This is a genomic window from Sinomicrobium pectinilyticum, from assembly GCF_003725735.1.
GTDB lineage: Bacteria > Bacteroidota > Bacteroidia > Flavobacteriales > Flavobacteriaceae > Sinomicrobium > Sinomicrobium pectinilyticum.
In genome coordinates this window covers 1-57,671 of record NZ_RJTM01000116.1, presented here as the reverse complement: position 1 = coordinate 57,671, position 57,671 = coordinate 1, and the positions used below count along the sequence as shown (strand labels likewise).

Here is a 57,671-nt window from a genome sequence, read left to right as displayed (position 1 = left end):
CAGTAAGCCCAGCGGCTGTGATCGTTGTTCAATATACCGCGCTGGTCCAGTGCAAAGATCAGCTCCTGATTATCATGGTTATCATCGTTAAACAGGTCAAAGTATTCCGGAGACAGGGTGAAATTACCGGAATTGATAATGTTATCTGTGTATTCGATAACCTTGTCCATATCTTCCGTAGAAAAACTCGGGGTGCCATACGGGTCGCGATAAACTGCCGCATTCAGGTGCAATTTGGCCAGAAAGCCCCAAACTGCTGCCTGGGTCATTCTACCCGGTCCCTCGTCTTTATTTATTACATCTGCCACTGACAAGAATTCACTTTCAATATAATCTATGGCCTCTTGTCCCCGAAGTATCTCAGACATATCTTCCGAAGATTCTTTCTTAAATGCCAGTCCCCAGCTGTCCAGCATAAGCATATTTAAATAGGCCCGCAACGCTTTCATTTCATAGAGGGCCGCCTGTGCTTCAGTGTTTGTCTCCGCTAACGGGGTCAATACTTCAATGGCAATTACAGTTCTGGAAATATTGGTGGTCATATAGTTCCAGGCGTCACCGACCAGGCCGTTGCTGGGGGTAATATTATGTGTATGCAGTTCCAGAAATCTTCCGCCATCATACCACTGATCTCCGCCACGTGCCGGCAAAATTGCTTCATCCGAGGGGATGAGCTGTAAACCGAAGTACCGGGTGTGCCGGAAGGTTTGCGGAAGTAGTCCGTAAGCAGGGGCAATGGCACCGCTGACAGCTTCGGATTGTCCGCTGCCCGTCAGGGACTCATCTAAAACCTGCTCTTCCAGATCAGTACAGTTAGAGTTCAGTAAAGAACTTATGGCTAGTAATGCTATGATAAATTTATTTTTCATTTTCATTCTTTTTAGAAGTGATTAAAAGGATACATTTAAGCCAAACAGGAATGTTCTTGCCTTCGGATAGGTATATCTGTCGATTCCGAAAGTCTGGATTCCTCCCGATGAATCACCTGTATTCACTTCAGGATCGAATCCGCTGTAATCGGTCAGCACAAACAGGTTTTGCCCCGTAATACTGAGGCGTATGTTCTTTATATAATCTGTCATCCCCAAAAGCTTGGGGTCCAGGTTATAACCCAAAGTAGCATTGTTGAGGCGCAGATAGTCCCCGTTTTCCAGGTATCGTGTAGATACTTCATTGGTATTGTTTACCACTTCTTCCTCGTATTCAATGGCTTTATCTGTAGTGTTAAAGGACAAAGCAAGGTTTCCCTTGGTAAAATTAGACATGGCGGTGTGGTTATAGATCTGGTTTCCTGCCGCACCGTTGAAATTGAGGTTAAGGTCAAATTTCCTGTAGAAGAAATTCAGGTAGAATGCATAGGTGACATCAGGTAAAGCCTTACCTACAACAACACGGTCGTTATCCAGTATTTCCCCGTCTCCGTTTACATCCCGGAACTGGCTGAACCCTTCGGCATTAATGCCCATAAAATCTTTCATATAAAAAGTACCTATAGGCTCCCCGTTCAGGTAACCGTTGATCGTAGCGCCTGTTTGCCCGGCTCCCTGGGCTGCCCCTGTGGTCAGTACCTGGTATGGGGAATTGACCACTTTGTTTTTGGTAAAGGCAGCATTACCGCCAATATTGTAGGAAAAATCACCCTCGCTTCCGTTACTCCGGTAATCCAGAGAAATCTCCACCCCGTTATTTTTGATTTCCATATCCGGGATATTGGTCCAGAACGTAGTGGTAGGTTGTATTGGGTCGGACGGGACCACTTCAAGCAATACGTTCTCGGATACTTTGTTGAAGTAATCCACTGTACCCGTCAATTGGTTATTGAACAGGCCGAAATCCAGACCTATATTGGCCTGTGTAGAAACTTCCCATTGAATATCCGGATTGGCAAGACGGGTATAAACAGTACCATAAGGATAGTCACTCAGGCCATTTATGTTGTCGCTGAGCGGGTAAGTGTCATTATCGGCCCTGCTGTCCGTGTAGCTGGATTGCGTGATCTTGGAAGGGATCTCCTGGTTTCCCGTACGTCCCCAGCTAGCCCTGAGTTTGAGGTTACTGAAAGGGGAATTGCTCATGAAATTTTCCTGGCTGATGTTCCATCCGGCGGCAACAGAAGGAAAATAACCGTACTTGTTGTTTTCCCCGAATTTGGAAGACCCGTCTGCACGCATGGTCACTGTGAGTAAATACCTGTTTGCAAAGCCGTAATTTATCCGTCCGAAAAAGGATTGCAGTTCGTTTTTAATGGCATCAGATGCTTGAGATATCAGATTACCCGCAGCTTCTATCTGGTATCTCGGATCAATACCGTTGTCCGGAAAATTTTCGTATTCCCACCTCCTGAATTTATAGAGGGTTTCCTGGTACGTATGGCCTACCAAAAATGTCATATCGTGCTGGCCTATGTTCTGCTTATAGGTCAGGTAATTTTCCACCAGGGTATTGGTGTTGGTGGTATAAGCAAGGTCCAGGGAACCAATTTCATCTTCCCGTGCCGTGTATGGTTTATTTTGCTGTTCCCTGTCCGTATTGGAATAGTCCACGCCGAGGTTTAGCTTATAAGTCAATCCTTTGACAATCTCTACGGAAGGAGAGATATTGGCCAGGATACGGTTGTTATTGGCAAAATCCCCGTATAACTGTTCCCGTACGAGGGAATTGAAGTGATCGCCGTTTATTACAGGGGTTGGTTCACCATTTGTATAGGCCGGGTACGTAGGGTTAGATCGCAGCATGTCCGATATGATGGTGGTGGTTAGCGGTCTTTTGTTTTCGGTCCTGGTCCCGGACAGGTTTAGTTCCACTTTAAAACGATCGTCCAGCGCTTTTTGCGACAGGTTCAGACGTCCCGAATAAGTTCTCAGGTCACTGTTTCTCAAAATACCTTCCTGGTCATTAACCCCGGCAGATCCGTAGTAAGAGAATTTTTCGGTACCGCCACCCATGGAGAAATTGATGTTTTTGGATATGGCTGTCCTTGTAAATTCGTCCTGCCAGTCCGTGTCCGCACCTCCGTCTCTGAGGTTACCACCTACCCGGGCAACCTGCTCCCGGAATTCGCCGGCATTGAAAACATCTATCTTATTGGCCAGTGTGGACAGGGCAGTAGATACCGTAAGGTTCATCTCGGTGCGTCCCTGTTTTCCTTTTTTGGTAGTAATCACAATAACCCCGTTGGCCGCCCTGGCACCATAGATGGCAGCAGCAGAAGCGTCTTTCAGTACGTCTATTTTTTCAATGTCGTGAGGGTTAATAAAGTTCAAAGGATTGGTAGGTACCCCGGTAGAAGTATTATCCAATGCAAAACCGTCTACCACATAAAGCGGTGTGGTCCCGGAACGCAGACTACCTATACCTCGGATAATAACATCCTGCGAAGCCCCCGGTTCGCCACTGACCGTAGAGACATTGACGCCCGCAACCTTACCTTGTAAGAGCTGCCCGGGATTGGTTACGATACCTTTATTAAAATCTTCCTGCTTTACAGATCCGATAGAGCCGGTAACATCCGTTTTTTTCTGTGTACCATATCCTACAACTATGACATCATCCAATTGAGCGGCGTCCGGAGTTAACTGGATGTTGATCTCAGAACGTCCGTTAACCGGAACTTCCCGGGACTTGTATCCCAAGTACGATATTTCCAGTACGGCATCGTCCTCAACGTCTATAGAAAAATTTCCGTCGAAATCCGTGGTCGCCCCGTTTGTAGTACCTTTTACAATGATGGTCGCCCCTGCAAGGGGAACCCCGTTTTCATCAGTAATAATACCGGTTATGGTTTGGAATGCTATATCCAAAACCCTCTCCGTAACCTTTTTCTGGTTTACATCAATAGAGATGGTGTGGTTGATTCTTCTGAAAGCAAGGCTGGCATCTTTTGCAATCCACTCTAAAATAGAACGCAGAGATTTATCTTTGTATGAAATATCATAAGTTTTGCTCAACCTCTCTATTTTCCGGTCATACACAAACTTAAAATCCGTTTGTGCCTCAATGTCTTTAAGGACCTCTACCACGGTAGCGTCCTTGATGGACAAGTCTACTTTATAGCTTTCCAGTTTTTGTCCTGCCGCATCGGCGGCAAGTACCGGGTTTAGCAATGCCCCGGCAATCAGAAAGCAAAATGTATGGAATGTCAATTGAATAAATTGTTTAAAAGTTAGCAATTTCATAATTTCACATAATGTTTAATGGTTATTAGTATCTGTAATTATTGAACCGTATGCAGTCTGTGATCGCTCGCCAAAGTGTTGCAGACTGTTTTTTTTCATAGAAAATCTATATCATAAGCCTTGTTTTTTGTGTTAGATTGGTCATTAATCGGTGCATCTTCCCTTAATGAGGACTTTATTATCATCGAGGTACTCGTATTGCAGGCCTTTTTTGGCATATTTTATACTTTCCAGTACTACCGATAGTATTTCATTGTTGTAGATAGCGGTGAGATGGCAGTTTTTGAGTTCCTCTTCGGCAAAGACAAACGTCACTCCATACCAGGCTCCGAGCACCTTGCTTACCTGGAACAGTGAGGTATCTTCGAAATGGATAATGCCGTCTTTCCATTGTATAAAGTTCCTGATATCTGTTTTCCTCCGGGAGATCCGGTTGGATTTTTTGTCAAACACGCCCTGTTCTTCCGGCCCCAGGAATACGGCATTGCTGTCTGAGGCTACTTTCACTTTTCCGGTAGCTACGGTAACCGTAATTTCTTCGTTCTCCGGAAAGGTGTTGATGTTAAAGGAAGTTCCGAGAACCGTGGTGCGGATTTCATCGGATTTTATGATAAAAGGTTTCTTTGGGTTTCTGGCTACATTAAAGAAGGCTTCACCGGTAAGTTCCACTTCACGGGTGTTGCCGGTAAACCTTTCCGGAAATTTTATGGTACTGCCCGAGTTGAGGCGTACTTCGGTGCCATCTGTAAGGGTAAGGCTGAGTTTTTGTCCCCAGTCCGTACTTTTTTCCAGGATAGTTATAGGGAGTGTCTTCGCCGGGGTGTTCCATTTCAGGTATATGGAAAGTCCGAGACCGAGTAGAATAATCACCGAAGCTGCTATTTTTCCAGGGGCTGTCCAGTGCAAAGTGTTACTACGGGATATGGAATCATTGATGGAGTTTCCCAACCTTCGGCCGATCCGTTTTTTGTGTTGTGGGTTGTTAAAAACCTCCTTTTCCCTTTTATACAAAAGGTGGCCATCGAATTCCTCCAGGAGCAGTTCTTCCTTATGGCTTATGGTACCATCCTGGTATTTTTTCATTAATGTTTTTATCTCGTTTTCGGTCATTGTGCTTGCATTATACCTAAGAGTACCAAAAACACACAGGCACTCACACGGCCGGATGCAGTGTTAACGATAGCTTAATCTGCAGATGTTTTTCGTTAACTTTATGGTAAAAGAGCATTCCGGGATCGTAGTGCGAGGGCCTGGCATTTTCTGTAGTGTAATATGCCGGAGAAAAGGGGAGAGGGGGCTAAAAAAAGAATACTTTCACTATGGAAAGTTCCCTTCGGAGCTTGCCCAGGGCCAGGGACAACTGGTTTTCTACCGATCGCTGTGATATCTGTAGTTTTTCGGCTATTTCCATATTGCTGTACTGGTGAATGCGGCTCATGGTAAAAATCTCCTGGCACCGCTGCGGGAGTTCCGAAATAATGGCCTGTATCTGTTTGGAGAGTTCGGTAAGGTCTTCTTCCAGTTCCGTCTCGGCAGGTGTGGTAATGGTACTGGCCGTTTCGATCTGTATGGCTGTAAATTTCGAATCTCTCAGCACATTATAGCAGCGATACCGGATAGCTCTGTACAGGTAGGGTTTTATATTCCGTATCTGTACGTCTTCCCTGCGTTGCCAGTAATCGATCCAGACCTCCTGTACCAGGTCTTCGGCAACGGCATTGTCCGGAACAATAGAAGCGGCATACACATACATGGGTTCCCATAACAGTGCAAACAGATTGTTAAATGCGGTCCTGTCCGAGTTTCGGACCTGCGCGGCATACTTCTCAATATTACCTTTTTCGCTGTAATCCTCTTTCATTGAACTGATTTAAACCCTGTTCCGATTTTTTAATGTTGAATTTCCAGGAGATTTGATATGATAAAGCAGTAAGTGGTTCTCTGTTCGATTTGAATTTATGATGTCTGATCTTTGGGGTTGATCATTTATCACATTATTCGGGCATGAGTTAATCCATAATACCTTTTTTCTGTTCGTCGGGATAAGGGTGGTGTCCAAAAAAATCGGGCCCACAATAGTGTCCATTTTTCCTTAAACGACATACAAAAACTGAACAGTTTTATGGCATGCAAAGTACATAAAAATTGAATATAGGAATATTATGATATTGTAAATTCATAACAACGCCATATCAATAAGGAATTCGCAATGCAGAGATATTTAACATAAAATTAAGTTGTATGTGCGAATCGTAATACTGCATTAACCTTGCCGTTCCGGCAATCCGGTATTTTTGGTATAAAACTGGAAAACTAAAAACCGAATTTTACATTATGAGAAAATTTCACTTAATCCTTATGCTTTTATTTGTTCCCCTGGCCATTATGTTTACCGCCTGTGATGACGGGGAAGACGGTCTGGATGGCGTAGACGGTAAAGATGGTATAGACGGGGAAGATGGTAAAGATGGCGAAGACCTCACCGAACAGCCTACCATGTTCGAAAATAAGTCAGGGACCAAACCATTGGTGGCCATGTCTGGTCAGTTCAACTTTGTAGAGGCATATTCCCTCATCAGTACCCCCGATGTTATCGGGGAAGATTTTCAACTGGCAGGTTCTGCTGACGGAGCAGGATTTTTAAAAGACGGGGACGGTTATCTCTATGTGGTGAACTGTGAGGACAGCTATGCTGTTTCACGGATATTTCTCGATGAACATTTAAATCCGGTGTCCGGGGATTACCTGTTGAACTCCGGGGTGGCCGATTATGCCCGCCAATGTTCCGGTACTATGTGGGAAGCTGCCATTCATGGTGGCTCCAAAGATTTGTTCCTTTCCGCCTCCGAAAGCATACACTATCATGTAAAAGGCATTGACCCGTGGGTAGAATCTCCCACACCTACAGCCGATTTCGGGCTGGACGCATTGGGACAATTTGCCTGGGAAAATGCTGTACCGCTTCCTAAAAATGCCTATCCCGGGAAAACAGTTATCATAGGAGGTGATGACGATTCCAGGGATTCCGAAGGACAAGTGATATTGTACTATTCCGAAAACGGTGATGATGACCTGGAAAACGGGAAGATATATGTACTCAAGACCAAACAGGTTTCGGATGGAGAAAATGGAGTTACCGATGCAGAGGACGGAAATACCTATAATGAAGCCAGTTTTGACAGAGGAATTACATATGATGTAGAATTTGTGGAAATTGAAAACGGGGCTTCATTGCCTTACGACGAAATGGATAAAGCTTGCATGGCCGCAAATGCTACCCAGTTTATGCGTGTAGAAGATGTGGATTACCAGAAAGGTTCCGATACCAATGCTCGTAATGTATATTTCAACGTTACCGGGAGAGGCCCGGGAAGTGGTACATATAACGATTGGGGTACCATTTATAAATTGGTTTTAGACGAAAATACGCCCCTTACCGGGAAACTTACCCAGATCATCAGCGGTAATACCGACAGCAATAATATGGACGGCAACCTGGCCGAACTGCAAAGCCCGGATAATATATGTGTTACCGAAAATTTCATTTATTTTCAGGAAGACCCCAACTCTTTTTCCAGAGGGCATTCCGCATATATTTATCAGTCCGACCTCAACGGGTCCAATATTTCCAAAGTGCTCGAACTGGTGGTTCGGCAAGACCTTTCGCCTAACAACAGTACCGGGCTGAGCGGGGAATTCGGCTCGTTGATCGATGTTTCCGACAAAGTGGGTGTAGACGGAACTTTCCTGCTTGCCGTACAACCGCATTACTGGAAAAATGACAACTTTATGAACCTGGACGGTCATACCAATACGGCGCGTGAAGATAACCAGGCATCACAGATTGTTTTACTCAAAGGATTACCAAGATAAGCCCCTTTTCTTAATCATAATCATTATATCATAAAGGCCGCCATTATCATAATGGAGGCCTTTCCCGTATTTTTACAAAATAAGAACAGATGCGCAGAACCATTTTCTACCTATGTATCCTTACAGGATTAAGCTTTTCCTGCAAACATGAAAAAGCAGAACAGCTACCAGATTGGGACAAAACACAACAATACTACACAGAAGCCATGAATGCCGCCATCCGCTATACCGATTCGCTCCGCGATGAAGGGGTGAATGGCAAAAACACCAAAACATTCTTTAAAAAGCTGAGGATAGCCTTTAAAAAAGCCGAGCCCTATGCCGCTTACCTGAACCCGGAAGTCGGGCACAGGGTAAACGGTCCCGCCCTGCCTGTTTTTTTGGATGACAACCAGAGAGTACTCCCGCCCGTAGGACTGCAGAAAATAGAAGAAAGTATCTATGAAGGCGGAGTATCTGACAAGGAATTTTTGTACGAAACCGATATCACCCGGGGAATGCTGGTCGTGTTGCAAAAAGAAATGGAAAAAAGGGAGCTGAATGCCCAACGTTTTTTTATAGCGACCCATCAGCAGTTGTTACGTATAATCAGTTTCTCCACTGCAGGGTTTGACACCCCCGTGAGTTACCTGAGCATCGGGGAAATAAAAACCTCTCTCAACTCCCTGAAAGAAACATATACAAGGAGCATACGTAAAATCATCACAGAAAAAAATGATAGCTTGGACAAACGGTTCATACAACTGCTCGAACAGGCAGAAACTTTTGTAACCGGAAACCCGGATTTCGAAACCTTTGACCGTTTTGTATTTATCCGGGATTATATGAACCCCGTCACCCGGGCCTGGGTAGAGATACGTAAAGAATCTGGTATTTGGGAGCCTTCGGGCGGTTATCCGTTTAATTTTGATGCTCCCACTTTTTTTGAAGAAAACAGCTTTAATCTCCGGTATTTTACGCCCAGCATCAACAGGAACCCCACAAAAGAGCAAATAGCATTGGGAAAGATGTTGTTTTTCGAACCCGCCTTGTCTGCCGGGAGCACCATGTCCTGCGCTACCTGTCATATACCGGAAAAAGCGTATGCCGATGGGCTTGTATCCAATAAAGACAATCGGGGAAGGCCGTTAAAAAGGAATACTCCTACCTTACTCAATGTAGCTTTCCAGAGATCATTCTTCTGGGATGGTCGTTCCGAAGACCTTCTGGAACAGATATCCTCGGTATTTACAGATCAAAACGAATTTAATACCAATGTACACGAATTTAATACCGATATCTTAAAAGACAGTACCTATAGTGATAAGTTCCGGCAGGCTTTTGGCCATGTCCCTAAAAATAACCGCGATATTATCCGGGCGATTTCTTCTTATATAAGCACCCTCAACAATTTTAATTCCAGGTTCGATAAGAATATCAGGGGAGAAGAAGATGATTTTTCGGCAGCGGAGAAGGAGGGATTCAACCTGTTTATGGGAAAAGCCCTGTGTGCAACCTGCCATTTTATCCCTTTGACCGGCGGGACAGTTCCCCCTTTCTATAAAGAAACAGAAAAGGAAGTCATAGGCGTACCGGAAACCGCCGAAAATAAGATGCTGGACGATGACGAAGGATTTTACTGGAAATACGAAGAAGTCTTACACCGCGGCATGTTCAAAACACCTTCCATAAGGAATATAGCCGAAACAGCACCCTATATGCATAACGGGGTTTACCGGACCCTGGAAGAAGTTATGGATTTTTACAACAAAGGAGGCGGGGGCGGACTCGGCTTTGACTTTTCCCACCAGACACTCCCCTTTGATAACCTCGAACTTACCCCGGATGAACAAGGCGCTATTATAGCCTTTATGAAAACCTTGTCCGGAGAAAAGGTGGTAGATGATTATTAGAGAAATGAGGTGGCTTCGGTACAACGGCCTGAAGGCCGCGCCACTCAGCCACCCCTGTTTTATTTTTACAGTATAGCAAAAAGCAAACTATAACAGCCTGCACAAAGGCGGCTGAGTGCCCCGGTCTCCGACCGGGGTGTATCGAAGCCCCGGCCGGTAAGTCCCTCCCTTTCTTTATTCGGATATAGAAGTTCCCATTCCGGGCATACCATTATATAATATGTCCATATCTCGAAAGATAGTTCTTAACAAAACGGGCATCCTCATTAATATTTCTCACTATCACAAATAATATTCTTGCGGTTGTGGATCTTATTCGTATGGTGGTGGCATTGATAACAGTACTTATAATAGCCTGGACGTGGACGTACCCCATATCGATGTAAACCGGTCAGCTCTTTTTCATTTTCTCCCGGATCTCTTCCAGGCAAAGATTGCCCAGGCTGCCTTCGTGGGTATGGCGTATATCCCTTTTGGGTTTAAAGTTCCCTTCGGCAATGTCCATTCCCATTTTTTTATAGGCATCCCGGAAAGGCATCCCGGACTGTACGAGTTCGTTAAGCGTATCCACGCTAAAGAGGTAATCGTATTTCCGGTCTTCGAGGATACCGTTGTTCACACGGATGTCTTTCAGCGTAAAGGCAGCCATTTCCAGGCAGGCTTTAAGGTCCTGTATGGCAGGTACAATGACTTCTTTTACCAGTTGCAGGTCCCTGTGATAGCCGCTGGGCAGGTTGTTGATGATAAGCGTAAGCTGGTTAGGTACTGCCTGTATCTTGTTGCATTTCCCCCGGATAAGTTCAAACACATCCGGGTTCTTTTTATGCGGCATGATGCTGCTTCCCGTAGTAAGTTCGTCCGGGAAGGAAATAAAATCGAAATTCTGGCTCATGTACAGGCATACATCCATGGCCATTTTAGAAAGCGTGGCGGCAATGCTCCCCATACCGAATGCAGCGCTTTTTTCTACTTTTCCACGTCCCATTTGTGCAGCTACAACATTGTATTTCATCGTGGCAAAACCGAGTTCTTCAGTCGTAAAGGCCCGGTTTATGGGGAAAGAACTACCATACCCGGCAGCACTTCCCAGCGGATTCTGGTCGGCCACCTTATAAGCGGCATCAATAAAATAGAGGTCATCGATAAGGCTTTCGGCATAAGCGGAAAACCACAGCCCGAAAGAAGAAGGCATGGCGATCTGTAAATGTGTATAGCCGGGGAGAAGAACATCCTTGTACTTTTCGGCCAGTTCCATCAGGAGATCAAAGAGTTCAACAGTCTGTTGCCTGATCTCCTGTAATTCGTGTTTCAGGTACAGGTGCATGGCCACAAGTACCTGGTCGTTCCGGGAGCGTGCCGTATGTATCTTTTTTCCCGTATCGCCGAGTTTTTGGATCAGGAGATACTCTATTTTGGAGTGCATGTCTTCAAAGCTGTCTTCTATAGTGAAGTTCCCCGTTTCTATATCTTTCTGAATGTTTCCCAGTTCCGTAACCAGTTGCCCGGTTTCTTCCTCAGTCAGTAAACCTATCTTCCCCAGCATTTTCGCATGTGCCGTAGAAGCGATAACATCATATCTGGCGAGGAGAAGGTCCAGTTCCCTGTCATTTCCTACGGTAAAGTGATCTATTTTTTTGTCGGTGCTAAAGCCTTTGTCCCAGAGTTTCATGTTTTGTGCTTAGTTAAAGAGTAAAAGAGTTAATAAGGTAACGTGAATATCCCGATTAACTTATAAAATACCCATGATCTGTTTTTTCAGTTTTTAATAAAATCAAACTTCTGTGTATCTCTGAGAGACCTTTGTGAAACTCTGTGAAATAACTATTACACAAAGCTGTACAGAATAGCACAAAGATTCGCAAAGATGTTGGACCCGAATTGATACAGGTTCAATTCAGGCTAAATTTAAAAGAGAGTTTGTCTTTTTACAATACTTTTTCCAATAGTTTTATATAGAGCTTGATCCCTTCCTCAATCTCCTTCACATAAATAAACTCATCTGCCGAATGCGATCGTGTCGAATCTCCGGGGCCTAATTTCAGGGACGGACAAGTCAATACGGCCTGGTCAGAAAGCGTAGGCGAACCATAAGTTTCTCTTCCCAAAGCTATTCCGGCCTGTACTAAAGGATGCTCCTTGGGGATGGATGATGAATTAAGCCTTAATGAACGGGGAGTGATAACATCACAGGGAGATTGTGCCTGTAGCAGATCTGCGATCTCCCGGTTGGTATATTTGTCATTGACCCGTACGTCGATAACGAGATTGGTCTCCGCCGGAACCACATTGTGCTGTTTCCCCGCATTGATCTGGGTTACTGTCATCTTCACTTCCCCGAGTACTTCCGAAACCTTTTCGAAACGGTAGTCCCGGAACCATTCCAGTACTTTGATAGTATTGTAAATGGAATTATTGTCGTTGGGATGCGCAGCGTGACTGGGCGTGCCTTTTACTGTGGCATCAAACACCACCAATCCTTTTTCTGCTATGGCCAGTTGCATGAGCGTAGGTTCACCTACAATAGCTACGTCTATGTGAGGTAATACGGGGAGCATGCTGTTCAGTCCCTTGTCGCCCGAACTTTCTTCTTCCGCCGAAGCCACGATGATCAGGTTGTAATTCAGGTCGGGCTTGTCGTAGAAGTAGGCGAAAGTGGCCAGGAGCGACACCAGGCACCCCCCGGCGTCATTGCTTCCCAGTCCGTATAATTTCCCGTCCTCGATATGGGCGTCAAACGGGTCTTTCGTATAAGCCGTGTTCGGTCTTACGGTATCGTGATGCGAATTGAGCAACAAGGTAGGTTTGCTTTCTTCAAAATACTTATTGAAGGCATATACATTGTTATCCCTGCGCCGGAACGGTATGTTGTGCGATTGCAGCCAGTTTTCTATGTGGGCTGCGGTTTTGTCCTCTTCCGAAGAAAAAGAAGGTGTGTTTATCAGTTGTTTTAACAGCGCTATGGCCGATGGTGTGAGCTGGTCTATCATGCTTATTTTATATCTTTTTATGAAGATTATCCCGTTGAGATTCGTAAAGATGCACGGCCGTGCATCTTTACGGTTAATCTGTATTATAATGTTAGCGTTGTAAACAGTCTTTCTTTCCCGACGATCATACCCGGCAGGCCGATATGTACTTTGCTCACGTGTTGTTGTAAAGCGTTAAAGCAATTGTGCATTTTAGGCAGCATGCCGTCCGCTATGATGTTTTCGGCGAGCAGTTGTTCGTATTTTTCCGTATTGATATGTTCTATAACGGAGTTGTCGTCTTCGATGCTTCGCAATACCCCTTTTTTCTCAAAACAATAATATAATGAGGTTTCGAAATGTTCACTCATAGCTATCGCTACTTCGGAGGCAATGGTATCTGCATTGGTATTGAACAATTGCCCTCTTTTATCGTGGGTAATGGCACAGAATACCGGAGTCATGTTACTTTCCAGCAAGGCTTTGACTGCATGGGCATTTACCTGTTTTATATCGCCGGCATAGCCGTAATCAATGTCCTTTACCGGTCTTTTATCGGAAACAATGGTATTGCCGTCCGCTCCGGACAGTCCTATGGCGTTACAGTCCAGGCTTTGCAGGAGTGAAACAATATTCTTGTTGGTAAGTCCGCCATAGACCATAACGATCACGTCCAGGGTTTCACGGGTAGTGATGCGCCGTCCGCCTACCATCTGTGCAGGCACACCGAGTTGTTCCGCAATGCGGGTCGCCGTCCTGCCACCTCCGTGGACCAGGATTTTGTAACCTTCCATTGCCGCAAAATCCGTAAGGAAATCACATAATGCCGATTCGTTTTCTATGATATTTCCGCCTATTTTGACTACGGATAATTTAGGTTTCATTTTTTTCTTTTTTTAGACCCGGGGTATCATTGAGACCCATGGTAGTGGCTCCCGATTAAGCCCCACGGCCGTAGGGCTTTACTATAATGATTGTAATATATGTTTCAGGACAATTTGTGCTGCAAAGGTACGGTTGTTAGCCTGTGGTATAACGACGGATTGCGGGCTGTCCAGGACAGCATCGTCCACGATAACGTTTCTCCGTACAGGCAGGCAATGCATGAATTTACCATTATCCGTCAATGCCATTTTTTCCGGCGTAATCCTCCAACCCGGGTCGGTGTGCAATACCTGGCCGTAATCTTTATACGAACTCCAGTTCTTTACATATACAAAATCAGCATCTTTCAATGCTTCATCCTGGTCGTAGATTATCGGGGTATCTCCCGTGACCTCCGGATTGAGTTCATATCCGACTGGATGGGTGATGACAAATTCCACATCCATTTTGCGCATCATACCGGTGAAGGAATTGGCGACAGCATGTGGCAATGCCTTGGGATGTGGTGCCCAGGAGAGGACAACTTTCGGCTTTTCTTTGGTTTTCAGTTCCGTTATCGTAATGGCATCCGTTAGGGCCTGTAAAGGGTGCGCTGTAGCGCTTTCCATGTTTACAACAGGTACAGACGCGTATTTCTGAAAACTTTTCAAAACGTATTCTTCCTCGTCTTTTTCCTTATCCGTCAACGTAGGAAATGCCCTTACCGCAATAACGTCACAGTACTGGGAAATTACCGCGGCGGCTTCTTTAATGTGTTCGGAGGTAGAACCATTCATTACACTACCGTCTTCAAACTCCAGTGACCAGGCCTCACCCGAAAAATTCATGACCATAACCTGCATTCCCAGTTGCATGGCCGCCTTTTGTGTACTAAGACGGGTACGCAGACTGGAATTAAAGAATAACATCCCCAGCGTTTTACGCTTTCCGAGTTCCTCGAACCGATAGGGATCCTTTTTTAATGCAATGGCTTCAGCTATGATTTCCGGGACACTGTCTATGTCATCTGTTGTCAGGTAGTGTTTCATTTGTTTTTAAGTTAATATGTTATTGGGTTATTTAGTTATTAGGTATGCCCTTCAGGAAAACGAAACTCAGCTCCCCTCTCAAGAGGGGAGCTTTTTTCCTCTGGTGAGGAAGATTTTTAAGAGTTCATTACTACGTTATTTAATGCATCAAAAAACGCATCGATATGTTCTTTCTTCACCGTCAGCGGAGGTAAAATACGCAATAGCTTTTTATTGCTGCTCCCGCCTGTAAAAATATGATGGTCGTAAATAAGCTTTTTCCGGAGTTCGCCCACTTCAAAATCAAATTCCAGTCCCAGCATCAATCCCCGGCCCTTTATCTGCTTTATCTGTGGTATGGTCCCGGCCTTTTCCACAAAATAGGCTGCAACTTCCCTGGTATTTTCCATGAGTTTTTCTTCTTTGAGTACATCCAGTACGGCAATGGCGGCTGCACAGGCCAGGTGGTTTCCTCCGAAAGTAGTTCCCAGCATACCGTGTTTTGCCTTGATGGACGGGTAAACGAGAATTCCCGCTACCGGAAAGCCATTGCCCATACCTTTGGCCATGGAAATAATATCAGGTGTTACGTTATACTGCTGAAAGGCAAAGAAGTCTCCGGTACGGCCATATCCGCATTGAATTTCGTCCGCAATGAACATGCTGTCATGTTGTTTGCAGAGTTTGTCTGCATTCTCATAGAAATCAGCCGTTGCCTCATCCAGTCCGCCCACACCCTGGATAAACTCTATGATAACCGCACATACATCGCCTTTTTGCAACTCCTTTTCCAGTGCAGCGATATCTCCCAGTTCCAGGAAGGTTACCTGGTGCTGGGCATTGATAGGGGCATTGATATTTTTGTTATCCGTAGCCGCTACCGCTGCCGAGGTCCGTCCGTGAAAGGCATTGTTAAAGGCAATGATCCTGGCTTTTCCGGTTTGGAAAGAAGCGAGTTTCAATGCGTTTTCGTTGGCTTCTGCCCCGGAATTACAGAGAAAAAGTTCGTAATTGTCACATCCGGAAAGGGCCCCGAGCTTTTCTGCCAGTTCCATCTGCAGCGGGTTTTGCACGGCATTCGAGTAAAATCCGAGTTTGCCGGCTTGTTCGGATATTGCAGATACGTACCTGGGGTGGGAATGGCCTATGGAGATCACGGCATGCCCGCCGTAAAGATCGAGATAAGTAATGCCTTTATCATCAGTAACATGGACATTTTTTCCTTGTACCGGGGTAATATCATATAATGGGTAAACGTCAAATAGTTTCATTTCGGATGTTGAAAATTATTAATTAGAAAATTGGTCAATTAGTCAATGTGCCAATTATTTTATTAATCATTATCTCATTGGCACATCGCCCAATTATCTCATTATCAAATTTTACAGGTCGGCAATCTGGTTTATTTTGTTGAAAGAGGACACAATTCCCTTAATAAGGGAAGAACTTAGCCCGCTGTGTTCCATTTCGTTGAGACCCTCTATGGTACATCCCCTCGGGGTGGTTACCCTGTCGATTTCTTCCTCCGGGTGATTACCGGATTCCACAAGGAGGGTAGCCGCCCCCATACAGGTATGCATCGCCAGTTCCTGTGCTTCCTTGGCATCGAACCCCAGCTGAATAGCCCCCTGCGTCGTAGCGCGTATAAGGCGCATCCAGAAAGCGATGCCACTGGCACAGATCACGGTAGCCGCACGCATCTGTTCTTCGGGAATCTCTATGGAAGTCCCCAGTTTGTTGAAAATGGCCCTGGCCAGTTCCACACGTTGTTTTCCCTTTTCGTTGCTGCATACACAGGTCATGGATTTGCCGACGGAAATGGCTGTATTGGGCATACTACGGATGATATAGTGTTCATTGCCGATAACAGATTCGATTTTCCGGATCTTAAACCCGGTAATGGTGGAAATAAGTACGTGTTTTTCATTCAGCAGGTCCTTTATTTCCTGTAATATTCCTTCGAACTGTCCCGGCTGTACGGCAAAGATCAGGATATCTGAGTTCTTTACCGCTTCACGGTTGTCGGAGGTTACGATGACATTCCCGTACTCTTCCCAGTTTTTAATGGCACCCGGGTTCCTTTTGGTCAGGTAAAGGGTGGTGACCGAGTTACTGATGATGAGTCCTTTGGCTATGGAAAGCCCCAGGTTTCCGGTTCCTATTATGGCTATTTTCATGCGTTGGTTTTTATTTGCCTTGTGGCCCTTGCAGCATCGTTCGGCCGCACGATGCTTTACAATTAATGAATTGAAGGCGTACGGCCGTACGCCTGTACGGGGCCTGTATTAAAAATACGAGGCTTTTAATCCGAGTCCGAGGGTTTCCTCCAGTCCGAATATCAGGTTCATGTTATGTATGGCCTGTCCGGATGCACCCTTGGTCAGGTTATCGATAATAGAAGTGATCAACAGTTTGTTTTTGTGCTTATGCAGGTGAATAAGGCATTTATTGGTATTGACCACCTGTTTGAGGTGTAATTCCTTGTCACTTACCGTAGTAAAAGCAGCATTTTTATAGAAATCCCCGTATATTTCTTTTGCTTTATCTGCACTTTCGTCAAACTCCGTATACGCAGTGGCAAAGATCCCGCGGGAAAAATTCCCCCGGTAAGGCATAAAGAGTATCTCTTTGTCAAAGGAATGCTGCAACTGTGCTATACTTTGTCCTATTTCTCCCAGGTGCTGATGGGTAAAAGGCTTGTAATACGAAAAATTGTTGTCGCGCCACGGAAAATGCGAGGTGGGGGAAAGGGAGGTACCCGCCCCGGTAGCCCCGGTTACCGCATTGATATGAATATCCTGTTTTAACAGTCCGTGTTTTGCCAGGGGGAGTAATGCCAGTTGAATAGCAGTGGCAAAGCAGCCCGGATTGGCTATGTATTGTGCATTTTCTATTTCCTCCTTGTTGAGTTCGGGCAATCCGTATACGAAATGCATGTCGTTAAAATCGGCATCGGGATTTAACCGGAAATCATTACTCAGGTCTATGATCTTTGTTTTAGCAGAAAACCGGTGTTTTTCGAGAAAGGATTTAGAATTGCCATGACCGAGACAGAGAAAAAGGACATCTACCTCGGGGTTTATTTCTCCGGTGAATTCCTGTTCTGTTTCTCCCAGGAGGTCCTGGTGAATGTCACTTATGGCGTTGCCGGCGTTGGAAGTACTGTAAACGAAATTTATTTCTGCTGCGGGATGGTGCAGTAGCAATCGTATTAATTCCCCGGCGGTGTACCCGGCACCCCCGATTATTCCTGCTTGTATCATTTTTAAATCTTTAAATTTCAGACGAAGGGCATTATATCTTTACTTCTATCTTCTGCCTTCGTGCTTCGTACTTTAATTTATTTTATTTACGTGATAATAGATCTTGTTCTGGTTAGAGTTGATTTTGATAAACCCTTTGGCATCATCTGCGGTCCAGCCTTTGTTCATTTCCCCGTAGCTGCCGAAGGAAGCGTTCATCAGGTCGTGTCCGGATTGGATGCCATCTACTACAAAACGGTACGGATGGAGGGTGACAAACACATCTCCGGAAACATTTTTCTGTGTGTCAGCAAGAAAAACCTCGATATTACGCATGACCTCGTCGAGATATTGTCCTTCGTGAAGGAGCATGCCATACCAGTTGGCCAGGTACTCTTTATGATGCTGTTGCCATTTGGTAAGTACATGTTTTTCCAGGGTATGGTGTGCCTTTATGATAATCAGGGGGGCAGCGGCCTCAAAACCGACCCTCCCCTTAATACCGATAATGGTGTCTCCCACATGGATATCACGCCCTATGGCATATTGGGAAGCCATACTGTTGAGCAGTTCTATGTTTTTGACAGGGCTGTCTTCCTTGCCGTCTATGGCTATCAGTTCCCCCTGACTGAAAGTGAGTTTTATCTTTTGGGAACCTTCGCTTTTCAATTGACTCGGGTAGGCTTCTTCCGGGAGCGACTGATGGGAGGTGAGGGTTTCTTCACCACCTACACTGGTACCCCAAAGTCCCCTGTTTATGGAGTATTTGGCTTTTTCCCAGGACATGTCCACCCCGTTTTTCTTCAGGTAACCGATTTCTTCCTGCCTGGAAAGCTGCTCGTCACGGATAGGGGTGATAATCTCTATTTCCGGGGCGAGTATCTGGAATATCATATCAAATCTTACCTGGTCGTTCCCGGCCCCCGTACTGCCGTGGGCAATGTATTGGGCGCCTATTTTCTTGGCGTAGTTTACGATCTCGATAGCTTGCACGATCCGTTCGGCACTGACGGAAAGCGGGTAGGTGTTGTTCTTTAAAACATTCCCGAAAATAAGGTATTTAACCACCTTGTTATAAAAAGAGTCTACTGCTTCAATGTTGCTGTATGTCGCTACCCCGAGTTTCAGGGCTTTTTCTTCGATCTCCTTTTTCTCTTCGGGAGTAAATCCTCCGGTATTTACGCTTACGGCATGTACTTCATATCCTTTTTCCTGTGATAGGTATTTTGCACAATAAGAAGTGTCCAGTCCGCCGCTGTATGCCAAAACGAGTTTTTTCATTGTTATTTGTTGTTTAATTTGTCAATTAGCAAATTTGGCAATGTGCCAACGTATTCACTTATTGACACATTATTTATTATTTCCTTTTAATTTATCCATAACCTTCTTCAGACTTATAAACCCTTCTTCTACAGGGATAATGGAATTTTTGGAAGGTTTCTTGTTTTTCAGAAAGATACTCTGTTTTATATTTTTCAACCTTTGGAGCACCTTACTGTTATAGGGGTGCTTTACCTCGGTGTTTTCCTTTTCTTTTGGATCGTAGAGCATCCCGGTACACAGGCACATCTTTTGTTGTGTCCGTTGCAGGATGTCGTAGTTTTTACAGGTCTGGCAGCCCTTCCAGAAGGTAGGGTCGTCCGTAAGCTCGGAAAAAGTCACGGGCCTGTATCCCAGTTCGTAATTGATCTTCATTACGGCAAGCCCCGTAGTAATACCGAATATTTTGGCGTCCGGGTATTTTTTCCTGGAATGGTCAAAAATAGCCTTCTTGATCTTTTTCGCAAGACCCAGGTTCCGGTAGTCCGGATGAACGATCAGCCCGGAGTTGGCGACGAACTTTTCGTGCCCCCAGGCTTCAATGTAGCAGAACCCTGCAAATTTATCGCCGTCTACAGCAATCACAGCATTGCCGTTCTCGATCTTCGAAATAATGTATTCCGGAGTCCTTTTGGCAATACCGGTACCTCTTACCTTGGCCGATTCTTCGATCGTATCACAGATAAGGGAAGCGAATTTTATATGCGACTTGTCAGCAATAACAATGTCCATTTTGCTTTTACTTGGTTGAAAAAATAAGTGGAATTTTCTTTGAAAGGGGAACCGGACTCACCTAAGTTCCAAAATTAAAGTACACCCTTACGGGCGACGGGGGGTACGACGCACAACAGGACGAATCTCTGAAACCGGAAGTCTCAGGAAAACTGAAGTAGATATGTTGTGAGTGTTTTGCATTTTCTGTCAAAAATATTGAGGTAAACAAAAATTTCAATAGTGATAACCCCAGTACTTGTTTTTCACATTGCAATAGTACAAAATAAAATCCTTTTGAGAGGCAATCTTTCGTAAAGGATTTGTTAAATTTGTAACATTCTTATTTTCTAAAACAGAGGAATGCAGAGAACGGAAGTTGTATTTTCCCTAGAGGAAGGGGACGGATTCAAGGAAAAATTACTTTTATGGGCACAACAACATACCGAGGTAATATGGCTGGACAGCAATAATTATAAGCATCTGTACCCTACATTCGATGCCGTACTGGCCGTAGATGCTCTCACCGCCATAAAAACCGATTATCACCACGCTTTTGACGATCTAAAGGAATACCAGACGACTACTGCCGACTGGATATTCGGGTACCTGTCTTATGACCTGAAGAACGATGTGGAACGATTGACATCGGCAAATACGGATCACCTGGGATTTCCGGACCTTTATTTCTTTCAGCCTAAGAAGATCGTTTTTATCAAAGGCAATACCGCGAAGTTCTGTTATATGCCTATGGTAGATGACGAAGTGGAGGAGGATTTTATACACATCCGGAAAACAGCTGTCGAAGGCACTACACCTCCCGAACGGATAGGAAAAGAAGATATTAAGGCGAGAATACCCAAAGAAGCATACCTGCAAAAGGTGGAACAGTTGCTTGCTCATATTCGCAGGGGGGATATTTACGAGGCCAATTTCTGCCAGGAATTTTACGCCGTGAACAGTTCTTTTGATCCCGTCCCTGCTTTTTTCAGGCTCAATGCCATTTCCCGCCCGCCTTTTGCCGCCTGTCTGAAACTGGAAGATAAATACCTTTTGTCCGCCTCCCCGGAACGATACCTCAAAAGGACGGGCAATCAGGTAATCTCCCAGCCGATAAAGGGTACGGCAAGGCGTGCGGAAACTCCGGAAGAAGACCGTAAACTGAAAGAAGAACTGGAAAATACACCCAAAGAGCGCTCAGAGAACATTATGATCGTAGACCTGGTGCGCAACGACCTGTCCGTAACGGCGAAAAAAGGAAGTGTCCGGGTCGAAGAATTATGCCGGGTATATACGTTTGAACAGGTACATCAACTGGTATCTACCGTTGCGGCCGAAGTGGAAGACAGTGTTCCGTCCGTAGAAATATTGCGTTCCACCTTTCCGATGGGGAGCATGACCGGGGCACCGAAGATATCGGCCATGAAGATCATCGAACAGCTGGAAGTCACCCGGCGGGGGCTTTACAGCGGGGCAGTTGGATATTTTACACCCTCGGGTGATTTTGATTTCAATGTGGTCATCCGGAGTATTCTGTACAACAAAGCCAATGATTATATATCTTTTACGGTAGGAGGGGCCATTACCGGGGAATCCGATCCGGAAAAAGAATACGAAGAATGTATGTTGAAGGCAGCAGCTATGCGAAAGGTGCTGGAGGAGTGAACAGGAATGCGACAATTTGTAAAAAAGTTTTGGGACCTATGACATTTTACGGTGTATAACTTGTGATGGGCCTAAATGCAAAGACAGAATAAGGCAAGGGATTTTTGGCTTTGCAGAAGAACCGTTATTTTAGCCGGATGTTACGATTGTTTGAAGAACATATAGAAAAGGGTTTTCCTTATCTGAAACAGGCCAGGTTGCTGGTTGCCGTCAGTGGGGGGATAGACAGTGTGGTGCTCGCCCGGCTTTGTCATGCAGCCGGACTGGACATGGCATTGGCACACTGTAACTTTCACCTTCGCGGAGAGGAAAGTAATGAGGATGAGAAGTTTGTGCGGAAACTGTCGGAAGAACTCGGAACTGAAATTTATGTAGCGCATTTCGAGACCGGCGATTATGCCCGGGAAAAAGGTACATCCATACAGATAGCGGCCAGGGAACTCCGGTATAACTGGTTTGACCGTTTGCTGAATGAAAGAAAAGGAGCGTATCTGCTCACCGCACACCACGCAGATGACAGCCTGGAGACTTTTCTGATAAACCTGTCCCGTGGAACGGGAATAGAAGGCCTGTCCGGAATTCCTCCCGTAAACGGAAAGATCGTACGGCCTCTGCTGCCGTTTTCAAGGGAGCAGCTATTCGGCTATTTACAGGAAAATCACTGGTCGTGGCAGGAGGACAGCAGCAATACGGATACCAAGTACTTACGGAATAAGATACGTCACAATATTGTCCCTGGACTAAAGACATTATCGTCCGATTTTTTACAGCAGTTCGGGCGGACACAAAAACACCTGGCGGAATGCGAAACCATACTGATGAAGCACGTGGACGAGCTGCGGGAACATATCATGCGAAAAGAAGGGAACCGGTGGATAATTTCTGTGGAAGAACTGAACAGGCTGCATCCGCAGGAATCCTACCTTTATTACCTGTTTAAGGATTTCTCTTTTCCGGTGGATGAGGTCCGTAAATTATTGCATGCCATGTCCGGGAAGCAAATCACCTCCGGCAAATATGTCATGCTGAAAGACAGGGGAAACCTGCTTATAGAGCCCTTAAAAAAAGAGGAAGACCCTTTTTTTATCATAGATGCCGGAACAGAAGAGATCGATAGCCCGGTACATTTGCGGTTTTCAGAAACTGAAATCCCGGGAGGTCCCGATAAAAATACAGTGAAGATTGATAAAGATAAGTTAAACTATCCGCTGAAATTGAGAAAATGGGAAAAAGGCGATTATTTTTACCCTTTGGGAATGACGAACCGGAAGAAACTGAGCAAATTTTTTAAGGACGAAAAGGTGTCGGTACTGGATAAACAGAACACCTGGCTGTTGTGCTCCGACGATGATATAGTATGGGTTGTGGGCCACCGTCTGGATAACCGGTACAAGGTAAGTCCGGAGACGGTAAATACCCTTTATATTTCGGGCATATTTTAAAGCAGTCCCCGAGACGGGGCCCCGATAACACAAATAAAATCAAAACCTGATATCTGAAATCACACTTCAAAAATCCAAGTTCAAATAATGAAACACATTCTTCCCATCCTGATCGGATTGTTTTTTCTAACCTTTTCACCAAAGGTCACGGCACAGGCACAACAGGTAAATTGGAATACCTCCGTTGAGAAGCTTTCGGATACGGAATATGAATTGGTGATGACAGCTTCCATTGTAGAGAACTGGCACCTGTATACGACCAATATCCCTGAAGGCGGCCCCATACCGACCTCTTTTACTTTTGAAGACGTAGGGGAGGATTTCGAACTGGTGGGAGATATCCTGGAAAGTGAATCTCACACGGAATATGACAATATCTTTGATATGGAACTTTCCTATTTTGACGGGAAAGCCGTATTTAAACAGAAAATAAAATTACTCAATCCGGAAGTTAAGGTCATACAGGGACTGGTGGAATACCAGGCCTGTGATGACAAAAGCTGTATCTTCTCCGATGCGGACCTCGCCTTTGCCCTGGATGGGGGAAAAGCAGCGGTGAAACAACTGGAAGTGGACGAAAAAAGTGCCCGGCTTTCCAAAAACCTGAAGCTCGACCTGAAGAACCCGGAACTTCTGAAAGGAGGAGAGCAGGAAGAAGGGGGAGGCAACAGCCTGGCCGGGATTTTTATCCTGGGATTTCTGGGAGGCTTGCTGGCATTACTGACGCCCTGCGTATTTCCTATGATACCGCTTACGGTTTCGTTTTTTACAAAACAGTCCGGAACCCGAAAAAAAGGAATTTCCAATGCTATACTCTACGGGGTATTTATAGTAGTGATCTATATGTTGTTGAGCCTGCCGTTCCACTTTCTGGATTCGCTGGACCCGGAAATACTCAATACCATTTCCACGAACGTATGGCTTAATATAGCCTTCTTTGTCATTTTTGTATTTTTTGCCTTTTCCTTCTTTGGGTATTATGAGCTTACCCTTCCCAGTTCGTGGGGTAATAAGATGGATTCGGCTTCGGGTACCGGAGGCGTTATCGGTATCTTTTTTATGGCATTGACCCTGGCTATAGTGTCTTTCTCCTGTACCGGTCCGATACTGGGGTCATTACTGGTGGGATCGCTCACGGCAGAAGGAGGAGCAATGCAGCTTACCGCCGGGATTACCGGTTTTGGTTTTGCCCTGGCCTTGCCTTTTGCCCTCTTCGCCCTTTTTCCGAACTGGCTCAATTCCCTGCCCCGTTCCGGAGGATGGATGACCACGGTAAAAGTCATACTCGGCTTCCTGGAACTAGCCCTCGCCTTTAAGTTCCTTTCCAATGCGGACCTCGTACAACACTGGGGTATCCTGAAACGGGAGGTATTTATAGGTATATGGGTGGTGATCTTTGCCCTGATGGCCCTTTACCTCTTCGGGAAGATCAGATTCCCGCACGACGGCCCGTTGAAGAAACTCAGCTTTCTGCGGATAAGTACAGGAGTACTGGTAACCGCGTTTGTGATCTACCTGATCTCGGGAATATTCGGTGGCCATCTCAAACTGCTCAGCGGTTTCCCGCCCCCGGTATTCTACAGTGTAAAACAACAGGAAAGCGATTGCCCCCTCGGACTGAATTGTTTTAAGGATTTTGACGAAGGCCTGGCATATGCAAAAGCGAATGACAAACCTATTTTGCTGGACTTTACCGGCTGGGCCTGTGTAAACTGCCGGAAAATGGAAGAAAATGTGTGGAGTGTGCCTAAGGTATATGAACTGTTGAAGAATGACTATGTGCTTATTTCCCTGTATGTAGATGATCGTAAGGAACTTACGGAGGAAAAACAGTTTAATTATCAACTGGAATCCGGAAGGGTGAAAAAGATCCGGACGATAGGAGAGAAGTGGGCAACCTTCCAGGCGATAAACTTTCACACGGCATCACAGCCTTATTACATTATTATGACCCCTGATATGGAATTGCTCGGACCACCACAACAGTATACGGATACGGATACCTATCACGACTGGTTGAAGGCCGGAGCAGAAAGTGTTAAATAACAATACCTTTTTCACGAAACAAAAAGAGTACGGTGACAACCGTACTTTTTTTGTTATATATTTACTTTCTTTTAATATGTTATACCAATAAAATTCTCACAATGAAGAAATTTTCCGCTTTGTTATTTACATTATTTGTCTTTATTTCCTGTATTGCGCAGGAATATGATGTAAAGGCACATTACGATAAGCAGGAAGTGGCCATTACCATGCGGGATGGTATTAAGCTTCATGCCACGATCTACAGTCCCAAGGACAAAACCAAAAAATATCCGGTTGTCCTCCAGCGCACACCATATAGCTGTGCACCTTACGGAGAAGGGCAATACCGTTCCAAAATAGGGCCCAATGAGACCATGATGAAAGAAGGGTATATTATTGTGTACCAGGATGTAAGAGGCCGTTGGAACAGTGAAGGGGTATATGACAACATGAGAGCCTATATTCCCCGGAAAAAAAGGAAACAGACCGATGAAGCTTCCGACACTTACGATACGATCGACTGGCTGGTGAAAAATGTAGATAACAACAACGGCCGGGTAGGTGTATGGGGAGGTTCATACCCCGGGTTTTATTCTACTTATAGCCTTCTCGATCCGCATCCCGCCCTGAAAGCCGTATCCCCGCAGGCTCCCATAGGGGATTTTTTCTTTGATGATTTTCATCACAACGGGGCTTATATGTTAAGCTATTGGAGGGTTACCCCGTTGTTCGGGCATATGAAAGACAAACCCACCACCGAAACCTGGTATGAACTTCCGGACCTTGGTACGCAGGACCAATACCAGTTTTTCCTGGATGCAGGCCCGTTGTCCAACCTGGATAAATACTTTAAGGAGGACAATGTTTTCTGGCAGCAGTTGAAAGACCATCCGAACTATGATGATTTCTGGAAGCCGAGAGGTATTATCCAGCACCTGAAGGATATAAAACCTGCCGTGATGGTAGTAGGGGGATGGTTTGATGCGGAAGACCTTTACGGCCCCTTGTCAACTTACAAGGCCATGAAGAGCAGTGATAATTATAATACTATCGTTATGGGACCGTGGAGCCATGGCGACTGGATAAGATTAAACAAGCGCCAGGCTATAGGTAATGTGTATTTCGGTGATGGTATATCCAAATTTTACCAGGAAGAGATAGAGACGAAATTCTTTAATCATTTTCTGAAAGGGAGCGGGGATAAGAATTCCGGCTTACCGGAGGCATATATGTTTGACACCGGGAAACACGAATGGCATAAATTCGATACCTGGCCACCGGAAAATACCACCAAAGAAGTGTATGGTATGGGAAGGAACCAAAATCTGTCACAGGTAATGACCATGGAGTTTTCGTACCAGGAATTCATTAGTGATCCCAAAAAACCGGTACCTTATTCCGAAGACATTAAAGTGGTTTTTACGCCCAGAAAATACATGACGGACGATCAGCGTTTTGCCGCGCGGAGGCCGGATGTACTGGTTTTTGAAACCGGGGTACTGGAAGAAGATATGACACTGGCCGGGGAGATTCTGGCCAGGTTAAAAGTGTCTACCACCGGGACCGATGCCGACTGGATTGTCAAAGTGATCGATGTATTTCCCCCGGATGCGGAGGATTACGAAGAAACGCAGGACTATCTGAAAATGAGCAATTATCATATGATGGTGCGCAGCGAAGTGATGCGTGGCCGTTTCCGAAACAGCTTTGAAAAACCGGAACCGTTTGTACCGGACGAAGTGACCGATGTAAACGTGAAATTGCAGGATGTGTTCCATACCTTTAAAAAAGGGCACAAAATACAGGTGCAGGTGCAGAGTACCTGGTTCCCCCTGATCGATCTGAACCCGCAAACCTATGTAGATAATATTTTCTACGCTAAAAAGGAAGATTTTCAAAAGCAGACTCACAGGGTATACAATTCTTCTTCCATTGAATTTACCGTTTTAAAAGAAGACGAATAACTACGGACTGCCATACCCGAAGCCCGGAGACTGCTCTCAACGGCTTCGGGTACTGTTCCCGTTATTTATCATCATATTTTAATAACCAACCATGAGAATACAAATGAAAACAATACTGCCTCTTTTATTCATTGTCCTGAACATTCCCCTCCTGAAAAGCGCTCCCGATCCGGATGACACCAGGCTTTTGTCCCAGCCCGCGATGAGCGATACCCATATCGCGTTCATTTATGCCGAAGATCTTTGGGTGGCCGGTAAAGACGGTTCTAATCCGCTGAGACTGACCATAGACGAAGGAGTGGAATCCGCCCCGGTTTTTTCTCCGGATGGTTCCATGATCGCCTTTAACGCCGAATATGACGGCAATGTAGATGTATATATAGTTCCCGTAACCGGAGGTATACCGCGACGGCTCACCTGGCATCCGTACAGTGATATGGTAAGAGGGTTTACTCCCGATGGGAAAAATGTTCTTTTTGCCTCACAACGGAATACCTTTACCAATCGTTACACCCAGTTGTTTACCGTTGGTGTGGATGGCGGAAAGGTGACGCAGCTGGATATTCCCAATGCTTTCTGGGCTACGTATGCACCGGATGGCGGACATATTGCCTATACACCTTTAAGGGATGTATTCACCCAGTGGAAGCACTACAGGGGAGGTACCATTTCGCGGATATGGCTTTATAATACGGACGATCATTCCGTAGTGGAGATCCCGAAACCTGCCGGTGGGTGTAACGATACCAATCCCGGATGGATGGGATCGAAAATTTACTTTCGTAGTGACAGGAACGGGGAATTCAACCTCTTTTCTTATGATACGAGGACAAAAGAAGTAGAACAGCTGACCGATTATAAAGATTTTCCGGTGATGAGCCTGCACGCACACAACGGGGAGGTGATCTATGAACAGGCAGGCTACCTGCATGTCTATGATGTGGCCGGAAATAGTACCAGGCGCCTTAAAATAGGTATAGCTACGGATCTGCTGGAGCTACGCAAACGTTTTGTGTCCGGTGTAAACTATGTCCGGAGTGCCTCCATTTCACCATCCGGGGCCAGGGTAGTTGTGGATTTTCGTGGAGAAATAGTAACAGTACCTGCCAAAAAAGGAGATCCTTTGAATATTACCAATACCCCCGGAGTGCATGAAAAAAATCCGGAATGGTCACCGGACGGAAAATCCATAGCTTACTTTTCCGATGCAGGCGGGGAATACGCATTACATATCCGGCATAAAGAAGGAAAAGGAGAAGCGAAGGTGATCAAACCGGGAGGAACAGGGTTTTATGCCCGTATCCATTGGGCTCCTGATAGTAAAAAACTGTGTTTTTCAGACAACGGGAGGAACTTTTATCTCGCAGATGCCACATCCGGTAAAGTGACAAAAATTGCTTCGGACGAACGATATGTGCCGGGCGCATTCCGGGAGTTGTTCGGTGATTGGTCGGCAGATTCCGACTGGATCGCTTATACGGTAATTACGGATACTCACTTTGAAAGAGCATACCTCTACTCGGTAAAAGAAGGGAAATCCTATCCGCTTTCCGACGGATTATCCAGTGTTTCCAGTCCGGTATTTGATCCTTCCGGCAAGTATTTGTATATGCTGGCCTCAACAGATGCGGGCCCGGTGCTGAACTGGTTCGACCAATCTTCCATAGATATGGAGATGAACAGTTCCATATATCTCATCACCCTGCAAAAAGATGTGAAGTCGCCCTTTGCCCGCGAAAACGATATGGAGGAGACAGGAGAGGGAGAGGAGAAAACCGATAAAAAGGACGGTAAAGATAAGAAGGAAGAAGAGAAAGAGCATACCGTTCCGCTGAAGGTAGACTGGAAAGGTATAGCGAATCGCATTGTGGACATTCCTGTACCGGCCGGTATGTATTCCGGTCTTGGTATAGCCAAAGAAGGAGAACTGTTTTACCTGGCCCGGCCTCCGCACGGTGGCCCGGCCATGTTGCATAAATACGACCTGAAGGAAAGAAAAGACGAGGAAATCATGGAAGCGGATGCTTATGTGATTGCCGCCAAAGGCGAAAAGATGTTGTACCGGAGTAAAGGAAAATGGGGAATAACCGACACCGGGAAAAAACCGGAAAACGGTAGCCTGAAGGTAGACGCGATACAGGTAAAAATAGATCCGGTTGCCGAATGGAACAATATTTTTGAAGAGGCCTGGAGAGTAAACCGCGATTATTTCTATGACCCCGGCATGCAAGGGGCCGACTGGGAAGCTATGAGGAAAAAATACCGGATATTCCTGCCGGACCTTTCCTGTCGGAGTGACCTTTACCGGGTAATGGAATGGATGTTCAGCGAACTTGCCGTGGGGCATCACCGTTTTCAGAATACAGGAGACCGTTTGCACGAACCGGAATCCGTGCAGGGCGGATTGCTGGGTGCCGACTACGAGGTGGCAGGAAACCGTTATCGTTTCAAGAAAATATACGGAGGGCTCAACTGGAATCCCGAAATGCGGTCTCCATTGACCGAACCCGGAGTGGATGTACGTGAAGGAGATTATCTCTTGGCTGTGAATGGTAAAGAAGTTACGGCCAAAGATAACCTTTACAGCTTTTTTGAAAACACAGCGAATAAAATTGTGACGCTGAAGGTGAACAGTTCCGATAGCGAATCCGGTGCCAGGGAAGTCAAGGTCACCCCTATAGCCTGGGAATGGGCTTTGAGGAACCGGGACTGGGTAGAAGGTAATATGAAAAAAGTACACGAAGCGACCGATGGACAAGTAGCCTATGTGTATGTGCCGAATACGGCAGATGCCGGGCATGAATATTTTAAGCGGTATTTCTTCCCGCAGGCCAATAAAAAAGCCATTATTATTGACGAACGCTTTAACGGCGGAGGTTACCTGGCAGATTATTATATAGATATCCTTAAGAGGCCGGTGCAGGCCTACTGGAATTTCCGTTACGGCATGGACCTGAAGTCACCAAGTGCATCCATACAAGGGCCCAAAGTTATGCTCATAGACGAAACAGCCGGGTCCGGAGGGGATTTCCTGCCCTGGATGTTCCGGAAGTTCAAATTAGGGAAACTCATAGGCAAACGTACCTGGGGCGGACTGGTAGGGATACTCGGTTTTCCCGAGTTTATTGACGGGGGATCGGTAACCGCACCCAATGTCGCTTTTTACAGTGAAGAAGGCTTCCGTGTTGAAAACGAAGGAGTGGCTCCCGATATTGAAGTAGAGCAATGGCCTGAGCAGGTTATACAGGGAAAAGACCCGCAACTGGAAAGGGCTATCGATGAAGTGATGAAGGAATTAAAGGCAAATCCTCCTAAAAAAATGGAGCGTCCGCCATATCCGGTTAGGGTGAAAAAATAAGTAATAATATCCCGGGATATGAGGCTCCGTCCTTTTCCTGTTTTACGCAGGGAGAGAGACGGAGTTTTTTTAGTCTCCGAAAAAGGACTTCATCATTATCCGGAGGCTTACAAACGCCATGACAATAGCTCCTATTGCCGCCAAAAGCCCCAGTATCAGTACCGGCCAGTAAAACGGATGTTCCTGGTTTTTGAAGGCCTGGTAAAGGATTATCGGGGCACCGAACATCAGCATGAGGGTATAAGCGAAATATTTCAGGCTCTTCAGGAATAGTTGTCGGTCTGTTCGTCTCAAGGTTTTGTTTTTTCGGTTTTATTAATCAGCCGGTTTATTGCCGCACTTTAACAGTGTGGAAAATATAAAGTTAATGAATTTGTCGGTTATTGGGTTTACACGTGTTGCCCGACTAGCGGAATAACTTAATAACGTAGCTAAAGAGCAACTTCATTACCTGTCCGAACCTCTGCATCTTTTAGTGCAGAGTGCCTTATTTTTCAGATTGTTGGTACGCTTTGATCGCGTTCCTTACATTTTTATACCTGTTCAGAAGGGTTTCGGCCTCTTCCCTGGACACAGCCAGTTCTTCCATGAGCATTCTCACCCCGCGATTTACCAGTTTTACGTTGCTCAGTCGCATATCCACCATCTTGTTTCCCTTAACACGGCCCAGTTGTATCATGGTGGTGGTAGAGATCATATTCAGTATAAGCTTTTGTGCGGTCCCGGCTTTCATGCGGGAGCTTCCCGTAACGAATTCTGGCCCTACAATGGCCACGACAGGATATTGTGCTACACGGGAGAGCGGGCTGCCCTCATTACAGGTTATGCAACCCGTAAGAATGCCGTTTTTGTTACATGCTTCCAGACCTCCCGTTACATACGGTGTGGTGCCTGATGCGGCGATACCGATGACCACGTCCTGAGGAGAAATATCATATTCACATAAGTCTTTCCAGGCCTGTTCCCAGCTGTCTTCCGCATTTTCCACTGCCTTCCGGATGGCTTGGTCGCCACCGGCAATGAGCCCTATGACCAATTGATCGGACACCCCGTATGTTGGGGGGCATTCGGATGCATCGAGGATTCCCAGCCTGCCGCTTGTTCCGGCCCCTATATAAAAAAGTCGGCCACCGCCTTTCAGTTTCCCCACTATTTGTTCGACCAGGGCTTCTATTTGGGGAATGGCTTTTTCAACAGCAAGAGGAACAGTTTGATCTTCTTTGTTTATACTGATCAGGATATCGTTTATCGACATTTTTTCCAGGTCCCGGTAATTGGAATCCTGTTCTGTTATTTTTATAAAGTCCATAATGAATATATGAATGCGATATCTTGTTTTTAATTTGCTCCGGATGATAGATATTTAGATATCCAGGTCAAATTCTTTGCGAAGGGTGTCTATCAAGGGGTTGGTTTGCATGAGTTTAATGTATTTTTCCTGGGGAGTGAATGCATATTTCCGTTCGGTTTTCTCATTCACGGTCACCTGCAGGCTTATGAAGTGGTTGCGAAGTTCCGTTTTCAGGTATTCCATAAGCGGGAACTGGTCTCGTTCCACTTCTTTTTTCATGGTATCGTTAGGCAATTCGATCCATATGATATTGTCATTTTTCAGTTTTGGCCTGTCCGTAGCCAGGTTGGAAGCTATGATCTTTTTTCCCTTGTCATTCATCATTTTTATATAGCTGTCCCAGGCTTCCTGCATTTTTTCTTCGGTAAAAGGCTCCCGCGGCAGTTTGGATTCGTCCACATGGGTTTCCTTTTTGTTCTTTTCCAGCTCCTTTTTCGCCTTGATGCTGGACAGGGATAACCCGGAGACATGTTTTTTCCGGATCTCTATAGTGGAGGTTCCGGGTATGATGTTGTCATTCTGTTCTCGTTCCGGTTCCTGTTGTGCGACGGTAGCGGTTTCGGCGGGGGAAGCCGGAATGGTTCTTTCCGGTTCTGGTTTCGGAACGGTGGCTGTGGCAACCGGGGCGGAAGTGTTTTGCCCTGGCACTGTCTCAGCCGTGGCAGGAAGGGTAGCCGTTTTTTTTACGGAGGTACCGTTTTTCCTGAAATGAGACGGGGGAATTATGAAATGTGTGTCATTTTTTTTTTCTCCATCGAAAGTGATGGAGGCGAGTTGCATAAGGCAGAGTTCTACGAGCAATCTCTGATTTTTACTCGTTTTGTAATTGAGGTCGCAGGTATTTGCCAGTTCTATTCCCTTCATCAGGAAAGGTAAGGGGGCTTTCCTGGACTGTTCCAGATAGCGTTGTTTTGCCTCGTTACCGACTTCCAGTAGCGGAATGGTAGCCTCGTTTTTAGCTACCATCAGGTCCCGGAAGTGAGAGGCCAGTCCGGCAACAAAATGATGCCCGTCAAAACCTCTTGCCAGGGTTTCGTTAAAATCCACCAGCAGTTGCGGAATATTGTTTTCCAGGATAAGATCGGTTGCCTTAAAATAGGTGTCGTAGTCCAGTACATTCAGATTTTCCGTAACTGCCTGACGGGTAAGATGTTTTCCTGAAAAACTAACGACCCTGTCAAATATGGACAAGGCATCCCTCATGGCACCGTCGGCTTTCTGTGCTATGATGTGCAGCGCGTCGTCTTCTGCTTCTATACCCTGGTTCTCGGCGATATATTTTAAATACTCGGCAGCATCCCTTACGGTAATACGTTTAAAGTCGAAAATCTGACAACGGGAAAGGATCGTAGGTATGATCTTGTGTTTTTCTGTGGTTGCCAGGATAAAAATGGCGTGTTTCGGCGGTTCTTCAAGAGTTTTGAGAAAAGCGTTGAAAGCTGCCTGAGAGAGCATGTGCACCTCATCAATGATGTATACCTTATATTTTCCGGACTGGGGAGGTATACGGACCTGGTCTATAAGGTTCCGGATATCATCTACCGAGTTATTGGAAGCCGCATCGAGTTCAAAAATATTAAAAGCGAAATCCTCATCCGGATTTTCTATGCCATCCTGGTTGATCTTTTTGGCAAGAATACGGGCGCAGGTGGTTTTTCCAACCCCTCTCGGCCCGCAAAACAGTAAGGCCTGTGCAAGGTGGTTATTGTCTATGGCATTAAGCAGGGTGTTGGTAATGGCTTGTTGTCCCACAACATCCTTGAATGTCTGGGGACGGTATTTACGCGCAGAAACCACAAATTGCTCCATAGAAAAATCTTTACGACACAAAGATAAAAATTGCGTTCATATTTTGGGAGGGGAGAAGGGAATTTTAGCGGGAGTTGTTAACAAAGCTTTGGGGATAAAGGAGTAGGAGGGCATGCTGCAGCAGGGGCTTTCACTGTTTCGGTTTACCGAAGAAAAACCGGTCTTTTCAGGTTTTTATTGTCCGGGACAGAATGACATTATGGCCAAAGGGAGAAGGGGATAAACAAAAATGTCCCGCGAAAGCGGGACATACATTATTTGCGGTTCACAAACCGGGCAGCTGATATTACTGGTTTCCCAGAATAATAGGCATGCCATCTTTTCCGGAACCTATTACAATGACTTTGGCATTTTGGGACCTGGAGAGTTCAAGCGTTGCCTGTATGCCTTTTTCCCGGATGATCTGGTCGGTAAGGGAAGCATTGAGTATCCGGTTCGCATTGGCCTTTCCTTCGGCTTCGATACGCTGGCGTTCAGCCTCTTTTTCAGCTTTTTCCAGGCGAAATTCATACTCCAGGGATTCCTGTTCCTGCCGGAGTTTGGTTTCTATGGCCGCCTTGATGGTAGCGGGAAGGGTGATGTCCTTAACCAGTATTTCGTTTAATTGCACATACTGTTCATCCAGTATTTTTTTGGTTTCCTCATGGATTTCATTTTGTATGGCATCTCTTTTGGAGGAATACAGTTGTTCCGGAGTGTATCTTCCGACAACACTTCTAACGGCAGAACGTATGGCAGGACGAATAACCCGGTTTATATAATTTTCTCCTTTTTCACGATGCAGGGACCCCAATTTAGTATAAAAAGGCTGGTGCCAGGCCGTGGCATCCACACCTATTTCCAGTCCGTTGGATGAGAGTACCAGCATTTTTTCCGAAAGCTCCTGCTGGCGAACTTCATAAACGAACACTTTATTCCATGGGAAAACAAAATGAAAACCTTCTCCCATAGGCGGTTCGTCCGTGACTACCCCTCCTCCGAATGTCTTGTATAATACCCCGGCTTCTCCGGAGCCTATGGTAATGGTGGAATTGAAAATGAAAACAATCAGTAATACAATACCTATAATAATGGGTAATTTTATTTTTGTCAAGTTGTCGAAATTCATATGCGATGCGTTATGGTTGTTTATTATTGAATTTAAGTTAATCCCCTGGAGTCTATTGCGGCTCCTTTTTAGCGGGAGATCCCCGAATAGCCTGTGATTATTTGTATGATACCAATGGTATTGACTGTAAAACAGACATTCGCTTTACCACAAACCTATGGATTTTAATTTATAGTAGGGTAGGGTATCCCTGTAACTTTTTCTTTTTGTAAAAAATACTTTAAACAAGTCCCCTGTATTTACGTAGAAACCACTCGGCGGAAAGCAGCAGGACAATAATAAACAACAAGATTTTCCAGTCCACAAGAGCTATGTTGTCCTCTTTACTTTTCTGAACAGGTTTAAACCTTTCGTCATTTGTAAGTATGTTATAGAGGCTATCACTTACGGAACTATAGCTTATGGTGCCCCCGGTGTTACCGGCGAGTTTTCGGAGCCCCTCTATATCGGCACCGGCATACTGCTGCTCCACGTCAAATTCCAATATCCGGAACTGACCGGACCGTTGCATATTTTCACCTTCCACGCGTATTGTAAAGGTATATTCTCCGGCTTCTAGGTCGCTCAGGTCAGCTTCGTAATAATTATTACGGAGCAACATCGGGTAGGTCTTTTCGGTATTATTGTCTTTATTCCTGACTTCTATACCCAAGGATGCTTCGGGATTGAAAATATAATTATTGTCAAAATACTGGGCGGTGATAACCACAGGGGTGGTGCCGTCGTACAGGGTTTCGTAATCGGTTTCCAGGCGGTCCCTTTTTTTATCGGATGCGAGGTAAAGTACCAGTTTACCGATAAATTTGTCAAACTTTTCATAGTTCTTGTGGTCCCGGAAATCCTGCATTCTCCATCGCCAGATATCCTCGCCCAGAAGCAGGGCTGTTTTTTTGTTGTCTTTTTCTGTAGTGAGGAGTAGCGGGGTTTTGGTAACCACCCCGTTGATCTTCTGGAACAGAATTGGTTCATAGGGCGTATTTACCGTAATATCCCCGAAAGGAACCTGCAGGGGAGGATAACGGGATAAGCCGATATCTTCGGAAGCAAATACGGAATAGCTTTCGTTATAACTGCCCTGTACTTCCTCAGTGAGTCTGGCCGGTTTTCTTGAAAAATCTTTTTGGGCCCGGTTCAGGAAATTCCAGTCGGTGCTCTTTCCCCCGATGATAAACGTGTTTTTTCCCGATTTTTCCAGTTGACGGAATACGCCGGTAAACGAAGCGTCCGGTTGATAGAGGATAACGAGTTGGTAATCGTTGATACGGTTTATATCAAGGGTTGGTTTACTCAGGGTAACGGTACGTTCTTCATTGGATTCGATACTCCGTTTCAGGGCGCCGAGGTCCGGATGAACGATATCAGAAACAATAAGGACTTCCGTTTTCTGGTCAATGACCTCTATACCGAATTCCTTGTAATTGTTTTTGGTGTTTTTTTCGTTTTCTACAGGTAGAATTTCGGCCCGGAACGTGAGTATGCCCCGGGTACCGGCCTCGAGATGTGTCCGGATAATCTCCGATCTTTTTTCCGGGGAGAAGTTCACGTTCTCACTGTAAAGTGTCCGGTTTCCGGAGGTAAGGCGAAAAGTGGAACTTACCGCGGTTTTTCCTTCGTAGTTAAGAATAATTTCTACGGGGAATTTGTTACGGAAGTACGCGTACCTGTTGACATTAAGTCTTTGTATCTTCAGATCATCATAGGTTGTCGTATCTCCTAATGCTACCGGAAACACGGGCATGGGATAGTTCAGCGAAGTGTAGGTGTAATCTTCGCCATAGGTCTGGTTGCCATCGGTAAGGATGATGACCGAGGCATTTTTTCCCCTGTAAATTTCTTTTAAAGAAGTCAGGGCTTCGCTCAGGTTGGTATGTTGTTCCTCAAAGGAAAGGGAATCCCCGTTTTTCAGGTTTTTCCCGAAAGTATAATAATCAGGGGAAAATTTTTCCGCCAGTTCCGTATTTTGTTGCAGTTGTGAGAGAATGTCGCTTATTTGCTGCTGTTGACCGAGGTAGGGGATAGAAGAAGAGTTATCCGCAACAATGGCGAGAGCCGGTTTTTCCTCATAAACGGTTACCTTCCGGAATTTCGGATTGATGAGCAGCATGAGAATAGCAAATACGGACAGGAAGCGCAAAAAAGCAAAAAGCAAGTTTTCCTTTGACTTGCCTTTTGCTTTTCCGTATTGGAACACTGCTGCGAGCAGAGCAACTACTCCTGCTATAATGAGGTATATAACGAACATTTTGTGGGTTTAGTTGGCGAGTGTAAGGGTGTTCGAGTGTAACTCGCCCACCCGAATACCCGTACACTCGTTTTATGTAAGCATTCCGCCGTCAACATTAAGCACCTGCCCGGTAACATAGGCACTCATGTCAGAGGCCAGGAACACACATGCATTGGCTACATCTTCCGGGGTTCCGCCCCGCTTTAACGGAATGGCATCTCTCCATCCCTGAACAGTTTTTTCATCGAGTACCGCGGTCATTTCCGTTTCTATAAAACCGGGGGCTATGGCATTGCAACGGATGTTGCGCGACCCGAGTTCGAGGGCTACGGACTTTGTGAAACCAAGAATACCTGCCTTGGAAGCAGCGTAGTTGGTTTGCCCGGCATTACCTTTGACACCTACAACGGAACTCATGTTTATGATGGAACCTTTACGTTGTTTTAACATGGTTCTCTGTACGGCTTTGGTCATATTGAAAACGGATTTGAGGTTTACCTCAATGACCTTGTCGAAATCTTCTTCGGAAATACGCATCAGAAGGTTATCTTTGGTAATCCCGGCATTGTTTATAAGGACGTCTATACTGCCAAATTCGGCAAGTACGTCTTCTGCCAGTTTCTGGGCCTCTTCAAAGCTTGCTGCGTTACTTTTGTAGCCTTTTGCTTTTACTCCGAGAGAAACGAGTTCCTTTTCCAGTTCGGCAGCGGCTTCGGCCGAAGAACTGTATGTAAACGCAACGTTGGCACCCTCACGGGCAAAAACCTGCGCAATGCCTTTTCCGATTCCCCTGCTTGCGCCGGTAATAATAGCTGTTTTTCCTTCTAAAAGTTTCATCTGATGTTTTTTATTCATTTTTAATTGGTCAACACCCGTCCGATATTAATTCTTTGAGACTAAAGGTAAAAAAGCGGAGGGTATAATATATCATATGTCTACCCTTCTTTTCCGTCTTTTTCCCGATAAGCAATGACCAAATATAGCAAATAGATAGAGCACAAAACAAAAATCCCCGCCAATTTAGCGGGGATTTGTCGTAAGAAGTTTATTATTATGATTTTACGGGGAGCGGTTTTTCGGAACTGATGAGATAATCCCCGTCCGGTCCGGTTATTTTACCCTGTTTACCCGAGGCCTGCATAGTGATATCTGGTTATTACAGGCAACCGTTTGATTGGGGTACAATATGTTTTAAAGTTGCACACTCCGGACCGGGAGAAGTACCGGGACGGATGATAAGAACCGCCGGATTTTTTGAGCGATAAAAAATAAAATCCATTAGCTTTTTTCAGACTAATGGATTTTAAATTTCCTGAAAAACAGGGTTTTTATTTGAGGAATGCTTATCCCAGGACTTCGGCTACTTTTTTACCGATTTCCGCAGGAGAATCCACTACGTGGATACCGCATTCTTTCATGATCCGTTTTTTGGCTTCTGCAGTATCATCAGCACCGCCTACGATAGCACCGGCATGGCCCATCGTTCTCCCTTTGGGAGCAGTTTCTCCTGCGATGAATCCGACAACAGGTTTTTTGTTACCGTTCTCCTTGATCCACCGGGCAGCATCTGCTTCGAGTTGTCCGCCTATTTCCCCGATCATTACGATACATTCTGTCTCGGAGTCATTCATGAGCAGCTCTACCGCTTCTTTGGTTGTCGTCCCGATGATAGGGTCTCCTCCGATACCAATTGCGGTGGTAATCCCCAATCCTTGCCGGACCACCTGGTCGGCAGCTTCGTAAGTAAGGGTACCGGACTTGGATACGATACCTACATTTCCTTTCTTGAAAACAAAGCCGGGCATAATACCTACTTTGGCTTCGCCGGGAGTAATAACACCGGGACAGTTAGGCCCTATCAACCGGCAGTCTTTATTTTTGATATAGTCGGAAGCGGTAATCATATCGGCTACCGGAATACCTTCCGTGATGGTAATGATAACTTTAATGCCCGCATCGGCAGCCTCCATAATAGCATCTGCAGCAAAGGCAGGCGGAACAAAGATGATGGAAGTATCCGCACCGGCTTTTTCCACGGCGTCTTTTACCGTATTGAAAACAGGGCGGCCCAGGTGCTCCTGACCTCCTTTTCCGGGAGTTACTCCTCCTACCACGTTAGTTCCGTATTCTATCATTTGTTCGGCGTGAAAGGTACCTTCACTACCGGTAAAACCTTGTACAATTATTTTTGAATCCTTGTTGACTAAAACACTCATTATATTTGAATTTTTAATAGGCTATGCAAAAATAGGGTTTTATATGGATTATGCGTTACGCTTTGCCGTTTAATGTTCGGCAAGAATTGTTATTTTTTTGTTAGCCGGAATTCCTGTTTTGCATTGCGGAACGATGATGTAGTCCATTTTTTACGCAGCGGTATTCCCTGTGTAGTTACCTGTTGTTGAGCACTTCTATAATTTCCGGTATTTTCCGTATAGCGGCCAGTTCCCTGTATTTTTTACGGGCTTCCTCGGCAGGATAACCGAAATAGGTAGTATTTCCTTCGAGGGACTTACTTATTCCGGACTGCGCCAGGATAACGGCTCTGGCACCTATGGTAATGCCGCTGGTCATGCCTACCTGTCCCCATATGGTCACTTCGTCTTCAATAACAACGCAACCGGCAATTCCGGTTTGTGAGGCTATGAGACATTTTTTTCCGATAACGGTGTCATGTCCCACATGCACCTGGTTGTCCAGTTTGGCGCCCTCTTTTATCCGGGTGCTTCCGGTAACTCCTTTGTCTATGGTACACGAGGCACCGAGATCGACAAAATCTTCAATGACCACGTTACCGCCGGACAGCAGTTTATCGAACCCTTCCGGTCTTTTTTTGTAGTAAAAAGCATCGGCTCCGAGGACCGTACCGGCATGAATAGTGACATTGTTTCCTATAACCGTATTGTCGTATATGGTAACGTTGGGGTGAATAACACAATTATCGCCGATGATAACATGGTTACCGATAAATACGTTGGGCTGTATGATGGTGTTTTCACCTATAGCGGCCGTGGGGGAGACAGAGACCCCGGCTCTTTCAAAAGGCCGGAAGTGACCGGTGAGTTTATTGAAATCGCGGAAAGGATCGTCAGATATAAGCAGGGCTTTGTCTTCCGGACATTCCACCTGCTTGTTAATGAGCACTACCGTGGCGGCAGAATTGAGAGCTTTATCGTAATACTTGGGATGATCGACAAAGACAATATCGCCGGGTTCCACAACATGTATTTCGTTCATTCCCGAGACAGGGAAATCTTCCGGGCCCACGTAGTCGCAGTCCAGAATGGCAGCTATTTGCCGCAATGTGTGTACCTGTGGAAATTTCATAGGCTCTCCCGTTTATAGGCTTATTCTTTTACCCGCTCTACGTAGGTACCCTTGTCGGTTTCGATCTTTATTTTGTCTCCTTCGTTGATAAACAGCGGAACGTTTACGGTAGCCCCGGTTTCCATCGTTGCCGGTTTGGTGGCATTGGTAGCGGTATTTCCTTTTACACCGGGTTCGGTATGTGTAACCTCAAGGATAACGTGTGAAGGCATTTCTACGGATAGGGGCATGCTGTCCTCGGTATTGATGAGGATGGTTACTACTTCTCCTTCTTTGAGCAATTCCGGCGCATCAAGGGCATTTTTGGAAAGGGAGATCTGGTTGAAATCTTCCGTGTTCATAAAATGGAAAGTTTCCCCTTCGGGATAAAGGTATTGAAAGGTATGGGTTTCCACCCGCACATCTTCTATTTTATGTCCTGCGGAAAAAGTATTATCTATCACTTTACCGGTTGTAACACTTTTCAGTTTGGTACGTACGAAAGCCGGACCTTTTCCCGGTTTTACGTGCAGGAACTCTATCACTTTAAAGATGTCATGGTTATACCGGATACACAATCCTTTCCGGATATCTGACGTTGTTGCCATGTTTTATGTTTTTTATCGCTTAAACTTCTTTTTAACCAAAAACGACAGGCAGAGATTTACCCGGCGTTGAAATATCCTTTCATAATACCCCGTTGAGAGTCACGTATGAACTGAAGGATCTCATCCCTTTCCGGAGTTGCCTCCATTTCTGCTTCTATGATCTCTATGGCCTGGGTATTATTATAGTTCTTCTGGTACAGTATCCTGTAAATGTTCTGTATTTCGCGGATCTTTTCGGCGGAGTACCCTCTTCTTCGGAGCCCGACAGAGTTGATCCCTACATACGACAGGGGTTCCCGTGCTCCTTTGATATACGGAGGAACATCTTTTCGTACGAGTGATCCTCCGGTAACAAAAGCGTGGTTACCGATAGAGCAGAACTGGTGAACGGCCGTCATTCCGGCAAGAACCACATAGTCGCCAACAGTGATGTGCCCGGCAAGGGTACTGTTGTTGGAAAAAATACAGTTGTCTCCCACAATACAATCGTGTGCAATGTGGCAATAAGCCATTATCAGGCAGTTTTTACCGATAACGGTTTTCATCCGGTCTACGGTGCCGCGGTTTATGGTAACACACTCCCGTATGGTCGTATTGTCACCAATCTCTACAATGGTTTCTTCTCCCTGGAATTTAAGGTCCTGCGGAGTAGCCGAGATAACCGCCCCGGGGAAAATATTACAGTTTTTTCCAATCCGTGCCCCTTCCATGATAGTCACGTTAGAACCTATCCAGGTCCCTTCCCCGATAATCACATTGTTATGGATGGTAGTGAAGGGCTCGATAACCACGTTTTTGGCTATCTTGGCACCCGGATGTACATATGCTAAAGGCTGATTCATGTGTGTCGATTGATCGAAAATTATAATGCGAAATGAATTGGGAAGGACGGTTGAGTCGTTTTCCTAATCCTCTTCATTTTTTACTTTTACTATTTGTGCCATCATTTCGGCTTCGGTAGCCAATTTACCATTGGCATAGGCATATCCCTGCATGTGGCATATACCCCTTCGTATAGGAGTTACAAGTTCCAGTTTAAAAATCAGTGTATCCCCCGGACCCACCTGTTGTTTGAACTTTACCTTGTCTATCTTCATAAAGAAGGTGAGGTAGTTCTCCGGATCCGGTACGGTACTCAAAACCAGGATTCCTCCTGCCTGGGCCATAGCTTCTACCTGTAATACGCCGGGCATTACCGGTGCGCCGGGGAAGTGGCCGACAAAGAACGGTTCGTTCATCGTTACGTTCTTTACCCCCACAACATGGGTATCCGAAAGTTCCAGGATCTTGTCTACCAACAGGAAGGGCGGCCTGTGAGGCAGCTTCTTCATAATGTCCGTAACATCCATTAACGGGGCCTGGTTCAGATCGTACTGCGGTACTTTGTTTCTTTTTTCTATCTTGATGATCTTGGAAAGTTTTTTTGCAAACTGCGTGTTTACAAAATGGCCGGGCTTGTTGGCAATGATCTTGCCCCGGATACGTGTACCTACGAGAGCGAGATCCCCGATGACATCGAGAAGTTTATGACGTGCCGCTTCATTAGGGTAGTGTAGGGTAAGGTTGTCAAGAATACCGTTCGGTTTTATTGAAATGGAATCTTTCTGAAAGGCTACTTTCAGTTTTTCCATGGTTGCGGGAGACAGTTCCTTGTCTACATACACGATAGCGTTGTTGAGATCACCTCCTTTGATAAGGCCGTGTTCCAGCAGGGTTTCTATTTCGTGCAGGAAACTGAACGTCCTGGCATTGGATATTTCTTTTTTGAACTGGGACAGTTGTTTCAGGGTGGCATTCTGTGTTCCCAGTACTTTGGTGCCGAAGTCTACCATAGTGGTTACCTGGTATTCATCGGCAGGTATAACGGTAATTTCGCTTCCGGTCTCTTCATCTGTGTAAGAGATAACATCTTTTACAATGTATTCTTCCCTTTCCACATCCTGCTCCACCATACCTGCACTTTCCAGAGCTTCTACGAAATATTTGGAGGAACCGTCCATAATGGGAGGCTCCGGGGCATTGAGCTCTATCAGTACATTATCTATTTCCAGTCCCACCAGGGCAGCGAGAACATGCTCGGAGGTATGTATACGGACCCCTTTTTTCTCCAGGTTTGTTCCTCTCTGGGTGTTAACCACATAATTGGCATCGGCTTCAATAACCGGACTGCCTTCGAGGTCAATACGTTTAAAGGCGTAACCGTGATTTTCCGGGGCAGGCTTAAAGGTCATAGTTACTTCGTGTCCTGTGTGAAGACCTACTCCCTGTAGCGTAACTTCTTTTGCAATGGTACGTTGTCTGGCAACTTTATCACTACTCATTATCGTTCCGTTTTTTATCGAATTGGTGAATGGTTTGTACTAATTTGGGCAGGTTCTTGAAATGCACGTAGGATTTGTTGAAATCTCCGTGAGCAAAGGCGGGCGAACCCTGAAGGACCTCATCGTCCTGTATGTTCCTTATGATTCCGGACTGGGCCTGAACCTTAACGCGGTTGCCTATGGTTAAATGACCTACAATCCCTACCTGTCCTCCAATCATACAATTCTTTCCTATTTTGGTAGATCCTGCAATACCGGTCTGTGCGGCTATTACGGTGTTTTCTCCGATTTCCACATTGTGTGCTACCTGTATCTGGTTGTCGAGTTTCACTCCTTTCCTTATGATGGTAGAGCCCAATGTGGCCCTGTCTATAGTAGTCCCCGCCCCTATATCCACATAATCTTCGAGAATTACGTTTCCTGTTTGCGGAACTTTGGAATACCTGCCGTTTTCATCAGGTGTAAAACCAAACCCATCCGCACCTATAACGGCGCCGCTGTGAATAACACAGTTGTTGCCTATTATTGTTTCGGAATAAATTTTGGCGCCTGCAAATATAACTACATTATCTCCGAGAGAAACGTTATCACCTATATAAGCATTGGGATATATTTTACAATTGTTCCCTATTTTTACATTATCTCCCACATAAGCAAAAGCACCGAGGTAGATGTTTTCACCGTAACCGGCTGATTCCGAAATATAAGAAGGCTGTTCTATTCCGGTTTTGTTCATCTTTACCTGGTTGTAATATTCCAGTAACCTGGAAAAAGACTTATAGGCATCCTCCACTTTTATAAGGGTGGTGGAGAGTTCTGATTCAGCTTCGAAATCCTTGTTTACAATAGTGATCGAAGCTTTCGTAGTGTAAATATATGACCGGTACTTGGGATTGGCCAGAAAAGTAAGGTCGCCTTCAGAACCCTCTTCTATCTTGGCCAGCTTGGAAACCTCTACGTCCGGGTCTCCGATAATGTCCCCTTCCAGTATGCCTGCTATTTGACTTGCTGTAAATTTCATTCCTGCAAAAGTATAAAAAAAGTAAATATTAAGTTATCGCCCCTTTAAGTTAATAGACGAAACACGCAGGTGGGGTGTTACACAGGTGTTATATAAGTCTGTGAACTACGGCAGGTTGAAAATTCACAGGGACTTCTTTTTACGGTCTTTTTATTTTTTTTGCTGTTGTTTTTCAGCTGTGTTTGGGATAACATGCATAATATTTGGTCACCGGTCTGGACAATGCTTTCAGGTTGAGCAGGTCGGATGCCTTGACGACATCGGAGATTTTTCCCGATTTCATCAGGATATGGATATTTTCTTTATCCATGCTATAGGCAAGGTTCTCCACTTTTCCTGTAAATACGAAATAACGCGCCGTTTCTTCCGGCACATCATATCTTTCCTTGAAAAGGTCAATGTGTTTTTCCAGTTTTTTTTCAGGGAAGGGTTTTTTCCGGTACTTGATTTTGAGCAGGTCACGGTTCAGGATCATGGTGCAGAGCCTTGATAAAACAAAGTCGTCGTGAAATTGCCATTCTTTCATGGCTGAGATGATATCGTAATCGTCAAGCCTTGAAAAAATGTCGAGAACCGAAGCATCAAAATGCTGTATTTCCACTTTGTTGGTGAGGAAATATTCCAGGGCCGTACTGGCTTTAAGATCAACTCCTTCGGAAACCAGTTCCTTGGCTCTCTGCAAAACACGTATAAGGAGCTGTTCGGCTGCGAGCCCTGTTTTATGGAGATAGACCTGCCAGTACATCAGTCGTCGTGCCACCAGGAATTTTTCTACGGAATAAATCCCTTTTTCCTCAATAGCCAGTTCATTGTCTACCACATTGAGCATGGTAATCAGCCTTTCGGAATTTATATTGCCCTCGGCCACCCCGGTGTAAAAGCTGTCCCGTTTCAGGTAATCCGTCCGGTCAATATCAAACTGGCTCGAAATCAACTGATGCATGAACCTGCGATGGTATTCGCCACGGAACATTTGTATGGCCAGCGTTAAACTTCCGTTAAAAGTGCGGTTGAGTTCTTCCATGAAAAGCAGGGATATCTGTTCGTGGCTCACCCCGTTTACGATACTGTGTTCCATGGCATGGGAAAAGGGACCATGGCCTATATCGTGCAGCAAAATAGCTATAAGCAGGGCCTCTTCCTCTTCTTCGGAAATATCAACCTTCTTAAAACGAAGGGTTTGCACTGCTTTCTGCATAAGGTGCATGCAACCCAGGGCATGGTGAAACCGGGTGTGGTGAGCTCCCGGATATACGAGGTAAGACAGCCCCATTTGAGATATCCGGCGGAGCCTTTGGAAATACCGGTGTTCTATAAGGTCAAAAACAAGAGTGTTGGGTATGGTAATAAATCCGTAAATTGGATCGTTAAATATTTTGAGCTTGTTAGTATGATTCATCTATATAAAATTTCGCAAACTTTTGGTTTTGCCTTATTTGTGTATCGGTTAGTAATTATCTTTGCTTGTCAAATGCCCGTTAAGGGTTTTTAATGTTTATTTTTGGCGCGAAACCTGTAAACCGCGATCCGGTTATTTTCCCCGTCTGATAAAAAAAGGAGTACGAAATGCAAAATACAAATATACGGATATGAGCAACATAAAAATACTGTGGGTTGATGATGAAATCGATTTGTTGAAACCGCACATTCTCTTTCTAGAAAAAAAGAACTATACGATCTCTACCTGCCAGAGCGGGGCCGATGCAATAGAAGATGTCGATAAGAACAGCTACGATATTGTCTTCCTGGACGAAAACATGCCGGGGCTGACCGGCCTGGAAACCCTGACGGAAATTAAAGCAAAACGGCCGAATCTACCGGTAGTGATGATTACCAAGAGCGAGGAAGAATACCTCATGGAAGAGGCCATAGGGTCTAAAATAGCGGATTATCTGATAAAGCCCGTTAATCCGCATCAGATATTACTTTCGCTGAAGAAAAACCTCGACCACTCGCGACTGGTGTCAGAAAAAACTACAGCTAACTATCAGCAGGAGTTTCGGAAGATTGCCATGGATATGGCCATGGTCAATTCTTACGAAGAATGGGTCGGGCTCTATAAAAGACTTTTGTACTGGGAACTGGAACTCGAAAATATAGAGGACGTAGGTATGGTAGAGATACTGGAATCGCAAAAGACGGAAGCCAATACGCAGTTCGGTAAGTTCATAGAAAAGAATTACCCCGGATGGTTCTCGGACGATGAAGGCCCGGTAATGTCACATACCCTGTTCCGCGAACTGGTGGTGCCGGAATTGCAGAAAAACACGCCTACGCTGCTGGTGGTCATAGACAACCTCAGGTATGACCAGTGGATGGCTATTGAAGACGCGGTCAATGTACATTATAAAAGTAAAAACGAAGTACCGTATTTCAGTATCCTTCCTACAGCCACACAGTACGCCAGGAATGCCATTTTTGCGGGGTTAATGCCAGCGGAAATGGAAAAGCTGTACCCTAAATACTGGAAGAACGACACGGATGAAGGTGGAAAAAACCTGCACGAAGCAGATTTTCTGCACGAACAAATACGTCGTCTCGGCCTGGATATCAAATGGGAATACCATAAGATTTCCAGTCTGAAGGCCGGAAGGCAACTGGCACAGAACTTCAGATCACAGAAGGATAACGACCTTACCGTAGTGGTGTACAACTTTGTGGATATACTTTCGCATTCCAAAACCGAAATGGAAGTTATCAAAGAGCTTGCATCCAATGATAAGGCCTACCGTTCACTTACCCAGAGCTGGTTTAAAAACTCCCCGTTACTGGAAATCATCCAGCAATCGCAACAACTCGGTTTTAAACTCTTGCTCACCACAGACCACGGCACCATAAATGTCAAAAATCCGTCTAAGGTGATAGGGGATAAGGAAACAAGCCTGAATCTGCGCTATAAAACGGGCAGGAGTCTTTCTTACGAAGCTAAGGAGGTCTTTGCGGCGAAAAGGCCTAAGGATATCCATTTGCCATCTATTAATATGAGCAGTTCGTTTATTTTTGCAAAGGATGATCTCTTTTTCGCATATCCCAATAATTATAACCATTACGTGAGCTATTACCGGAATACCTATCAGCACGGGGGAATATCACTTGAGGAGATGATCATACCTTTTATAGTCCTGGAACCCAGGTAGAATTTAATACCGAGACCTTGAAAAAGATCAGTTATACCCTGGAGGAAATAGAGGTAGTGTCCCGGCAGCTTCTGGATGAAGTGCCCGGAAAGACCCTGTTGTTCTACGGAGATATGGGAGTAGGGAAAACTACCCTGATAAAATCACTGGCGCATCATCTGGGTGTAAAAGATGTCACCGGAAGCCCTACCTTCGGGCTTGTCAATGAGTACGAAGGAGAACACCGGAGTAAAATATATCATTTTGACTTCTATCGCATTAATGATGAGATCGAGGCCCTGGACATAGGTATTGAAGATTATCTCTATACCGGTGCGTGGGTCTTTATCGAATGGCCGGAGAAGATCGAAGGGCTGCTGCCGGAAGATGCCGTTGCCGTCCGGATTGAAAAAAGTGCGGACGGTAGACGGGAATTATCTTTTTGAAGAAGGGGTACTTCTTCGATAAAAATATTGGTATTTTTGTATGATAAAATTCGCGGAAGCGGGTTTTTGCCACTATTAATCCATATAATCTATAGGAAAAGCATAATAAAGCTGTTCGACATGTATAAAACCTTACTCGACAATATAGGGAATACACCATTGGTAGCTGCAACCACTCTGGTGAAGAATAAAAATATCAGCCTGTTGCTGAAACTGGAGGGAGATAATCCCGGAGGCAGTGTAAAAGACAGGGCAGCGTACAATATGATAAAAAGCGCCCTGGACCGGGGAGATATAAAACCCGGAACAAAGCTGATCGAAGCCACCAGTGGTAATACGGGGATAGCCCTGGCGATGATAGCCGGTTTGTTCAAGCTGGACATAGAACTGGTTATGCCGGAAAACTCCACCCGTGAGCGGGTTCAGACAATGCGGGCTTACGGAGCCAAGGTAACCCTGACCTCATCGGATTCGGGTATCGAAGGTTCCCGGGATTATGCGGAAAAAAAGGTGGCAGAAGAGGGGTATATGTCTCTGAACCAGTTTGGGAATGATGATAACTGGAAAGCCCATTATAAGACTACGGGTCCGGAAATATGGCGGGATACCGGGGGAAATATCACTCATTTTGTATCTGCAATGGGAACTACAGGCACTATAATGGGGACTTCTACCTTCCTGAAAGAGAAGGACCGGGATGTCCGTATCGTTGGAGTGCAGCCTACCGATAATTCCAGTATTCCCGGAATACGCAAATGGCCGAAAGAATACCTGCCGGGAATATTCAACCCGTCCAAAGTTGATGAAATTATAGAAGTAAGTGAAGCCGAGGCCGCTGAAATGACCAGGAGACTGGCCCGTGAAGAAGGGATATTTGCAGGGATGAGCAGCGGAGGAGCGGTATGTGCAGCCCTGAAACTGGCCAAAACCCTGAATGAGGGAGTTATCGTAACAATTATATGCGATCGTGGCGACCGGTACCTGTCATCAGACCTGTTCAGCTAGCCTGCAGTTCCGAAGTTGAGAGACATGTGCAAAAGAATGGTGATGCAGTATATGCCCGGAAATTAAAGCCCGGGGTCTGAAGCCTTGAGTCTCTAAAAATAAAAAAAAGCAGGCCTGTAAGCCGGATTCTGTCGAGTCTTATCATTTATCTGGGATACCGGTTACCCGGGATCTCTAACCGCCTACCCTCCGGCACCCCGATAGTTATCGGGATCGGGCGCGCAACCCTTAAATGCCGGTATACATGGCGTTGCACCGCGTAGAGTTTACCTGATTTCACTACAGCATTACCTGTACATCCTTTCTGTTGCACTTGTCCTCTCCCGGTAAGCCGGGGGGCGGGTGTTACCCGCTACGCTGCGCTGTGGTGTCCGGACTTTCCTCTCCCCGGATCCCGATAGTTATCGGGACCGGGAAGCGATAAGATGGCCTGCGGGACAAAGTTACGAACCTTTCCCGGAAATATTCGGTTGTTTTCCGGGAATCAATTCTAAAAGATGCAAACCGGGTGCAAAAGATAATGAAGGTGCAGGATAACTGTAGCTAAAAACCTTCACAATTTTTTATACCTGGGTCTTTTTCGGGGCTATCGGATTTTAATTTCAGGTCAGAAAATCACCTACTTCCTTTTTAATATAAGCCAGGGCAGCGGCAGACGGAGATGTTTTGTCAAACATTTCATTCAGGATGCTTTCCCGGAGTTTATCGGCCGAATCCGTTTTTTCGCTCATATTCACCTTCCGGATGAGTTGGATGGTGCTGTTCTTGGCAGTTTTTATTACATTCCAGCATTCGTCACTCATATATATCTGCTGAGACAGGTTGTGGTCGTATTCGTCTTCGATATTGCGGATGAGAAGGGCTTCGTATTCCTCTTTGCCGCTTCCGTTAGGAGAAACGCGCAGCAGTAATTTGGAGGGATTGATACGTTCCAGGAAAAGCACCATGCGTTCATAAGCCTGCAGACGGATAGGGAGAATATCTTTCTGACTTTCGCGCTTCAGAAAGAAATGACGGCGCGAATTTTCGTTTTTGACAAACTGCTGAAAAAAATAATAGGCAACCAGCCCCGTAATGACTGCGGGCAGGCAGTAAAAAAGTAATTCTGTTACCGGGATCATATTGTATTATTTATACGGTTTTACGATTGGTGTTTTATATAACGCATGGCAGCGGGTAATTGTTATAAGGCAGGCGCGAGAAATCCTGTATGGGGCTTGTTTTCGGATTCCGAATTTTGCCGTTCCATAGCAACTGCTTTCATTGCTGCTTTCTGATCTCCGGACTTCCGGTTCGGGATGATTTAGTCGCGAATGAAACGATCGTCCTGTTGCGTCCGGATAGTGTCCGTTTCCGTGAAATAATCGATCATGGCATTCCGGATGCGGTAATCCAGCGGCGTGGTGCTTACGGGATTCAGGAAAAAATCCATATGGTCTCCACCGTTCATCAGGTAATCCGAAGTAGCAATGTAGTAATGTCTGTTTTTATCGAGCGGTTTTCCTGCAATGAGAAATTTTTTCACTTTTCCGTCATTATCCAGTACCAATTGCATGCCGCTAACCGGGTGTGCGGTCTTTGCTTTTGCGAGGTAAGCTGTCAGTTGCTGTACCTTGTCAGCAGTAAGTTCCAGTACCACGATGGCATTTTCAAAAGGCATTACCTCATAGGCTGTCCGTGCCGTTACATCTCCCTTGGCCATGGTTGCACGTATGCCGCCAAAATTAAGCAGCACAGCATCGATATTCTTACCTGTTCTCCTTTTAAATACCGGCTGGGATTTCTGCATGACAATATCAGCCATGAGGTTTCCTATTGCCGTATTCAGTTCACCGTCGGTTTTACTGAGATTGGCAGAGTTATACGCAAGGGGTGCGCTAAGGTCTTCGTCTATGTGCTCACGGAACGGTTGTATGAATTCCTCAATAGTTTTATCTTCCGTGATACTGTCGTTGATATTAATCTCCTTTCCTTCGATACGGGAAATTTGTGGCTCTGTAACAACATCCCCTCTTTTACAGGAGAAAAATAAAGTTATCGTTATAAAAATAACAAAATGTGTTATTCCTATGTTATTATGATACGGTGATCTTCTGTTTTTATGCATGGTAATGTATTACATTTGCAAAACAAAGCGAAGGTATATGTTTTTTAAGAAATATAAAGAGAAAGCCGCCTATAAAATTCTCAAAAAAGGCTTGTCCGCCAGGAGTGGCGGGCAGGGTTACGGGAGTGCTAAGGTATCTTCTCTGGCCTGCGTGGTAAACCTGGACGAATATGGAGAAACGGAAACTTTTAAAACCCTGGCAAGAGATATAGGGGTAAGGCAGGAAAATTTCAGGATCATCGGTTTTATTCCCCGTAAGGATGCCAATGCTTTTTACGGAATACCGGTCCTTCACGAAGAAGAACTGGGGTGGAGGGGAGAGATCCGTAACGGAGATTATAAAGCATTACTGGAAAAGCCATATGATATGCTGCTGAGTTATTACAGTAAGCCGAATTTGCTGCTGGGTCTGGCTACGCATCAAATAAAAGCCGCTTTTAAAGTAGGGCTTGCAGGAGAATATGAAAAAGAAAACGATTTTATAATGAACATCAGTCCGGACAGGTTTCCGGAATTCAGAGAAGAGTTAATTAAATATCTCACTATTTTAAACAAGATATAAGATGTCAAAATTTACAGGCACCGGGGTAGCTCTGGTAACCCCGTTTAAAAGAGATAACAGTGTAGACCGGGCCGCACTTGAAAAAATTGTGGACCACTGCATCGAAGGAGGAGTGGAGTATCTGGTGGTTTTAGGAACCACTGCGGAAAGCGCAACATTGACCAGAGAAGAGAAGGAAACAGTAAAACAGACCGTGATAAAGGCAAATGCGGGAAGACTTCCGTTGGTTCTGGGAGTAGGAGGAAACAACACTGCCGAGGTTGTAAATGAACTGCATACTACGGACATGTCCGGGTTTGATGCTATCTTATCCGTGTCACCTTATTACAACAAACCTACACAAGAAGGAATATACCAGCATTTCAAAGCAGTGGCAGAGGCATCATCCCTTCCGGTGATTCTTTATAATGTACCGGGAAGGACAGCTTCTAATATGTTGCCGCAAACGGTACTGAGGCTGGCAAGGGACATAGATAATATAATAGGTATAAAAGAAGCGGCCGGGGACATCGTTCAGGCCATGCGCCTTATTAAGGAAAAGCCGGAAGGTTTCCTGGTAATTTCGGGGGATGATATGGTTACCCTGCCCATGGTACTTGCCGGGGGGGCGGGAGTAATATCAGTAATAGGCCAGGGATTCCCCAGGGAATTTACGGAGATGGTACGGTACGGTCTTGACGGAAATGCTACTGAAGCCTATAGGTTGCATTATAAACTTATGGATGCCATAGACATGATTTTTGAACAGGGGAACCCGGCGGGCATCAAATCAGTATTCAGGGCCCTGGGTCTGGCAGATGATGTATTGCGGTTGCCTTTGGTGAAGGTAGACAGGGACCTGGGGCAGAGAATTGCAGGTTTTGTTGAAAAAAACGCCCTTCGGCTCCGTTCAGGGACCGTATAGGCTGGACCATTGGACAAGAAACATACAGGCATAAACCGGGGCGAATTCTAAAAATATGGTTAAAATTCGCCCCGGCCTGTTTTCGGGGAAGCGTGTAAATTGTATCTTCGGCGATAATAAATTTTGTATTATCCAATTATTGGCTAATTTTGCCGTTAATTTTAGCGGTGAAGACCATTGCCGTGATGACACGGACGGAAACCACTTAAAATTACGCGTTAAAGCATGAAGAAATTTTTATACATCGCTGCTGCTGCCCTGATAAGCTCCTGTAGCCCGTTTCAAAAGGCACTGAAGAGCGAGGATGTTAAGGTAAAGTATGATCTGGCTGAGAAACTGTACAATGAAGGAGACTATAAAAGAGCAAACCGTCTTTTGGAGCAGGTCGTACCTCAATATGCAGGAAAACCGCAGGGAGAAAGGGTAGTGTACTTCCATGCCAACGCCTATTACCAGACTAAAGATTATTATCTTGCAGCTTATCAGTTCGACCGTTTTTCGAAATCCTATCCGAAAAGTGATAAAGCAGAAGAGGCGGCTTTCCTGGGGGCCAAGAGTTATTACATGCTGTCTCCGAAATACAGTCTGGACCAGAAGGAAACCAATACGGCTGTGGATAAATTGCAGCTGTTTATCAATAATTACCCTGATTCCGAATATCTCGACGAGGCCAACAAGCTGATTCATGAATTGCGGACCAAATTGGAGAAAAAGGATTTTGAAATTGCCAAGCAGTACAATCGGATAAGCGATTACAAAGCGGCCATAAAATCATTTGATAATTTTCTTTCGAACTATCCCGGAACCGTTTTTCGGGAAGATGCGATGTATTACAGAATGCTTTCTTCCTATAATCTTGCCGTAAACAGTATTTACGCGAAGATGGAAGAGCGTCTTAATCATACCAAAGAATCCTATAATACTTTAAAAAGGTATTATCCGGATACCAAGTATGCCGATGAGGCCGAAAAAATGATGGCCGAAGTAGAACAGGAATTACAACAATTTAGCAAATAAGAAGAGAGAGATGAGCAATTTGAGAAAAACAGAAGCCCCGGTTTCTACCGTTACCCTCGACAAAAACAAGATAGACGCCCCTACCGATAATATCTATGAGGCGATATCTATCGTTGCCAAAAGGGCTACCCAGATCAATTCCGAGATCAAAAAGGAACTGATAGAGAAACTGGAAGAATTTGCCACATATACCGACAGCCTGGAAGAAATATTCGAGAACAAGGAACAGATCGAAGTTTCCAAGTTCTATGAAAAACTTCCCAAGCCTCATGCTATTGCGGTAGAAGAGTGGTTAAACGACAAAATATACTACAGGAATACCGAAAAAGAAGCGTAAATGTCTGTTTTAAGCGGCAAGAATATCCTTTTAGGCATTACCGGGGGCATTGCCGCTTACAAAACTGCTTTTCTGGTACGGTTATTTATCAGGGCAGGAGCTGATGTCCGGGTGATCATGACCGAAAATGCCAGGGAGTTTGTCACTCCGCTTACTTTATCCACGCTTTCGAAAAACCCCGTGCTGTCCTCGTTTACAGATGAGGAAGATGGTAATGCTATGTGGAATAATCATGTGGAAGCAGGTCTCTGGGCCGATTATATGATTATTGCCCCGGCTACGGCCAATAGCATGGCTAAGATGGCCAACGGTGTTTCGGATAACTTTCTTCTGGCAACATATTTATCCGCCAAATGTCCGGTTTATATAGCCCCGGCGATGGATCTGGACATGTACAAACACCCTTCCACGCGAAATACCTTACATACCCTTAAAGCTTACGGAAACATAATTATCCCCGCTGTTCATGGCGAACTTGCCAGCGGGCTTACCGGGGAAGGCCGTATGGCGGAACCGGAGGATATCGTGGCTTTCATGGAAAAGCATATCCTGAGCAATCTGCCGTTTTACGAAAAGAAAGTACTCATAACCGCAGGGCCTACCTACGAAGCTATAGACCCGGTCCGTTTTATCGGAAATCACTCTTCCGGAAGAATGGGCATAGAACTTGCCCGGACTGCTGCTTCACTTGGAGCAGAGGTAACACTGATTATGGGCCCTACACATCTTACTGCAGATATTCCCGGAGTAAATATCGTCCGTGTAGTGAACGCTGAAGAGATGTACCTGGCGGTCCACGAGGTATTTGAGCATGTGGATATAGCAGTGCTTGCCGCTGCCGTTTCCGATTACAGGCCGGTAACGGTGCAGGAACAGAAAATAAAGAAAAAAGACGCTTCACTGACGATAGAACTGGAACCTACAAAAGATATCCTGGCCTCGATAGGAGCCATTAAAAAACACCAGTACCTTGTTGGTTTTGCTCTGGAGACTCATGACGAGACAGAGAATGCCAAAGGAAAGCTCCGCAGGAAAAATCTGGATGCCATAGTGCTCAATTCGCTTAATGACAAAGGAGCAGGTTTTGGTAAATCAACAAATAAAATTACCTTTATAGACAGGGAAGAGAACATCGTGTCATTTGAATTGAAACCCAAATCGGATGTGGCCCTGGATATTTTTAAGGAGATACAACGCAGGATGTCGGAAGACAGCTAATGGAAAAACTGTTTGAGAGCAGGATTTAAGCTATTGACCTCCGTCATACGATTAACCAAAAATCATAGCATTTGCTTTAACCGGAAATGAAAAACTCAGTTCTTTTAGTTTGTTTTCTCATGGTGTGGAATTTTTCTCTCCACGCACAGGAACTCAATTGCAAAGTGGTGGTAGACGCTGAACAGGTGGGGCAGAGTAACAGGCAGATATTTGAAACCCTGGAAAAGTCCATTACCGATTTTATAAACAAAACCAAATGGACAAACCGTATGTATGCCATGCAGGAAAGAATAAACTGCAGCATGTACATTACGGTCTCCAAGTATGAGTCCGATCGGTTTTCGGCCTCCATACAGGTGCAATCTTCCCGTCCGGTCTACAATACATCCTACGAATCTCCCGTATTTAATTTTCAGGACAGGCAGTTTGATTTCCGTTATCTGGAATTTCAACCCCTCTTCTTTAACCGGAATACATTTGAATCCAACCTCGTGTCGGTGATTACATATTATATATATGTTATACTCGGAATGGATGCGGATACTTTTGCCCCGGAAGGCGGGACGGATTATTACCAGCAGGCCCGGAATATTGTTAACCTGGCCCAGAGCAGTAATTATTCCGGATGGAAACAGTCGGACGGGAACAAGAGCCGGTGGGGGCTTGTGGATAACCTGTTGTCGAACCCGTTTAAGAGTTATCGTACGGCTTTATACGAGTATCACCGGATGGGACTGGACAGGATGACCGAAGATGCGGCTTCCGGAAAAGAATCCATGGCCAGGTCCATGAAATTCCTGGAGCGTGTTAATTCCACCAGGCCCAATTCGTTTTTGCTTCAGGTCTTTTTCGATGCGAAGAAAGACGAAATACTGAATGTCTTTTCCGATGGTCCCAAAGTGGACATCGTAAGCCTTAAAAATTCGCTGAACAAGGTAGCGCCGGTATATGCGGGGTCCTGGGAGAAAATCACTTTTTAGGTATCAGGCAGAAATTGAGATACGTACTCAGGTTTTTTCGATTGGTCTCAAAAATAGTTTGAACCACATGCGTTAGTGCATATCGCTTTGACTTCTCAAAACTCCCGTTATTGAGTTTACAAAAGAGTTGCCGTAATGACCAAATCGCAATTTTAATGATTGCTTATAAAGCCAGTGGCTTGTAGTCTGTAGTTCGGTTCAGGAATTGTTATGAATGCATATTGGTCCTGTCATTATTTCCTTTCACATTACCAATTCCTCAGAGCTTGTCCGGTGCTTTCCCCATATGTTTCCATCGTTTGTGGGTCCAGAAATAATATTGAGGAGCTTCTTTTATTTGTTTTTCCACCTCCCGGAGGAACATGTCCGTAACCTGGTAATCCGGATAGGTTTCAGGGTTTTCGGCCAGGGTAAGGAAGGTAGCCTGGTAATATCCTCTTCTGACTTTTTCAACACGCAGGTATATTACGGCAAGTCCGGTCCTTTTGGCAAGTATTTCCGAACCTACATGGACCGGTACTTTAACTCCCATGAATTCCTGCCAGTATATGGCTTTGCTCATGAGTGGTGACTGATCGCTCAGAAAACCGTATATACAGGTAATATGGTCCCTCTGATTTTGCCGGATTACGCGGATAGTTTCCTTTGTTTCTATTAATGTGGTGCCAAACTTCTGACGTATTCGTTTTACCAGACGGTCAAAATACGGGTTTCTTATGCGCTTATATATGGCATATCCTTTGGAAGCAACCTGTGGGTCCAGTGATGAAGTCCATTCCCAGTTTGCATAATGAGGGAAGAGTAGTACAACACTTTTGCTTTTCTCCAGCTTCAGTATTTCTTCCACATTGGTATATACGAACCTCTTTTCCATTTCTTCCTGAGAGATGGAGAGGGTTTTTATCATTTCCAGGAAAACATCGGCCAAATGCCTGTAAAACTTTTTTTCGATATCCAGCCTTTCTTCGTCTGACAGGTGGGGAAGAGCCAGTTTAAGGTTATTCCTTACGGTCTTTTTGCGGTATCCTATAATCCTGTAAAGCAGGATGTAAACGATATCGGAGATCAGGTAAAGAAGCCGGAACGGGAGGACAGAGATCAACCATAAGAAAGGATAAGCCAGAATAAAGACCAGAAGCTGCATTATATCTCTTAGTATTTCCGGCAAATATAGCTATATTTGAACACATAAGGATACAAACATACCATTCTATGGATTTGAATATAGTAATGATAGCAGTGATTGCTGCTAACGTATTGGTTTCCATCAAAGGATTTAACGATCCTTCTTTTTTTGAACGTTATAAGTTTGAGATAAGGGCAATAAAAAAGGGAGAAAAACTACGTATGCTGACCTCCGGGTTCTTGCATGTGGACTTTACACACCTGTTGTTCAATATGATCACCTTTTACTTCTTTGCCCCGATCGTGATATTTCATTTCGGCAATCTGAAGTTTCTGGCTATTTACCTGGCGAGTTTACTGGCCGGAAACCTGTTGTCTTTTCAGTTTCATAAAAATGAGGATTATTACAGTGCCGTAGGAGCCAGTGGTGCCGTGACGGGCATTATTTATTCCGGTATACTGCTCAATCCGGGGATGAGTATCTACTTCTTTTTTATCCCCATTCCCATCCCGGCATATATTTTTGGCATAGGGTATCTGTTGTATTCCATCTACGGTATGAAAAACCGGGTGGGGAA

The 57,671-nt window shown here is 45.2% G+C and carries 46 protein-coding genes and 1 other RNA gene (1 of these 47 running past the window's edge); 17 read left to right on the top strand and 30 right to left on the bottom strand.

Going from position 1 to position 57,671, the window contains the following annotated elements; genetic code table 11:
• From ED312_RS17500 to ED312_RS17485, 4 genes are all read right to left on the bottom strand, one after another.
• A protein-coding gene (locus tag ED312_RS17500) for a RagB/SusD family nutrient uptake outer membrane protein (protein WP_123217322.1) crosses the window boundary here: on the bottom strand, positions 1-869 show its 5' portion. The gene continues 859 nt to the left of window position 1, outside the view; the window shows 869 of its 1,728 coding nt (coding positions 1-869); the start codon lies at positions 867-869; its stop codon lies off the left edge, out of view.
• Positions 870-890: 21 nt separating this feature from the next.
• Positions 891-4,175, bottom strand: coding sequence for a SusC/RagA family TonB-linked outer membrane protein (locus tag ED312_RS17495; protein WP_123217321.1), 3,285 nt, complete (start codon positions 4,173-4,175; stop codon positions 891-893).
• 144 nt (positions 4,176-4,319) lie between these two features.
• Positions 4,320-5,285, bottom strand: coding sequence for a FecR family protein (locus ED312_RS17490; RefSeq protein WP_123217320.1), 966 nt, complete (start codon positions 5,283-5,285; stop codon positions 4,320-4,322).
• Positions 5,286-5,472: 187 nt separating this feature from the next.
• Positions 5,473-6,036 carry an RNA polymerase sigma-70 factor gene (locus ED312_RS17485; protein ID WP_123217319.1) on the bottom strand — a complete coding sequence of 188 codons (564 nt, stop codon included), beginning with the start codon at positions 6,034-6,036 and terminating at the stop codon, positions 5,473-5,475.
• Positions 6,037-6,509: 473 nt separating this feature from the next.
• Here ED312_RS17485 and ED312_RS17480 point away from each other — a divergent pair, with 473 nt between their 5' ends.
• Complete coding sequence (locus ED312_RS17480; RefSeq protein ID WP_123217318.1) at positions 6,510-8,048, top strand: hypothetical protein; 1,539 nt, start codon at positions 6,510-6,512, stop codon at positions 8,046-8,048.
• Positions 8,049-8,137: 89 nt separating this feature from the next.
• Entirely contained in the window at positions 8,138-9,940 is a 1,803-nt protein-coding gene (locus tag ED312_RS17475) for a cytochrome-c peroxidase (RefSeq protein WP_123217317.1), read from the top strand.
• 391 nt (positions 9,941-10,331) lie between these two features.
• Here ED312_RS17475 and argH read toward each other — a convergent pair whose 3' ends face one another.
• The 9 genes from argH to ED312_RS17430 all read right to left on the bottom strand — a co-directional run bounded on the left by argH (position 10,332) and on the right by ED312_RS17430 (position 20,092).
• Positions 10,332-11,609: an argininosuccinate lyase gene (gene argH, locus ED312_RS17470; protein ID WP_123217316.1), complete on the bottom strand. Its 1,278-nt coding sequence runs from the start codon at positions 11,607-11,609 to the stop codon at positions 10,332-10,334.
• A 256-nt stretch (positions 11,610-11,865) separates the two neighbouring features.
• The gene (locus tag ED312_RS17465; RefSeq protein ID WP_123217315.1) at positions 11,866-12,927 is read right to left on the bottom strand and encodes a M20 family metallo-hydrolase; all 1,062 of its coding nucleotides are present in this window, start codon (positions 12,925-12,927) and stop codon (positions 11,866-11,868) included.
• An 83-nt stretch (positions 12,928-13,010) separates the two neighbouring features.
• A complete protein-coding gene (gene argB, locus ED312_RS17460) occupies positions 13,011-13,790 on the bottom strand; it encodes an acetylglutamate kinase (RefSeq protein ID WP_123217314.1) in 780 nt (259 codons plus the stop codon).
• 81 nt (positions 13,791-13,871) lie between these two features.
• A complete protein-coding gene (locus tag ED312_RS17455; RefSeq protein ID WP_123217313.1) occupies positions 13,872-14,819 on the bottom strand; it encodes an N-acetylornithine carbamoyltransferase in 948 nt (315 codons plus the stop codon).
• Between the two features lie 116 nt (positions 14,820-14,935).
• The gene (locus tag ED312_RS17450; RefSeq protein WP_123217312.1) at positions 14,936-16,069 is read right to left on the bottom strand and encodes an aspartate aminotransferase family protein; all 1,134 of its coding nucleotides are present in this window, start codon (positions 16,067-16,069) and stop codon (positions 14,936-14,938) included.
• A gap of 111 nt (positions 16,070-16,180) precedes the next feature.
• Complete coding sequence (gene proC, locus ED312_RS17445) at positions 16,181-16,975, bottom strand: pyrroline-5-carboxylate reductase (RefSeq protein ID WP_123217311.1); 795 nt, start codon at positions 16,973-16,975, stop codon at positions 16,181-16,183.
• Between the two features lie 108 nt (positions 16,976-17,083).
• A complete protein-coding gene (gene argC, locus ED312_RS17440; protein ID WP_123217310.1) occupies positions 17,084-18,061 on the bottom strand; it encodes an N-acetyl-gamma-glutamyl-phosphate reductase in 978 nt (325 codons plus the stop codon).
• A gap of 72 nt (positions 18,062-18,133) precedes the next feature.
• Positions 18,134-19,321 carry an argininosuccinate synthase gene (locus ED312_RS17435; protein ID WP_123217309.1) on the bottom strand — a complete coding sequence of 396 codons (1,188 nt, stop codon included), beginning with the start codon at positions 19,319-19,321 and terminating at the stop codon, positions 18,134-18,136.
• A gap of 69 nt (positions 19,322-19,390) precedes the next feature.
• Positions 19,391-20,092: a GNAT family N-acetyltransferase gene (locus tag ED312_RS17430; RefSeq protein ID WP_123217308.1), complete on the bottom strand. Its 702-nt coding sequence runs from the start codon at positions 20,090-20,092 to the stop codon at positions 19,391-19,393.
• Positions 20,093-20,434: 342 nt separating this feature from the next.
• Here ED312_RS17430 and ED312_RS17425 point away from each other — a divergent pair, with 342 nt between their 5' ends.
• From ED312_RS17425 to ED312_RS17405, 5 genes are all read left to right on the top strand, one after another.
• The gene (locus tag ED312_RS17425) at positions 20,435-21,736 is read left to right on the top strand and encodes a chorismate-binding protein (RefSeq protein WP_123217307.1); all 1,302 of its coding nucleotides are present in this window, start codon (positions 20,435-20,437) and stop codon (positions 21,734-21,736) included.
• Positions 21,737-21,873: 137 nt separating this feature from the next.
• Entirely contained in the window at positions 21,874-23,178 is a 1,305-nt protein-coding gene (gene tilS, locus ED312_RS17420) for a tRNA lysidine(34) synthetase TilS (RefSeq protein WP_123217342.1), read from the top strand.
• 87 nt (positions 23,179-23,265) lie between these two features.
• The gene (locus ED312_RS17415) at positions 23,266-25,224 is read left to right on the top strand and encodes a protein-disulfide reductase DsbD family protein (RefSeq protein ID WP_123217306.1); all 1,959 of its coding nucleotides are present in this window, start codon (positions 23,266-23,268) and stop codon (positions 25,222-25,224) included.
• 101 nt (positions 25,225-25,325) lie between these two features.
• On the top strand, positions 25,326-27,170 hold the full coding sequence (locus ED312_RS17410; RefSeq protein ID WP_123217305.1) for a CocE/NonD family hydrolase: 1,845 nt from the start codon (positions 25,326-25,328) through the stop codon (positions 27,168-27,170).
• A gap of 103 nt (positions 27,171-27,273) precedes the next feature.
• On the top strand, positions 27,274-30,528 hold the full coding sequence (locus ED312_RS17405) for a S41 family peptidase (protein ID WP_240643131.1): 3,255 nt from the start codon (positions 27,274-27,276) through the stop codon (positions 30,526-30,528).
• 69 nt (positions 30,529-30,597) lie between these two features.
• Here ED312_RS17405 and ED312_RS17400 read toward each other — a convergent pair whose 3' ends face one another.
• The 13 genes from ED312_RS17400 to ED312_RS17340 all read right to left on the bottom strand — a co-directional run bounded on the left by ED312_RS17400 (position 30,598) and on the right by ED312_RS17340 (position 45,675).
• Positions 30,598-30,822, bottom strand: coding sequence for a DUF6095 family protein (locus ED312_RS17400; RefSeq protein WP_123217303.1), 225 nt, complete (start codon positions 30,820-30,822; stop codon positions 30,598-30,600).
• 193 nt (positions 30,823-31,015) lie between these two features.
• Entirely contained in the window at positions 31,016-31,837 is an 822-nt protein-coding gene (murQ, locus tag ED312_RS17395; protein ID WP_123217302.1) for an N-acetylmuramic acid 6-phosphate etherase, read from the bottom strand.
• 54 nt (positions 31,838-31,891) lie between these two features.
• A complete protein-coding gene (locus ED312_RS17390) occupies positions 31,892-33,688 on the bottom strand; it encodes a DNA polymerase III subunit gamma/tau (RefSeq protein WP_123217301.1) in 1,797 nt (598 codons plus the stop codon).
• Positions 33,689-33,974: 286 nt separating this feature from the next.
• Positions 33,975-34,796 carry a prohibitin family protein gene (locus tag ED312_RS17385; protein ID WP_123217300.1) on the bottom strand — a complete coding sequence of 274 codons (822 nt, stop codon included), beginning with the start codon at positions 34,794-34,796 and terminating at the stop codon, positions 33,975-33,977.
• 220 nt (positions 34,797-35,016) lie between these two features.
• Entirely contained in the window at positions 35,017-37,038 is a 2,022-nt protein-coding gene (locus ED312_RS17380) for a vWA domain-containing protein (protein WP_123217299.1), read from the bottom strand.
• A 72-nt stretch (positions 37,039-37,110) separates the two neighbouring features.
• Positions 37,111-37,857, bottom strand: coding sequence for a 3-oxoacyl-[acyl-carrier-protein] reductase (gene fabG, locus ED312_RS17375; RefSeq protein ID WP_123217341.1), 747 nt, complete (start codon positions 37,855-37,857; stop codon positions 37,111-37,113).
• A 506-nt stretch (positions 37,858-38,363) separates the two neighbouring features.
• Positions 38,364-39,236 carry a succinate--CoA ligase subunit alpha gene (gene sucD, locus ED312_RS17370; RefSeq protein ID WP_123217298.1) on the bottom strand — a complete coding sequence of 291 codons (873 nt, stop codon included), beginning with the start codon at positions 39,234-39,236 and terminating at the stop codon, positions 38,364-38,366.
• Between the two features lie 175 nt (positions 39,237-39,411).
• Positions 39,412-40,347, bottom strand: coding sequence for a UDP-3-O-(3-hydroxymyristoyl)glucosamine N-acyltransferase (locus ED312_RS17365; RefSeq protein ID WP_123217297.1), 936 nt, complete (start codon positions 40,345-40,347; stop codon positions 39,412-39,414).
• Positions 40,348-40,367: 20 nt separating this feature from the next.
• Positions 40,368-40,934 carry an elongation factor P gene (efp, locus tag ED312_RS17360; protein WP_123217296.1) on the bottom strand — a complete coding sequence of 189 codons (567 nt, stop codon included), beginning with the start codon at positions 40,932-40,934 and terminating at the stop codon, positions 40,368-40,370.
• Between the two features lie 56 nt (positions 40,935-40,990).
• The gene (gene lpxA / locus ED312_RS17355) at positions 40,991-41,776 is read right to left on the bottom strand and encodes an acyl-ACP--UDP-N-acetylglucosamine O-acyltransferase (RefSeq protein ID WP_123217295.1); all 786 of its coding nucleotides are present in this window, start codon (positions 41,774-41,776) and stop codon (positions 40,991-40,993) included.
• 63 nt (positions 41,777-41,839) lie between these two features.
• Positions 41,840-43,255: a bifunctional UDP-3-O-[3-hydroxymyristoyl] N-acetylglucosamine deacetylase/3-hydroxyacyl-ACP dehydratase gene (locus ED312_RS17350; RefSeq protein WP_123217294.1), complete on the bottom strand. Its 1,416-nt coding sequence runs from the start codon at positions 43,253-43,255 to the stop codon at positions 41,840-41,842.
• A complete protein-coding gene (lpxD, locus tag ED312_RS17345) occupies positions 43,248-44,276 on the bottom strand; it encodes a UDP-3-O-(3-hydroxymyristoyl)glucosamine N-acyltransferase (protein ID WP_123217293.1) in 1,029 nt (342 codons plus the stop codon). Before lpxD ends, ED312_RS17350 begins: the two co-directional genes overlap by 8 nt.
• 172 nt (positions 44,277-44,448) lie before the next feature.
• On the bottom strand, positions 44,449-45,675 hold the full coding sequence (locus ED312_RS17340) for an HD domain-containing protein (RefSeq protein WP_123217292.1): 1,227 nt from the start codon (positions 45,673-45,675) through the stop codon (positions 44,449-44,451).
• 190 nt (positions 45,676-45,865) lie between these two features.
• Here ED312_RS17340 and porX point away from each other — a divergent pair, with 190 nt between their 5' ends.
• The 3 genes from porX to cysM all read left to right on the top strand — a co-directional run bounded on the left by porX (position 45,866) and on the right by cysM (position 48,843).
• Positions 45,866-47,413, top strand: a complete 1,548-nt coding sequence (gene porX / locus ED312_RS17335; RefSeq protein WP_123217291.1) for a T9SS response regulator signal transducer PorX — start codon at positions 45,866-45,868, stop codon at positions 47,411-47,413.
• Positions 47,414-47,430: 17 nt separating this feature from the next.
• Positions 47,431-47,838 (top strand): tRNA (adenosine(37)-N6)-threonylcarbamoyltransferase complex ATPase subunit type 1 TsaE, encoded by a 408-nt coding sequence (tsaE, locus tag ED312_RS17330; protein ID WP_123217290.1) that lies wholly within the window; start codon positions 47,431-47,433, stop codon positions 47,836-47,838.
• Positions 47,839-47,958: 120 nt separating this feature from the next.
• Entirely contained in the window at positions 47,959-48,843 is an 885-nt protein-coding gene (gene cysM / locus ED312_RS17325) for a cysteine synthase CysM (RefSeq protein WP_123217289.1), read from the top strand.
• A 101-nt stretch (positions 48,844-48,944) separates the two neighbouring features.
• Here cysM and rnpB read toward each other — a convergent pair.
• From rnpB to ED312_RS17310, 3 genes are all read right to left on the bottom strand, one after another.
• Positions 48,945-49,280, bottom strand: an RNA gene (gene rnpB, locus ED312_RS17320) — RNase P RNA component class A.
• A gap of 165 nt (positions 49,281-49,445) precedes the next feature.
• On the bottom strand, positions 49,446-49,964 hold the full coding sequence (locus ED312_RS17315; RefSeq protein WP_123217288.1) for a DUF7935 family protein: 519 nt from the start codon (positions 49,962-49,964) through the stop codon (positions 49,446-49,448).
• Positions 49,965-50,146: 182 nt separating this feature from the next.
• Positions 50,147-50,950: a 5'-nucleotidase C-terminal domain-containing protein gene (locus tag ED312_RS17310; RefSeq protein ID WP_123217287.1), complete on the bottom strand. Its 804-nt coding sequence runs from the start codon at positions 50,948-50,950 to the stop codon at positions 50,147-50,149.
• A gap of 37 nt (positions 50,951-50,987) precedes the next feature.
• On the opposite strand from ED312_RS17310, the gene ED312_RS17305 reads away from it, so the two are divergent.
• The 6 genes from ED312_RS17305 (at position 50,988) to porD (ending at position 55,968) form a co-directional block, all read left to right on the top strand.
• The gene (locus ED312_RS17305; RefSeq protein WP_123217286.1) at positions 50,988-51,512 is read left to right on the top strand and encodes a DUF6913 domain-containing protein; all 525 of its coding nucleotides are present in this window, start codon (positions 50,988-50,990) and stop codon (positions 51,510-51,512) included.
• 1 nt (position 51,513) lies between these two features.
• Positions 51,514-52,416: a 4-hydroxy-tetrahydrodipicolinate synthase gene (gene dapA / locus ED312_RS17300; protein ID WP_123217285.1), complete on the top strand. Its 903-nt coding sequence runs from the start codon at positions 51,514-51,516 to the stop codon at positions 52,414-52,416.
• 225 nt (positions 52,417-52,641) lie between these two features.
• A complete protein-coding gene (locus ED312_RS17295; protein WP_123217284.1) occupies positions 52,642-53,433 on the top strand; it encodes an outer membrane protein assembly factor BamD in 792 nt (263 codons plus the stop codon).
• Between the two features lie 10 nt (positions 53,434-53,443).
• Positions 53,444-53,770: a DNA-directed RNA polymerase subunit omega gene (locus ED312_RS17290; RefSeq protein WP_123217283.1), complete on the top strand. Its 327-nt coding sequence runs from the start codon at positions 53,444-53,446 to the stop codon at positions 53,768-53,770.
• Positions 53,771-54,988: a bifunctional phosphopantothenoylcysteine decarboxylase/phosphopantothenate--cysteine ligase CoaBC gene (gene coaBC / locus ED312_RS17285; RefSeq protein ID WP_123217282.1), complete on the top strand. Its 1,218-nt coding sequence runs from the start codon at positions 53,771-53,773 to the stop codon at positions 54,986-54,988.
• A gap of 86 nt (positions 54,989-55,074) precedes the next feature.
• Complete coding sequence (gene porD, locus ED312_RS17280; protein WP_123217281.1) at positions 55,075-55,968, top strand: type IX secretion system protein PorD; 894 nt, start codon at positions 55,075-55,077, stop codon at positions 55,966-55,968.
• Positions 55,969-56,227: 259 nt separating this feature from the next.
• Here the strand turns inward: porD and ED312_RS17275 are convergent, their stop codons facing one another.
• Positions 56,228-57,112, bottom strand: a complete 885-nt coding sequence (locus ED312_RS17275) for a lysophospholipid acyltransferase family protein (protein ID WP_123217280.1) — start codon at positions 57,110-57,112, stop codon at positions 56,228-56,230.
• A gap of 68 nt (positions 57,113-57,180) precedes the next feature.
• On the opposite strand from ED312_RS17275, the gene ED312_RS17270 reads away from it, so the two are divergent.
• Positions 57,181-57,671 (top strand): rhomboid family intramembrane serine protease (locus ED312_RS17270; protein WP_148044321.1); only part of this gene is annotated, 491 nt, incomplete at its 3' end.

Bases quoted from the DNA above. Each gene is read 5' to 3' on its own strand.
- ED312_RS17495 (WP_123217321.1), bottom strand. From the start codon at position 4,175: ATGAAATTGCTAACTTTTAAACAATTTATTCAATTGACATTCCATACA.
- ED312_RS17490 (WP_123217320.1), bottom strand. From the start codon at position 5,285: ATGACCGAAAACGAGATAAAAACATTAATGAAAAAATACCAGGATGGT.
- ED312_RS17485 (WP_123217319.1), bottom strand. From the start codon at position 6,036: ATGAAAGAGGATTACAGCGAAAAAGGTAATATTGAGAAGTATGCCGCG.
- ED312_RS17480 (WP_123217318.1), top strand. From the start codon at position 6,510: ATGAGAAAATTTCACTTAATCCTTATGCTTTTATTTGTTCCCCTGGCC.
- ED312_RS17475 (WP_123217317.1), top strand. From the start codon at position 8,138: ATGCGCAGAACCATTTTCTACCTATGTATCCTTACAGGATTAAGCTTT.
- argH (WP_123217316.1), bottom strand. From the start codon at position 11,609: ATGAAACTCTGGGACAAAGGCTTTAGCACCGACAAAAAAATAGATCAC.
- ED312_RS17465 (WP_123217315.1), bottom strand. From the start codon at position 12,927: ATGATAGACCAGCTCACACCATCGGCCATAGCGCTGTTAAAACAACTG.
- argB (WP_123217314.1), bottom strand. From the start codon at position 13,790: ATGAAACCTAAATTATCCGTAGTCAAAATAGGCGGAAATATCATAGAA.
- ED312_RS17455 (WP_123217313.1), bottom strand. From the start codon at position 14,819: ATGAAACACTACCTGACAACAGATGACATAGACAGTGTCCCGGAAATC.
- ED312_RS17450 (WP_123217312.1), bottom strand. From the start codon at position 16,069: ATGAAACTATTTGACGTTTACCCATTATATGATATTACCCCGGTACAA.
- proC (WP_123217311.1), bottom strand. From the start codon at position 16,975: ATGAAAATAGCCATAATAGGAACCGGAAACCTGGGGCTTTCCATAGCC.
- argC (WP_123217310.1), bottom strand. From the start codon at position 18,061: ATGATACAAGCAGGAATAATCGGGGGTGCCGGGTACACCGCCGGGGAA.
- ED312_RS17435 (WP_123217309.1), bottom strand. From the start codon at position 19,321: ATGAAAAAACTCGTTTTGGCATACAGCGGCGGACTGGACACTTCTTAT.
- ED312_RS17430 (WP_123217308.1), bottom strand. From the start codon at position 20,092: ATGGACATTGTTATTGCTGACAAGTCGCATATAAAATTCGCTTCCCTT.
- ED312_RS17425 (WP_123217307.1), top strand. From the start codon at position 20,435: ATGCAGAGAACGGAAGTTGTATTTTCCCTAGAGGAAGGGGACGGATTC.
- tilS (WP_123217342.1), top strand. From the start codon at position 21,874: ATGTTACGATTGTTTGAAGAACATATAGAAAAGGGTTTTCCTTATCTG.
- ED312_RS17415 (WP_123217306.1), top strand. From the start codon at position 23,266: ATGAAACACATTCTTCCCATCCTGATCGGATTGTTTTTTCTAACCTTT.
- ED312_RS17410 (WP_123217305.1), top strand. From the start codon at position 25,326: ATGAAGAAATTTTCCGCTTTGTTATTTACATTATTTGTCTTTATTTCC.
- ED312_RS17405 (WP_240643131.1), top strand. From the start codon at position 27,274: ATGAAAACAATACTGCCTCTTTTATTCATTGTCCTGAACATTCCCCTC.
- murQ (WP_123217302.1), bottom strand. From the start codon at position 31,837: ATGGACTTTATAAAAATAACAGAACAGGATTCCAATTACCGGGACCTG.
- ED312_RS17390 (WP_123217301.1), bottom strand. From the start codon at position 33,688: ATGGAGCAATTTGTGGTTTCTGCGCGTAAATACCGTCCCCAGACATTC.
- ED312_RS17385 (WP_123217300.1), bottom strand. From the start codon at position 34,796: ATGAATTTCGACAACTTGACAAAAATAAAATTACCCATTATTATAGGT.
- ED312_RS17380 (WP_123217299.1), bottom strand. From the start codon at position 37,038: ATGTTCGTTATATACCTCATTATAGCAGGAGTAGTTGCTCTGCTCGCA.
- fabG (WP_123217341.1), bottom strand. From the start codon at position 37,857: ATGAAACTTTTAGAAGGAAAAACAGCTATTATTACCGGCGCAAGCAGG.
- sucD (WP_123217298.1), bottom strand. From the start codon at position 39,236: ATGAGTGTTTTAGTCAACAAGGATTCAAAAATAATTGTACAAGGTTTT.
- ED312_RS17365 (WP_123217297.1), bottom strand. From the start codon at position 40,347: ATGAAATTTCCACAGGTACACACATTGCGGCAAATAGCTGCCATTCTG.
- efp (WP_123217296.1), bottom strand. From the start codon at position 40,934: ATGGCAACAACGTCAGATATCCGGAAAGGATTGTGTATCCGGTATAAC.
- lpxA (WP_123217295.1), bottom strand. From the start codon at position 41,776: ATGAATCAGCCTTTAGCATATGTACATCCGGGTGCCAAGATAGCCAAA.
- ED312_RS17350 (WP_123217294.1), bottom strand. From the start codon at position 43,255: ATGAGTAGTGATAAAGTTGCCAGACAACGTACCATTGCAAAAGAAGTT.
- lpxD (WP_123217293.1), bottom strand. From the start codon at position 44,276: ATGAAATTTACAGCAAGTCAAATAGCAGGCATACTGGAAGGGGACATT.
- ED312_RS17340 (WP_123217292.1), bottom strand. From the start codon at position 45,675: ATGAATCATACTAACAAGCTCAAAATATTTAACGATCCAATTTACGGA.
- porX (WP_123217291.1), top strand. From the start codon at position 45,866: ATGAGCAACATAAAAATACTGTGGGTTGATGATGAAATCGATTTGTTG.
- cysM (WP_123217289.1), top strand. From the start codon at position 47,959: ATGTATAAAACCTTACTCGACAATATAGGGAATACACCATTGGTAGCT.
- ED312_RS17315 (WP_123217288.1), bottom strand. From the start codon at position 49,964: ATGATCCCGGTAACAGAATTACTTTTTTACTGCCTGCCCGCAGTCATT.
- ED312_RS17310 (WP_123217287.1), bottom strand. From the start codon at position 50,950: ATGCATAAAAACAGAAGATCACCGTATCATAATAACATAGGAATAACA.
- ED312_RS17305 (WP_123217286.1), top strand. From the start codon at position 50,988: ATGTTTTTTAAGAAATATAAAGAGAAAGCCGCCTATAAAATTCTCAAA.
- dapA (WP_123217285.1), top strand. From the start codon at position 51,514: ATGTCAAAATTTACAGGCACCGGGGTAGCTCTGGTAACCCCGTTTAAA.
- ED312_RS17295 (WP_123217284.1), top strand. From the start codon at position 52,642: ATGAAGAAATTTTTATACATCGCTGCTGCTGCCCTGATAAGCTCCTGT.
- ED312_RS17290 (WP_123217283.1), top strand. From the start codon at position 53,444: ATGAGCAATTTGAGAAAAACAGAAGCCCCGGTTTCTACCGTTACCCTC.
- coaBC (WP_123217282.1), top strand. From the start codon at position 53,771: ATGTCTGTTTTAAGCGGCAAGAATATCCTTTTAGGCATTACCGGGGGC.
- porD (WP_123217281.1), top strand. From the start codon at position 55,075: ATGAAAAACTCAGTTCTTTTAGTTTGTTTTCTCATGGTGTGGAATTTT.
- ED312_RS17275 (WP_123217280.1), bottom strand. From the start codon at position 57,112: ATGCAGCTTCTGGTCTTTATTCTGGCTTATCCTTTCTTATGGTTGATC.